Annotated in this window: 53 protein-coding genes, 1 tRNA gene and 2 pseudogenes (2 of these 56 cut by a window edge); 46 read left to right on the top strand and 10 right to left on the bottom strand. The window is 70.8% G+C overall.

Annotated elements, in window-relative coordinates:
• The 3 genes in view from IEX42_RS18130 to IEX42_RS08305 are tightly spaced (at most 11 nt apart) and all read right to left on the bottom strand, a layout consistent with a single transcriptional unit that may run on beyond the window.
• Nucleotides 1–599, bottom strand: the 5' portion of a protein-coding gene (locus tag IEX42_RS18130) for a hypothetical protein (protein WP_229660711.1). It extends 88 nt beyond the left edge of the window; only the first 599 of its 687 coding nucleotides appear in the window; it begins with the start codon at nt 597–599; its stop codon lies off the left edge, out of view.
• Nucleotides 596–1,642: an adenosine deaminase gene (locus tag IEX42_RS08310; protein WP_268236435.1), complete on the bottom strand. Its 1,047-nt coding sequence runs from the start codon at nt 1,640–1,642 to the stop codon at nt 596–598. Before IEX42_RS08310 ends, IEX42_RS18130 begins: the two co-directional genes overlap by 4 nt.
• An 11-nt stretch (nt 1,643–1,653) precedes the next feature.
• Complete coding sequence (locus IEX42_RS08305; protein ID WP_188779359.1) at nt 1,654–2,961, bottom strand: aspartate aminotransferase type Ic; 1,308 nt, start codon at nt 2,959–2,961, stop codon at nt 1,654–1,656.
• A 131-nt stretch (nt 2,962–3,092) separates the two neighbouring features.
• On the opposite strand from IEX42_RS08305, the gene IEX42_RS08300 reads away from it, so the two are divergent.
• From IEX42_RS08300 to IEX42_RS18250, 26 genes and pseudogenes are all read left to right on the top strand, one after another.
• A tRNA-Trp gene (locus tag IEX42_RS08300) sits at nt 3,093–3,165 on the top strand.
• A gap of 74 nt (nt 3,166–3,239) precedes the next feature.
• Nucleotides 3,240–3,473: a preprotein translocase subunit SecE gene (secE, locus tag IEX42_RS08295; RefSeq protein WP_188779358.1), complete on the top strand. Its 234-nt coding sequence runs from the start codon at nt 3,240–3,242 to the stop codon at nt 3,471–3,473.
• An 89-nt stretch (nt 3,474–3,562) separates the two neighbouring features.
• Nucleotides 3,563–4,426, top strand: a complete 864-nt coding sequence (nusG, locus tag IEX42_RS08290) for a transcription termination/antitermination protein NusG (RefSeq protein WP_188779357.1) — start codon at nt 3,563–3,565, stop codon at nt 4,424–4,426.
• A 262-nt stretch (nt 4,427–4,688) separates the two neighbouring features.
• Nucleotides 4,689–5,117, top strand: coding sequence for a 50S ribosomal protein L11 (gene rplK / locus IEX42_RS08285; protein WP_188779356.1), 429 nt, complete (start codon nt 4,689–4,691; stop codon nt 5,115–5,117).
• A gap of 197 nt (nt 5,118–5,314) precedes the next feature.
• A complete protein-coding gene (gene rplA / locus IEX42_RS08280) occupies nt 5,315–6,028 on the top strand; it encodes a 50S ribosomal protein L1 (protein ID WP_188779355.1) in 714 nt (237 codons plus the stop codon).
• 113 nt (nt 6,029–6,141) lie between these two features.
• Complete coding sequence (locus tag IEX42_RS08275) at nt 6,142–6,978, top strand: SCO4651 family lipoprotein (RefSeq protein WP_188779354.1); 837 nt, start codon at nt 6,142–6,144, stop codon at nt 6,976–6,978.
• 306 nt (nt 6,979–7,284) lie between these two features.
• The gene (gene rplJ / locus IEX42_RS08270) at nt 7,285–7,935 is read left to right on the top strand and encodes a 50S ribosomal protein L10 (protein WP_188779353.1); all 651 of its coding nucleotides are present in this window, start codon (nt 7,285–7,287) and stop codon (nt 7,933–7,935) included.
• Nucleotides 7,936–8,017: 82 nt separating this feature from the next.
• On the top strand, nt 8,018–8,410 hold the full coding sequence (gene rplL, locus IEX42_RS08265) for a 50S ribosomal protein L7/L12 (protein ID WP_188779352.1): 393 nt from the start codon (nt 8,018–8,020) through the stop codon (nt 8,408–8,410).
• Between the two features lie 252 nt (nt 8,411–8,662).
• Nucleotides 8,663–9,616, top strand: a complete 954-nt coding sequence (locus IEX42_RS08260; RefSeq protein ID WP_188779351.1) for an ABC transporter ATP-binding protein — start codon at nt 8,663–8,665, stop codon at nt 9,614–9,616.
• A gap of 43 nt (nt 9,617–9,659) precedes the next feature.
• Nucleotides 9,660–10,445, top strand: a complete 786-nt coding sequence (locus tag IEX42_RS08255; RefSeq protein WP_188779350.1) for an MlaE family ABC transporter permease — start codon at nt 9,660–9,662, stop codon at nt 10,443–10,445.
• Nucleotides 10,446–10,450: 5 nt separating this feature from the next.
• The gene (locus IEX42_RS08250) at nt 10,451–11,290 is read left to right on the top strand and encodes an MlaE family ABC transporter permease (RefSeq protein ID WP_188779349.1); all 840 of its coding nucleotides are present in this window, start codon (nt 10,451–10,453) and stop codon (nt 11,288–11,290) included.
• Entirely contained in the window at nt 11,287–12,585 is a 1,299-nt protein-coding gene (locus tag IEX42_RS08245) for an MCE family protein (protein ID WP_188779348.1), read from the top strand. Before IEX42_RS08250 ends, IEX42_RS08245 begins: the two co-directional genes overlap by 4 nt.
• A complete protein-coding gene (locus IEX42_RS08240) occupies nt 12,582–13,655 on the top strand; it encodes an MCE family protein (RefSeq protein ID WP_188779347.1) in 1,074 nt (357 codons plus the stop codon). The genes IEX42_RS08245 and IEX42_RS08240 overlap by 4 nt, the downstream gene beginning before the upstream one ends.
• Nucleotides 13,655–14,647: an MCE family protein gene (locus IEX42_RS08235; RefSeq protein ID WP_188779346.1), complete on the top strand. Its 993-nt coding sequence runs from the start codon at nt 13,655–13,657 to the stop codon at nt 14,645–14,647. The genes IEX42_RS08240 and IEX42_RS08235 overlap by 1 nt, the downstream gene beginning before the upstream one ends.
• Nucleotides 14,644–15,834: an MCE family protein gene (locus tag IEX42_RS08230; protein ID WP_229660710.1), complete on the top strand. Its 1,191-nt coding sequence runs from the start codon at nt 14,644–14,646 to the stop codon at nt 15,832–15,834. Before IEX42_RS08235 ends, IEX42_RS08230 begins: the two co-directional genes overlap by 4 nt.
• Before the next feature lie 35 nt (nt 15,835–15,869).
• On the top strand, nt 15,870–17,507 hold the full coding sequence (locus IEX42_RS08225; RefSeq protein WP_188779345.1) for an MCE family protein: 1,638 nt from the start codon (nt 15,870–15,872) through the stop codon (nt 17,505–17,507).
• Nucleotides 17,504–18,835, top strand: a complete 1,332-nt coding sequence (locus tag IEX42_RS08220; protein WP_188779344.1) for an MCE family protein — start codon at nt 17,504–17,506, stop codon at nt 18,833–18,835. The genes IEX42_RS08225 and IEX42_RS08220 overlap by 4 nt, the downstream gene beginning before the upstream one ends.
• Before the next feature lie 3 nt (nt 18,836–18,838).
• Nucleotides 18,839–19,405 (top strand): Rv1363c family protein, encoded by a 567-nt coding sequence (locus IEX42_RS08215; protein WP_188779343.1) that lies wholly within the window; start codon nt 18,839–18,841, stop codon nt 19,403–19,405.
• Entirely contained in the window at nt 19,402–20,283 is an 882-nt protein-coding gene (locus IEX42_RS08210) for a J domain-containing protein (protein WP_188779342.1), read from the top strand. Before IEX42_RS08215 ends, IEX42_RS08210 begins: the two co-directional genes overlap by 4 nt.
• A 48-nt stretch (nt 20,284–20,331) precedes the next feature.
• On the top strand, nt 20,332–21,306 hold the full coding sequence (locus IEX42_RS08205) for an ABC transporter ATP-binding protein (RefSeq protein ID WP_188779341.1): 975 nt from the start codon (nt 20,332–20,334) through the stop codon (nt 21,304–21,306).
• Nucleotides 21,303–22,103 carry an ABC transporter permease gene (locus IEX42_RS08200; protein ID WP_188779340.1) on the top strand — a complete coding sequence of 267 codons (801 nt, stop codon included), beginning with the start codon at nt 21,303–21,305 and terminating at the stop codon, nt 22,101–22,103. Before IEX42_RS08205 ends, IEX42_RS08200 begins: the two co-directional genes overlap by 4 nt.
• A 271-nt stretch (nt 22,104–22,374) precedes the next feature.
• Nucleotides 22,375–25,908 (top strand): DNA-directed RNA polymerase subunit beta, encoded by a 3,534-nt coding sequence (rpoB, locus tag IEX42_RS08195; protein ID WP_188779339.1) that lies wholly within the window; start codon nt 22,375–22,377, stop codon nt 25,906–25,908.
• 91 nt (nt 25,909–25,999) lie between these two features.
• Nucleotides 26,000–29,875, top strand: a complete 3,876-nt coding sequence (locus IEX42_RS08190; RefSeq protein ID WP_188779338.1) for a DNA-directed RNA polymerase subunit beta' — start codon at nt 26,000–26,002, stop codon at nt 29,873–29,875.
• 410 nt (nt 29,876–30,285) lie between these two features.
• Nucleotides 30,286–30,561 carry a hypothetical protein gene (locus tag IEX42_RS08185; RefSeq protein ID WP_188779337.1) on the top strand — a complete coding sequence of 92 codons (276 nt, stop codon included), beginning with the start codon at nt 30,286–30,288 and terminating at the stop codon, nt 30,559–30,561.
• Between the two features lie 65 nt (nt 30,562–30,626).
• Nucleotides 30,627–31,901, top strand: coding sequence for a geranylgeranyl reductase family protein (locus tag IEX42_RS08180; RefSeq protein ID WP_229660709.1), 1,275 nt, complete (start codon nt 30,627–30,629; stop codon nt 31,899–31,901).
• Nucleotides 31,844–32,347, top strand: a pseudogene (locus IEX42_RS18250) (lysophospholipid acyltransferase family protein); the annotation flags it as partial. The gene IEX42_RS08180 and the pseudogene IEX42_RS18250, both read left to right, overlap by 58 nt.
• Before the next feature lie 298 nt (nt 32,348–32,645).
• Here IEX42_RS18250 and IEX42_RS08175 read toward each other — a convergent pair.
• Nucleotides 32,646–33,785, bottom strand: a complete 1,140-nt coding sequence (locus IEX42_RS08175) for an acyltransferase family protein (protein WP_188779336.1) — start codon at nt 33,783–33,785, stop codon at nt 32,646–32,648.
• Nucleotides 33,786–33,882: 97 nt separating this feature from the next.
• On the opposite strand from IEX42_RS08175, the gene IEX42_RS08170 reads away from it, so the two are divergent.
• The 11 genes from IEX42_RS08170 (at nt 33,883) to IEX42_RS08120 (ending at nt 46,295) form a co-directional block, all read left to right on the top strand.
• On the top strand, nt 33,883–35,154 hold the full coding sequence (locus tag IEX42_RS08170; protein ID WP_188779335.1) for a hydroxyacid-oxoacid transhydrogenase: 1,272 nt from the start codon (nt 33,883–33,885) through the stop codon (nt 35,152–35,154).
• The gene (locus IEX42_RS08165; RefSeq protein ID WP_188779334.1) at nt 35,151–35,570 is read left to right on the top strand and encodes a RidA family protein; all 420 of its coding nucleotides are present in this window, start codon (nt 35,151–35,153) and stop codon (nt 35,568–35,570) included. Before IEX42_RS08170 ends, IEX42_RS08165 begins: the two co-directional genes overlap by 4 nt.
• Before the next feature lie 46 nt (nt 35,571–35,616).
• Nucleotides 35,617–38,394 (top strand): FAD-binding and (Fe-S)-binding domain-containing protein, encoded by a 2,778-nt coding sequence (locus IEX42_RS08160; RefSeq protein ID WP_188779333.1) that lies wholly within the window; start codon nt 35,617–35,619, stop codon nt 38,392–38,394.
• On the top strand, nt 38,391–38,807 hold the full coding sequence (locus IEX42_RS08155; RefSeq protein ID WP_188779332.1) for a hypothetical protein: 417 nt from the start codon (nt 38,391–38,393) through the stop codon (nt 38,805–38,807). The genes IEX42_RS08160 and IEX42_RS08155 overlap by 4 nt, the downstream gene beginning before the upstream one ends.
• 253 nt (nt 38,808–39,060) lie before the next feature.
• Entirely contained in the window at nt 39,061–39,435 is a 375-nt protein-coding gene (gene rpsL, locus IEX42_RS08150) for a 30S ribosomal protein S12 (RefSeq protein ID WP_179517431.1), read from the top strand.
• 1 nt (nt 39,436) lies between these two features.
• Nucleotides 39,437–39,907 (top strand): 30S ribosomal protein S7, encoded by a 471-nt coding sequence (rpsG, locus tag IEX42_RS08145; RefSeq protein ID WP_188779331.1) that lies wholly within the window; start codon nt 39,437–39,439, stop codon nt 39,905–39,907.
• A 136-nt stretch (nt 39,908–40,043) separates the two neighbouring features.
• Nucleotides 40,044–42,155, top strand: coding sequence for an elongation factor G (fusA, locus tag IEX42_RS08140; protein WP_188779330.1), 2,112 nt, complete (start codon nt 40,044–40,046; stop codon nt 42,153–42,155).
• 78 nt (nt 42,156–42,233) lie between these two features.
• Nucleotides 42,234–43,430, top strand: a complete 1,197-nt coding sequence (tuf, locus tag IEX42_RS08135) for an elongation factor Tu (RefSeq protein ID WP_188779329.1) — start codon at nt 42,234–42,236, stop codon at nt 43,428–43,430.
• A 104-nt stretch (nt 43,431–43,534) separates the two neighbouring features.
• Complete coding sequence (trmB, locus tag IEX42_RS08130; protein ID WP_188779328.1) at nt 43,535–44,281, top strand: tRNA (guanosine(46)-N7)-methyltransferase TrmB; 747 nt, start codon at nt 43,535–43,537, stop codon at nt 44,279–44,281.
• A 77-nt stretch (nt 44,282–44,358) separates the two neighbouring features.
• Entirely contained in the window at nt 44,359–45,669 is a 1,311-nt protein-coding gene (locus IEX42_RS08125) for a hypothetical protein (protein WP_188779327.1), read from the top strand.
• A 5-nt stretch (nt 45,670–45,674) separates the two neighbouring features.
• On the top strand, nt 45,675–46,295 hold the full coding sequence (locus IEX42_RS08120) for a class F sortase (protein ID WP_188779326.1): 621 nt from the start codon (nt 45,675–45,677) through the stop codon (nt 46,293–46,295).
• Nucleotides 46,296–46,317: 22 nt separating this feature from the next.
• Here IEX42_RS08120 and IEX42_RS08115 read toward each other — a convergent pair whose 3' ends face one another.
• Nucleotides 46,318–47,115, bottom strand: coding sequence for an RDD family protein (locus tag IEX42_RS08115; protein WP_188779325.1), 798 nt, complete (start codon nt 47,113–47,115; stop codon nt 46,318–46,320).
• A 32-nt stretch (nt 47,116–47,147) separates the two neighbouring features.
• Between IEX42_RS08115 and IEX42_RS08110 the strand changes: the two genes are divergently transcribed.
• Nucleotides 47,148–48,149, top strand: a complete 1,002-nt coding sequence (locus tag IEX42_RS08110) for a stage II sporulation protein M (protein ID WP_188779324.1) — start codon at nt 47,148–47,150, stop codon at nt 48,147–48,149.
• Nucleotides 48,150–48,160: 11 nt separating this feature from the next.
• Here the strand turns inward: IEX42_RS08110 and IEX42_RS08105 are convergent, their stop codons facing one another.
• From IEX42_RS08105 to IEX42_RS08085, 5 genes are read right to left on the bottom strand one after another with little or no spacing between them, the layout of a single operon-like run.
• A complete protein-coding gene (locus tag IEX42_RS08105) occupies nt 48,161–49,459 on the bottom strand; it encodes a DUF58 domain-containing protein (protein ID WP_188779323.1) in 1,299 nt (432 codons plus the stop codon).
• A 9-nt stretch (nt 49,460–49,468) separates the two neighbouring features.
• Entirely contained in the window at nt 49,469–50,449 is a 981-nt protein-coding gene (locus tag IEX42_RS08100) for an AAA family ATPase (protein WP_188779322.1), read from the bottom strand.
• Nucleotides 50,446–51,573 carry a DUF4350 domain-containing protein gene (locus IEX42_RS08095; protein ID WP_188779321.1) on the bottom strand — a complete coding sequence of 376 codons (1,128 nt, stop codon included), beginning with the start codon at nt 51,571–51,573 and terminating at the stop codon, nt 50,446–50,448. Before IEX42_RS08095 ends, IEX42_RS08100 begins: the two co-directional genes overlap by 4 nt.
• On the bottom strand, nt 51,570–52,232 hold the full coding sequence (locus IEX42_RS08090; RefSeq protein WP_188779320.1) for a DUF4129 domain-containing protein: 663 nt from the start codon (nt 52,230–52,232) through the stop codon (nt 51,570–51,572). The genes IEX42_RS08095 and IEX42_RS08090 overlap by 4 nt, the downstream gene beginning before the upstream one ends.
• On the bottom strand, nt 52,229–53,347 hold the full coding sequence (locus tag IEX42_RS08085) for a DUF7847 domain-containing protein (RefSeq protein WP_188779319.1): 1,119 nt from the start codon (nt 53,345–53,347) through the stop codon (nt 52,229–52,231). The genes IEX42_RS08090 and IEX42_RS08085 overlap by 4 nt, the downstream gene beginning before the upstream one ends.
• A 404-nt stretch (nt 53,348–53,751) precedes the next feature.
• Between IEX42_RS08085 and rpsJ the strand changes: the two genes are divergently transcribed.
• The 8 genes and pseudogenes from rpsJ to rpsC form a co-directional block, all read left to right on the top strand.
• Nucleotides 53,752–54,060, top strand: a complete 309-nt coding sequence (gene rpsJ, locus IEX42_RS08080) for a 30S ribosomal protein S10 (RefSeq protein WP_188779318.1) — start codon at nt 53,752–53,754, stop codon at nt 54,058–54,060.
• Between the two features lie 20 nt (nt 54,061–54,080).
• Nucleotides 54,081–54,755: a 50S ribosomal protein L3 gene (rplC, locus tag IEX42_RS08075; protein ID WP_188779317.1), complete on the top strand. Its 675-nt coding sequence runs from the start codon at nt 54,081–54,083 to the stop codon at nt 54,753–54,755.
• Nucleotides 54,755–55,399, top strand: a pseudogene (gene rplD / locus IEX42_RS08070) (50S ribosomal protein L4); the annotation flags it as partial. The gene rplC and the pseudogene rplD, both read left to right, overlap by 1 nt.
• A 38-nt stretch (nt 55,400–55,437) precedes the next feature.
• Nucleotides 55,438–55,743: a 50S ribosomal protein L23 gene (gene rplW / locus IEX42_RS08065; RefSeq protein WP_188779315.1), complete on the top strand. Its 306-nt coding sequence runs from the start codon at nt 55,438–55,440 to the stop codon at nt 55,741–55,743.
• 28 nt (nt 55,744–55,771) lie between these two features.
• Nucleotides 55,772–56,605 carry a 50S ribosomal protein L2 gene (gene rplB / locus IEX42_RS08060; protein ID WP_188779314.1) on the top strand — a complete coding sequence of 278 codons (834 nt, stop codon included), beginning with the start codon at nt 55,772–55,774 and terminating at the stop codon, nt 56,603–56,605.
• A gap of 11 nt (nt 56,606–56,616) precedes the next feature.
• Nucleotides 56,617–56,898: a 30S ribosomal protein S19 gene (rpsS, locus tag IEX42_RS08055; RefSeq protein WP_188779313.1), complete on the top strand. Its 282-nt coding sequence runs from the start codon at nt 56,617–56,619 to the stop codon at nt 56,896–56,898.
• A 47-nt stretch (nt 56,899–56,945) separates the two neighbouring features.
• Nucleotides 56,946–57,392 (top strand): 50S ribosomal protein L22, encoded by a 447-nt coding sequence (gene rplV, locus IEX42_RS08050; protein ID WP_188779312.1) that lies wholly within the window; start codon nt 56,946–56,948, stop codon nt 57,390–57,392.
• Nucleotides 57,392–57,671 carry the start of a 30S ribosomal protein S3 gene (gene rpsC, locus IEX42_RS08045; protein WP_188779311.1) on the top strand. 575 nt of this gene lie beyond the right edge of the window, so only the first 280 of its 855 coding nucleotides appear in the window; the start codon lies at nt 57,392–57,394; its stop codon lies off the right edge, out of view. The genes rplV and rpsC overlap by 1 nt, the downstream gene beginning before the upstream one ends.

Below are 57,671 nucleotides of genomic sequence, written 5' to 3'. Positions count from 1 at the left end.
ACCGTGCCGACGATCCCGAGGACGAACCCGGCCTGGGCGTTGCTGCGCCCGCCGAGCTGACCGTTCGAGGCGTCGATCTCCTTGACGGTCTTGCGGCCGACGAAGAGCGCGAACGGAGCGACGAGGAAGCCGATGCCGCACATGAAGCCGCCGACCAGCCCGACGAGCCCGAGGACCAGCGAGGTCGTCGCGGAGGGGTGGTTGGCCGGCATCTGGTAGCCGTACCCACCGGCGAACCCGGCCGGTGCCGGCGGCTGGCCGTACGGCGCGTACGCGGGCGGCGGCTGCTGTCCCCAGGCGGGCTGCTGCGCGCCCCACGCCGGCGGCGGTGTGCCGGGCTGAGGCGCCTGGGCGCGCTCGCCCTGCTCGCGCGCCTGGCGGGCCCAGTACCCCTCCTCGTCGGGGGTCGAGCCCGGGGAGGCGCCCGGGTACGCCCCGGGGTAGGCGGCCGGCTGGCCCGGCTGGAGCGGCGCCGTCGGGTCCTGGCGTGCTCCGAAGTCGACGCCCTCGCCGGACTCGTTGGGCGGCCGGTCGAACGGGTCGTCGGAGCGGGAGCCCTCGGCGCCTGACTCCGAGCGCGGGTCCTCAGGAGTGCTCATGCGGGGGATTGTGCCAACCAGGTGTCGATGTCGGCGAGCGCGGCACTCCGCAGGTCGGTGGGCGCCTGCGACGCGCGCAGCGACATCCGGGCCAGCTCGGCCAGCTCGGCGTCGGTGAGGTCGTGCGCGGCGCGCATGGTGGCGTACTGCGCGGCCAGCCGGGAGCCGAAGAGCAGCGGGTCGTCCGCGCCCAGCGCGACCGTCGCCCCGGCGTCGAGGAGGACCCGCAGCGGGACCGAGGACAGGTCGGAGTAGACGCCGAGCGCGACGTTCGACGTGGGGCAGACCTCCAGCGCGACGCCGTCGGCGACCACCCGGTCGAGGAGGGCGGGGTCCTCGGCACTGCGAACGCCGTGCCCGAGCCGCTGCGCGTGCAGGTCGTCGAGGCAGGTCCGTACGTGCGCCGGCCCGAGGAGCTCGCCGCCGTGCGGCACCAGCAGCAGCCCGGCCCGCTCCGCGATGGCGAAGGCGCGGGCGAAGTCGGTCGTGGTGCCGCGGCGCTCGTCGTTGGAGAGCCCGAAGCCGACGACGCCGCGGCCGGCGTACTGCGCGGCCAGGCGCGCCAGCGTCCGTGCGTCGAGGGGGTGCCTGGTCCGGTTGGCCGCGATCACGACGGCGATGCCCAGCCCGGTGGTCGCCGCGGCGTCGGCGGCCGCGTCGAGCACCAGGTCGGTGAAGGCCGTGACGCCGCCGAAGCGTGCGGCGTAGCCGCTCGGGTCGACCTGGATCTCCATCCACCGACCGCCGTCGGCGACGTCGTCCTCGGCGGCCTCGCGCAGGAGCCGGCGCACGTCGTCGGGGGTGCGCAGGACGGTGCGGGCGACGTCGTAGAGGCGCTGGAAGCGGAACCAGCCCTTCTCGTCCGCCGCCGACAGCGGCGGCGGCCAGTGCTCGACGAGCGCGTCGGGGAGCACGATCCCGTCGCGCGCGGCCAGCTCGAGGAGCGTGGTGTGCCGCATCGAGCCGGTGAAGTGCAGGTGCAGGTGCGCCTTCGGCAGCGCGCGCAGGTCGCGCCTGCCGGGGGGAGGGGACGGGATCGGCACCTGGCCCACGCTCAGGCCCCGGTGAGCTTCTCGGTGGCCGCGAGCAGGACGCAGGTGGTCACCGCCTCCATCGCCGGGGTGACGTCGGCCAGCGGCGGGAAGGTCGGCGCGAGCCGGATGTTCTGGTCGTCGGGGTCGTGGCTGTCCGGGAAGGCCGAGCCGGCCGGGGTCAGCGCCACGCCGGCCCGGGCCGCCAGCTCGATGACGCGCGAGGCGGTGCCCGGGAGCACGTCGAGGCTGACGAAGTAGCCGCCCTCGGGGCGCGTCCACGAGGCGACGCCCGTACCGCCCAGGCGCTCGGTCAGCACCCGGTCGACCTCGGCGAACTTCGGCGCGATGATCCGGCGGTGCTCGGCCATGTGGGCGCGCACGCCGTCGGCGGAGCCGAAGAACTCCGCGTGCCTGAGCTGGTTGAGCTTGTCCGGACCGATCGATCCCTTGCCGAGGTGGCCGAGGTACCACGCGACCGTCTCCGGCGACCCGGCCAGGAACGCCACCCCTGCGCCGGCGTACGTGATCTTCGAGGTCGAGGCGAACACGACCGGTCGGTGCGGGTTGCCGGCCACCGCCGCCAGCGACAGCACGTCGGCGCTCTTGGTCTCGGCGCTGGTCAGGTGGTGCAGCGCGTACGCGTTGTCCCACAGGATCTTGAAGTCCGGCGCCGCGGTCGGCATCGAGACCAGTCGCTCGGCGACCTCCTGGGTCACCACCGACCCGGTCGGGTTGGCGTACGTCGGGACCAGCCACATCCCCTTGATGCTCGGGTCGTCCGCGACCAGCCGGGCCACCGCGTCGACGTCCGGGCCGTCCTCGAGCATCGGCACGGTCACGGTGTCGATGCCCAGCCAGGACAGCAGCGTGAAGTGCCGGTCGTAGCCCGGGACCGGGCACACGAAGGTGACCTTCTCCTCGGCCGCCCACGGGCGCTCGCCGTCGACCGCTCCCTTGAGCATCAGGTCGACCAGCACGTCGCGCATCATCGTCAGGCTCGAGCTCCCGCCCGCCACGATCCGGTCCGCGTCGATCCCCAGCAGGTCGGCGAAGATCTCGCGCAGCTCGGCGATGCCCTGAAGGCCACCGTAGTTGCGGACGTCCGCCCCGGAGCGGTCCCGTGTCGTGCTCGGCAGGGACAGCAGGCCGTCGGAGAGGTCGAGCTGCTCCGTGGACGGCTTCCCGCGGGTCAGGTCGAGCCCCAGGCCCTGGGCGCGCAGGGCGTCGTACGCCGCCGTCTGCCGCGCATGCACCTGCGCGACCTCGGCCGCGCTCAGGTCGGTGAGAGGCTGCTGGGGGGACGGGTCGGACGGGCTGTGGTCGCTCACCACCGCATTGTCACAAACCCCGCGCGGGGCGGCGACGGTGCCGGCCTCCGGTTCGACTTCGGCTGGGACCCCGACCTAGACTCACGGGAGGCGCGCAGCAGCCATGGTCCCGCCATGCCCGCGAGCGCCGTAGGGCACTAGCTCAACTGGCAGAGCATCGGTCTCCAAAACCGAAGGTTGGGGGTTCAAGTCCCTCGTGCCCTGCGAGTCCCACGAGTCGTGGGCGGAGTCAGAGAAGAAGACCAGGCAGACCAAGCCATACGTGGAAGGACACCAACGTGGCGGACGGCAAGTCGGCGGGGCGCTCCAACGCCCCCGCGAGCGAGCGCACCTCGCCGCTGACGTTCTACCGCCAGGTGGTCGCCGAGCTGCGCAAGGTGGTCTACCCGACCCAGCAGCAGCTGGTGACGTACTTCATCGTCGTGGTCGTCTTCGTCCTGTTCTTCATGGCGCTGGTCTCCGGCCTCGACCTGGGCTTCGGCAAGCTGGTCTTCGCCCTGTTCGCCGACTAGCCAGACGCCGACCGGCCCGGGCGTCCCACGACGCCGGCCGGCAGCAACGGGCCACACCGGCCCACGATCCGAGAAGGTGACGCACCACCGTGTCCGAGCAGTACGACGACGTTTCCGAGGCACCCGAGAGCTCCGAGGAGGAGTCTGTCGACCCCGCCACCGCCGAGGCGGTGGAGCTGACGGGTGCCACCCCGGTGCTGCCCGACTCCGGCGACGGCCTGGGCATCGACGACGACGGAGCGGGTGCCGGTGACGCCACCGAGCAGGCCGACCCGATCGACGACGCGCCGGCCGACGAGGTCGACGCGGCGGCCGACCCGCTCGAGGAGTTCCGCGCGGCCCTGCGGGAGAAGTTCGGGGACTGGTACGTCATCCACACGTACTCCGGCATGGAGAACCGGGTGAAGGCCAACCTCGAGAACCGCACGACCTCGCTGAACATGGAGGACTACATCCACGAGATCGTGGTCCCCACCGAGGAGGTCGCCGAGATCAAGAACGGCCAGCGCAAGATGGTCAAGCGCACCGTGCTCCCCGGCTACGTCCTGGTCCGGATGGACCTCACCGACGAGTCCTGGTCGGCCGTACGCCACACGCCGTCGGTGACCGGCTTCGTCGGGCACAGCCACCAACCGGTCCCCCTGAGCCTGGACGAGGTCGAGAACATGCTCGCCCCCGCCGTCCTCGCCCAGGCCGAGCTGGACGCGGCGGCCGCCGCGGCGAACGCCGAGCCGGGCACCGCGCCGCCGACGGGTGCCGCGCCCCGGCCGACCGTCGAGGTGGCCGACTTCGAGGTCTCCGACTCCGTCATGGTCGTCGACGGCCCGTTCGCCACGCTGCACGCGACCATCACCGAGATCAACGCCGAGAGCCAGCGCGTCAAGGCCCTCGTCGAGATCTTCGGACGCGAGACCCCGGTCGAGCTGTCCTTCGACCAGGTCGAGCGCGTGTGACGCCCGAGCGGAGCTCGGGCGTCACACCAGCGCTCATGATCGAGCGGTGTCGACTGACCTGCGCAGCGAAGCAAGCAGGCCAGTGCCACCTGTCGAGATCCGCCAAGCGGTGACACACCGCCGTTGACCGCACGACAGGCACCACCAGCACCACCCACGTACCACCCCGGGTCTCGACCTCCGGGGAGCACGACCAGCACCACACCGCACCACGTGGCAGGGGCGCAGTCCCCGTCATGACCACACGAGAGAAGGAAGATCAATGCCTCCCAAGAAGAAGATCGCCGCACTGGTCAAGGTCCAGCTGCAGGCCGGTGCCGCGACGCCGGCACCGCCGGTCGGTACCGCCCTCGGTCCGCACGGCGTGAACATCATGGAGTTCTGCAAGGCGTACAACGCCGAGACCGAGGCGATGCGCGGCAACGTCATCCCCGTCGAGATCACCATCTTCGAGGACCGGACGTTCAGCTTCGTCACGAAGACGCCGCCGGCCGCCGAGCTGATCAAGAAGGCCGCCGGCCTGTCGAAGGGCTCCGGCCTGCCGCACAGCCAGAAGGTCGGCAAGCTCACCAAGGACCAGGTCCGCGAGATCGCGACCACCAAGCTGCCCGACCTCAACGCGAACAGCGTCGAGCAGGCGATGCGCATCGTCGAGGGCACCGCCCGCTCGATGGGCGTCACCACGGACTGAGCGCGCTCGGTCCGAGCTCGCGAGGGCCGAGAAGAAGCGCGAAGGTTGAGCAGCGGCGCACGAGACCGAGCGAAGCGAGGAATCGGGCGAAGCGCGTCGAAACCGATCGCGTACGCAAGATAGATCCACCCCGTGGCAGGACCGCGCTGGTCCGTCGACCACACCCGTACAGCCATCACTAGCTGAAGGAACTCACCATGCAGCGCAGCAAGACCTACCGAGCAGCGGCCGAGGCGTTCGACGCCGATGAGCTGTACGCCCCCCTCGCCGCGATCAAGATCGCCAAGGGCGGCGCGACCAAGAAGTTCGACGAGTCCGTCGACGTGGCCATGAGGCTGGGCGTCGACCCGCGCAAGGCCGACCAGATGGTGCGCGGCACCGTCAACCTGCCCCACGGCACCGGCAAGACCGCGCGGGTGCTCGTCTTCGCGGTCGGTGACAAGGCCACCGCGGCTCTCGAGGCCGGCGCCGACGAGGTCGGTGGCGACGAGCTGATCGAGAAGGTCAGCGGCGGCTACCTCGACTTCGACGCCGTGGTCGCGACCCCGGACCTGATGGGCAAGGTCGGCCGTCTGGGCCGGGTGCTCGGCCCCCGGGGCCTGATGCCGAACCCGAAGACCGGCACGGTCACCCCGGACCCGGCCAAGGCCGTCACCGACATCAAGGGCGGCAAGATCGAGTTCCGCGTCGACCGGCACGCCAACCTGCACTTCATGATCGGCAAGTCGTCGTTCACCGAGGTGCAGCTCGCGGAGAACTACGCTGCCGCGCTGGAGGAGGTGCTGCGGCTCAAGCCGTCCAGCTCCAAGGGCCGCTACATCAAGAAGGTCACGCTCTCCACGACGATGGGTCCCGGCGTCCAGGTCGACCCGAACCGCACCCGCAACCTCGCGGAGACCGACGAGGCCTGAGCCTCCTCGCGACGGACGACGGCCCGGTCACCCCGCACAGGGGTGGCCGGGCCGTCGTCCCTTCCCCGGACTTTGCTAGACAGTCCCTCAACCGATTCCTCAGGGGGGACCCCATGCGCCACGACCAGACCCATGCCCGCCGTCGCCTCGCCCGCGCGCTCGGCGGTGCGACGCTCGCCGTCGCGCTGACCGCCACCGCCGCGTGCGGAGGGTCCGGCGGCGACTCCACCTCCTCGGCGTCGAGCAGCTCCAGCAGCTCCGGCAGCTCGAGCAGCTCCGAGCCGCTCACGAAGTCCGACCTCGGCGACCGGCTGTCCTCGGCGATCGACAAGGCCGGGTCGTTCACCTTCACGCTCCAGGGCACGGCCGCAGGGCAGGCCACGAAGGGTGAGGGCAAGGTCGACCTCTCCGGGTCGACCCCGCTCGTGGACTCGACCTCGACGGTCGCCGGTCAGGAGGTCCAGACCCGGATCGTCGACGGTGTCTACTACCTGAAGTCCGCAGCGCTCGTCCCGGGTGGCAAGTGGCTGAAGATCGACCCGAAGGCGAAGTCCGGCATCGGAGCCCTCCTGGGTCAGCTCGGCGGGAACAGCGACCCCTCCCAGCAGCTGAAGGCGCTGAGCAAGGCGACGTCGGTGACGCCGAAGGGGACCGAGGAGATCGACGGCACCGCGACCAGGGCGTACGAGGTCGAGGTCCCCGGTGCGGCGTACGGCGCCGCGATCGGCTTCCCCGAGACCCTGGCCAAGGAGCTGCCGGACACGCTGACGTACACCGTCAACGTCGACGACGACGACCTGCTGCGCCGACTGGAGTCGAGCATCGCGGTGCGCAACGTCAAGACCGAGACATCGGTGACCTTCAGTGACTTCGGCGACGACGTCTCCGTCTCCGCCCCGCCGGCCGGGCAGACGACGACGAAGTCCTCGGTGCCCGGGCTGTCCGGCTGAGTCCAGGTGCTGCCGCCGACCGCGCCGAGCCCGATTTGGCAGGCGCGGCCGGCGGCTGGCACACTCTCGTCTGTTACCGAAGACCGCCGGTCCCACCTCCGGGTGGACGAAGGTCCCGCAACCGCGGGCGGCCTGCGCAGGGAGCAGTACTGACGCCGACCCGGTCGGCACGACGTCCTGAGGCCCTGTGCCCAGGACGTTCTTTCGTTCTGCGGCGCTGATCCGAGGTGACCCGCCCGGCACCCTGCCGGGGGTGGGTGTGCGCAGCTGCGCTGTGCGTGCCCGTACGTGAACGGAAGGAGACCCATGGCGCGGCCAGACAAGACGGCTGACGTCTCGGAGATCGTCGAGCAGTTCAACGACTCCGCCGGCGCTGTCCTGACCGACTACCGCGGACTCTCCGTCAAGCAGCTGCAGGAGCTGCGGCGCTCGCTCAGCGGCAACGCCGAGTACGCCGTGGTCAAGAACACGCTCACCCGCATCGCGGCCAAGGAGGCGGGCGTCGACGGCTTCGACGACCTGCTGGCCGGACCGACCGCCATCGCCTTCATCTCCGGTGACGTCGTGGAGGCGGCCAAGGGTCTGCGTGACTTCGCCAAGGCCAACCCCGCCCTGATCATCAAGGGCGGGTACGTCGACGGGGCCCCGATGGACCCGGCGGCGATCGCCAAGCTGGCCGACCTGGAGTCCCGCGAGGTGCTCCTGGGGAAGCTGGCCGGCGCGATGCTGGCCTCGCTCAGCCAGGCCGTCTACCTCCTCAACGCCCCGCTCTCGCAGTTCGCCCGCACCGCCGGCGCGCTGCAGGCGAAGGCCGAGGAGGACCCGTCGGTGCTGGGAGGTGGCGCCGGCGAGCCGGCAGCCGCCGAGCCGGCGGAGGCCGCCCAGGCCCCCGAGGCCACCGAGGAGTCCACGGACTCCACCGAGGCAGCAGCTGCCGAGGAGACCCCCGAGGCCTGAGGGCCTCTGCTCGTCCGCGAGCACGACACCACCTGCCGCTCGGACCACCCCGGCGGCGCACCAACCGAAAGGGATGCCACTCATGGCGAAGCTCAGCACCGACGAGCTCCTGGACGCCTTCAAGGAGATGACTCTCCTTGAGCTCAGCGAGTTCGTGAAGCAGTTCGAGGACACCTTCGGCGTCACCGCGGCCGCCCCGGTCGCGGCCGCTGCCGCGCCGGCCGCCGCCGGTGGCGGCGAGGCCGGCGGCGACGCCGCCGAGCAGGACGAGTTCGACGTCGTCCTCGAGTCCGCCGGCGACAAGAAGATCAACGTCATCAAGGAGGTCCGCGGCCTGACCAGCCTCGGGCTGAAGGAGGCCAAGGAGCTGGTCGAGTCCGCTCCCAAGGCCATCCTGGAGAAGGCCAACAAGGAGACCGCGGAGAAGGCCAAGGAGGCCCTCGAGGGCGCCGGGGCCACCGTCACCCTCAAGTGACGCTCTCCTGAGTCGTACGCCGGCCGCCCCACCCGTCCCGGGTGGGGCGGCCGTCGTGCGTCCGGAGGGCGGAACCGGAGTGCCACGGAGTGCGCCATCCATGTGACCGGTGACACCGCGTGACGTACAGTTCACCCGGCGTACTGGCACGTAACCCAACGCACCGCTGGTCGTTGAGTGACTGCCGACACATGACGCACCGCACAGCGGCCGGCACGGTCGGCCCGAACCCCACCCGAAGGAGATCCGCACATGGGCGTGGAGATCGTGGTCGACGGCCTCAGCAAGTCCTTCGGCAAGCAGCTGATCTGGGGCGACGTCACGCTGACCATCCCCGCCGGTGAGATCTGCGTGATGCTGGGCCCCTCGGGCACCGGCAAGTCGGTGTTCCTCAAGACGCTGATCGGTCTGCTCAAGCCCGACAAGGGCTCCATCGTCATCGAGGGCACCGACATCGCCTCCTGCTCCGAGCGCGACCTGTACGAGATCCGCAAGCTGTTCGGCGTGCTGTTCCAGGACGGCGCGATGTTCGGCTCGATGAACCTGTACGACAACGTCGCCTTCCCGCTGCGCGAGCACACCAAGAAGTCCGAGTCCGAGATCCGCAACATCGTCATGGAGAAGATGGACCTGGTGGGGCTCCTCGGCACCGAGGACAAGCTGCCCGGCGAGATCTCCGGCGGGATGCGCAAGCGTGCGGGCATCGCGCGCGGTCTGGTGCTCGACCCGGAGATCGTCCTCTTCGACGAGCCCGACTCGGGCCTGGACCCGGTGCGCACCTCGTTCCTCAACCAGCTGATCGTCGACCTCAACGCCCAGATCGACGCGACGTTCCTCATCGTCACCCACGACATCAACACCGCGCGCACGGTCCCGGACAACATCGGGCTGCTGTACCACAAGCACCTGGCCATGTTCGGGCCCCGCGAGATGCTGCTCTCCTCGGAGGAGCCGGTGGTGCGTCAGTTCCTCAACGCGCAGAAGGTCGGCCCGATCGGCATGTCGGAGGAGAAGGACGCCGACGAGCTCGAGGCGGAGAAGGACCAGGACCTGCCGCCGCTGCCGCCGATCCCGATGCAGCTCGAGCCGTCCAACGGCATCCCCCGGCGCAGCCAGCGCGACCCCGGCTCCTGGTGCAAGGAGCACGACGTCACGCCGCCTCCGGGCTCGTTCGAGGAGAACATGTCCATGACCACCGGAGCGTGAGAAGTGCGCCGCCCCGCCCCACGGCCGATCGGAGGGTGAGCACGTGTCCACCCTGACCTCGGCGCGGATCTTCGCCCCCGTCGGCACCGCCGGCAAGCTGTTCGCCTTCGGCATCGACGTCTTCCGAGGGCTGTTCCGCCGACCCTTCCAGCTGCGGGAGTTCCTCCAGCAGGCCTGGTTCATCGCGTCGGTCACGATCATCCCGACCGCGCTGGTCGCGATCCCGTTCGGTGCGGTCATCGCCCTGCAGGTCGGCGGCCTGATCAAGCAGTTCGGCGCGCAGTCGTTCACCGGTTCCGCGTCCGTCCTCGCGATCGTCCGCGAGGCGGGGCCGATCGCCACGTCGCTGCTGATCGCGGGAGCCGGGGGGTCGGCCATCGCCGCCGACCTCGGTGCGCGCAAGATCCGCGAGGAGCTCGACGCCATGATGGTGCTGGGCATCGACCCGATCCAACGGCTCGTGGTGCCCCGCGTGCTGGCCGCGATGCTGGTGGCGGTCTTCCTCAACGGCCTGGTCAGCGTCGTCGGCGTGATGGGCGGCTACTTCTTCAACGTGGTCCTGCAGAACGGCACGCCCGGGGCGTACATCGCCAGCTTCACCGCCCTCGCCCAGCTGCCCGACCTCTACCAGGGGATGGTCAAGGCGCTGGTCTTCGGCCTCATCGCCGGCATCGTGGCCTCGTACAAGGGCATGAACGCCGGCGGCGGGCCCAAGGGCGTCGGGGACGCCGTCAACGAGTCCGTCGTCATCACCTTCCTGCTGCTCTTCGTCGCGAACTTCGTCATGAGCGCGGTCTACATGCAGCTCGTCCCGCCGAAGACGGGTTGATCGCGATGGCCAACCTCACCTCCACCCTGCGGTCCACGTACCAGCGCCCGCTGAAGACCCTCGACGTCCTGGGCGAGCAGCTCTCCTTCTACCTGCGCGCGCTGGCCTGGTCGCCGCGCACGGTCACCCGGTACAAGAAGGAGGTCCTGCGCCTGCTGGCCGAGACCACCCTCGGGTCGGGTGCGCTCGCGGTCATCGGCGGCACGGTCGGCGTCATCACGGCGCTGGCGTTCTTCACCGGCACCGAGGTGGGCCTGCAGGGGTACGCCGCGCTGAACCAGATCGGCACCGCCGCGTTCTCGGGCTTCCTCTCGGCGTACTTCAACACCCGCGAGATCTCGCCGCTGATCGCCGGCATCGCGCTCGCGGCGACCGTCGGCTGCGGCTTCACCGCGCAGCTCGGCGCGATGCGGATCTCCGAGGAGGTCGACGCGCTCGAGGTCATGGCGATCCCGTCGCTGCCGTACCTCGTCACCACGCGGATCATCGCCGGGCTCATCGCGATCATGCCGCTGTACGTCGTCGGCCTGCTCTCGTCGTACTTCGCGACCCGTCTGACGGTGACGACCTTCTTCGGCCAGAGCAGCGGGACCTACGACCACTACTTCAACCAGTTCCTGCCACCGGGCGACGTCTTGTGGTCCTTCGGCAAGGTGCTCGTCTTCGCGGTGGTCGTCATCCTCATCCACTGCTACCACGGGTACACCGCCTCCGGCGGCCCTGCCGGCGTGGGCGTCGCGGTGGGTCGCGCAGTGCGGACCTCGATCGTCGCGGTCAGCGTCATCGACCTCTTCCTGTCCATGGCGATCTGGGGCGCGAGCACGACGGTGAGGCTGGCCGGATGAGGCAGATGGTGCGTCAGCGGACGCTGGGCGTGGTCTTCGTGGTGCTGCTCCTGGTGGCGGTGTGGTTCGTCTACGCCATCTTCAACCAGAAGTTCACCTCCTTCGACAAGGTGTCGGTCAAGACCGACAACGTCGGGCTGAACCTCCCCGAGAAGGCCGACATCAAGATCCGGGGCAAGATCATCGGCCAGGTCCTGGACATGAAGAGCGACGGGGACGACGGTGCGGAGCTCACGCTCGGCATCCAGCCCGACCAGATCGGCGACGTCCCTGCGAACGTGACGGCGGCGCTGCTGCCGAAGACCCTGTTCGGTGAGAAGTACGTCAGCCTGGAGGTCCCGGACGACCCGGAGTCGACGGCGCTGGCCACCGGCGACACCATCACCCAGACGGTCCTGCCGACCGAGGTCGAGGAGCTGCTCAACGACCTCTACCCGCTGCTGCGCACGGTCCAGCCGGCCGAGCTGAACTACACGCTGAACGCGATCGCGACCGCGCTCGAGGGCCGGGGCAACGCGATCGGGGAGAACCTCGTGACGCTCGGGCGCTACCTCAAGCGGATCAACCCCGAGGTGCCGCAGCTGACCGAAGACCTCGGCAAGCTCTCGACCGTCTCCGACACGTACGCCGACGTGCTCCCGTCGCTGGCCCAGACCCTGCGCAACACGGTGAAGACCGGGAACACCCTCGAGGGGCGAGAGACCCGCCTGCGCCAGTTCCTGCGCAGCACCACCGGCCTGTCGAACACCGCCGAGCGCGTCCTGAGCGACAACGAGGACAACCTGGTCCGCGTCGGTCAGGTCAGCCGGCCCACCGTCGACCTGCTGAAGACGTACTCGCCCGAGTTCCCGTGCCTGCTGAAGGGGCTGGCCAACATCGCGCCGAAGCTCGGCACGACGTTCCGCGGCTACACGTTCCACATCAACGTCAACCTGATCCCGAGCCAGCCCCGGACCTACAACGCCGGCGACGTCCCCGTGTACGGCGCGAAGAACCCGCCCTACTGCGGCACACTGCCGACTCCTCCGTACAGCTCGACCAACCCGTTGCAGAAGATCCCCAACTTCAACGACGGCACCACCGACAACGACGACCTCCGCAGCAACCCGTCGCGGAACCGCGCCTCGACGGGCTACGGCGACGCCAAGGTCGTCGTGGGCGGCAACGCGCAGGAGAAGGCGGTCGTCAGGTCGTTGGTGGCACCGGCGATGGACCGTCCCGCCGACGAGGTCGGCGACGTCGCGACGCTGCTCTTCGGTCCGCTCGCCCGGGGGTCGGAGGTGAGCTACCGATGAAGCTGCTGGACAAGAAGACCGCCGGCGACACGACCCGCCTGGTCGTCTTCATGGTCGTCACCGCGCTGGCCACCGGGTTGCTGGTCGTGGTGATCGGCAACTTCACCTTCGGGTCCAAGACCACCTACAAGGCGATCTTCTCCGACTCCACCGGACTGGTGAAGGGCGACGACGTCCGGATCGCCGGTGTGCGCGTCGGGAAGGTCAAGGGCATCGAGGTGCACGACCGGAACCAGTCCGAGGTGACCTTCGACGTGCTCAAGACCTCGACGGTGACCAGGTCGTCCGAGGCTGTCATCAAGTACCGCAACCTGGTCGGCCAGCGCTACATCTCGCTCAGCGAGGGGGTCGGGGACACCGGACGTCAGCCGACCGACCAGACCATCCCGATGTCGCGGACGAAGCCGGCGCTGGACCTCACGGTGCTCTTCAACGGCTTCAAGCCGCTGTTCGCCGCGTTGACCCCGGCCGACATCAACAAGCTGTCGTACGAGGTCATCCAGGTCTTCCAGGGGGAGGGGGACACGGTCTCCCAGCTCCTGGCCAGCACCGCCTCGGTGACCCAGACCCTGGCCAGCCGGGACAAGGTCATCGGCGAGCTGATCACCAACCTCAACGACGTGCTGACCACGGTGGCCAACCGCGACGGCGAGCTGACCAGCCTGATCCTCCGGCTCAAGGAGTTCATCGGCGGCCTCAAGGACGACCGCCAGGCGATCCTCGGGTCGCTGGACGGCATCTCGTCGCTGGCGGTCCAGACCTCGGACCTGGTCACGGACGTGCGTCCCGGACTGGTGCAGGACATCAAGCAGCTGCGGCGGGTCACCGGCAACATCAACGCGCAGGGAGCCTCGGTCGACAAGCAGCTGCAGATCCTGCCGATCAAGCTCCGCAAGATCGGCCGGACGGCGATCTACGGGTCGTTCTTCAACTTCTACCTGTGCCAGCTCTCGGGCTCGGTCAAGCTCGTCGACGGGCTTCCGGACCTGAAGATCCCGTTCCCGGGCGGTGGCCAGCGCTGCAACGCCTCCGTGCTCACCGGCGGCAACGCGGAGAGGACGGCGAACTGATGGCGACCCCGTTCCGCGAGCGCGACCCGGTCAAGATCGGGTTCGTCTCCATCCTGGTCCTGGCCCTGCTGATGCTGGCGGCGTTCAACGCCAGCAAGCTGCCGCTGATCGGCGGCGGGGACGTCTACTACGCCAACTTCTCCGAGGCGGGCGGTCTCACCACGGACAACGAGGTCCGCATCGCCGGCGTGCGCGTCGGCAAGGTCGACTCCATCGACCTTCGCGGCGGTCACGTCCGGGTCGGGTTCCGGATCGAGGACGGCTCGAAGTTCGGACCCGACTCCAGCGCGTCGATCAAGATCAAGACGCTGCTCGGCCAGGAGTTCCTCGCCGTGCAGCCGCAGGGCAAGGGGCAGATGAAGGAGGGCAGCACCATCCCGATGAGCCGGACGACCTCGCCCTTCGACGTGGTCGACGCCTTCTCCGGTCTGTCGGACACGGTGCAGGACATCGACACCGACCAGCTGGCGCAGTCGCTCGACACCCTGGCCTCGGTCACCAAGAACACCCCCGAGTCGCTCCGCGGCACGCTCAAGGGCCTCTCGGCGCTCTCGGACACGGTGGCTTCGCGCGACGCCGAGATCAACACGCTGCTGAAGAACACCCGACGGGTCGCCAAGGTCCTCGACGCGCGGGACGGCGACATCGTCACGCTGCTCGACGACGCGAACACCCTCCTCCGGGCGCTCGTGGCGCGGCGCGAGGCGATCCACAACATCCTGGTCTCAGCGACCCGGCTCTCCAAGGAGCTGACCACGCTGGTCCGCCAGACGCGGGCCGACCTCAAGCCGACCCTGAAGTCGCTGGACGGCACGGTGCAGATCCTCAACCGCAACCAGACCAACATCGACCAGGCGCTGCGCTCGCTGGCACCGTTCATCCGCGTGTTCGGCAACACGCTCGGCAACGGCCCGTTCTTCGACGTGATCATCCAGAACCTGCCGATCGACACCTCCCAGCTGTCGACGCTGACGGGAGGGACGACCCCGTGAAGCTCATCGCCAGCAAGCTCGGCATCGTCGCCGTGATTGCCGTCCTCGCCCTCGTCGTCGGGCTCGTCCTGGTCTTCTGGCCGAGCGGCGGCAAGGACACGATCACCGCGGACTTCCCGCGCACGGTCTCGCTCTACGAGGGCTCGGACGTGAAGATCCTCGGGGTGCCCGTCGGCAAGGTCGACAAGGTGCAGCCGCGGGGCACCGACGTGCGCGTGACGATCAGCTGGGACGACAAGTACTCCGTGCCCGCGGACGCCAAGGCGGTGCTCATCTCGCCGTCGATCGTCGGCGACCGCTACGTCCAGCTCACGCCGGCGTACAAGGGCGGGGCGAAGCTCCGCAACGGCGCGCACCTCGACGAGGACCGGACCGCGACCCCGGTCGAGCTGGACACGATCTACTCCAGCCTCACCCAGCTCTCGACCGCGCTCGGCCCGAAGGGCGCCAACAAGCCGGACGCCTCCGGGGAGGGGGCGCTGACCCGGCTCCTGCAGTCGACCGCCGCCAACTTCGGTGGGCAGGGGGAGCAGGTCAACCAGACCATCGGCGACATCGCCAGGCTCAGCCAGACCCTGGACGACAACAAGGACGACCTCTTCGGCTCGGTGCGGGAGATCGAGGGGTTCGTCAACACCCTGGCCCGCAACGACACCACCGTGCGGCAGTTCAACGACGCGCTCTCCCAGGCCTCGGACCTGCTGGCCGGCGAGCGCAACGACCTGGCCGCCACGCTGCGCAGCCTCTCCACGGCCCTGGTCGACGTGCGCGGCTTCGTGCGCGACAACCGCTCGCTCCTCACCAAGAACATCGCCGGCCTGCGGAGGGTGACCGACACCTTCGTGAAGCGGCGCTCGGAGCTCGACGAGGTGCTCAAGGAGGCGCCGTCGGCGCTGAACAACCTCGGCCTGGCCTACAACCCGGCTCTCGGCACCCTCGACACCCGGACCAACCTCCTCGACGCGCTCAACAAGCCCGGCGGTCTCGCCGGTTCGCTGTGCCAGGGGCTGGGGGTCGCGGGGGAGGAGTGCCAGCGACTGCTCGACGCCATCGGCGGCGGTGCGCTGCCGATCGGCAACGTCGCCAACGGCAGGGCGCCCGCACTCAAGCGCAGCTCGACGCCCACCCAGGCACTGGACTCGTACGTCGACCGCAGCCTCGGCGGACTCGTGGAGGAAAAGCGATGAGGGCGACTCGGCCGCCGCGACGGTTCCGGCGAGGGATGGCAGCGGTGTCCGCCTGCCTCGGGCTCAGTCTGGTGACCGGCTGCTCGGGCTCCGTCTACGACCTGCCGCTCCCCGGTGGGCCCAGCGTCGGGGACTCCCCGATGACCGTGCACGTGCGCTTCCGCGACGTGCTGGACCTGGTGCCCAACTCCCTGGTCAAGGTCAACGACGTCAGCGTCGGCAAGGTGACCGCCATCGACCTCAAGGGCTACACCGCGGACGTCACGCTGGAGCTGCCGAAGGGCACCGACCTGCCGGACAACGCGCAGGCGCAGATCCGGCAGACCAGCCTGCTCGGCGAGAAGTTCGTCTCCCTGGCCCCTCCCGCCAGCGGTGCCGAGGGGCGCCTGCAGGGCGGCGACACCATCCCGTTGTCCCGCAGCGGTCGCAACCCCGAGGTGGAGGAGGTGTTCAGCGCCCTCTCGCTGCTGCTCAACGGCGGCGGCGTCGCCCAGCTGCGCACCATCGCCCAGGAGCTGAACAACGCGGTCGGGGGCCGCGAGGACGAGGTGCGCGACACCCTCGAGCAGCTCAGGCAGTTTACAGGACAGCTCGACGCCCGCAAGCAGCAGGTGGTCGACGCCATCGACTCGCTCAACCGGCTCGCGGTGGCGGCGAAGAAGCAGGACTCCACGATCAAGCTGACCCTCGACGAGCTGCCGAGCTCGATCGCGTCCATCAACTCCCAGCGCGCGGATCTCGTCAAGACGCTGCGGGCCCTCGACAACCTCTCCGACGTCGGCGTGCGCGTGATCCGCAAGACCAAGGCCGACACCGTCGCCACGGTGAACGACCTCGGACCGGTGCTCGACAAGCTCGCCGATGCCGGGTCGGCGCTGCCGAACTCCATCCAGGTGGCGCTGAGCTACCCCTTCGTCGACGAGGCGGTGGGCGGCAGCCCGCAGGTGGCACGCAACATCCACCTCGGCGACTACGTGAACCTCAGCGCCACGCTGGACATCGACGCGGGTCTGCTGGGTGACGGGTGCAAGTTCGTCGTCGGCGTCATCAGCCAGGCACTCAGCAGCGCGGGGCTCAGCGGCAACGCGCTCGGACAGGCTGTGAACGCGGTCCTGGGCCAGCTCGTGGCGAAGAACGGTGCCTGTGACCAGTTCCAGGCCGGCTCCCAGGCGCTGCTCAACGCACTGAAGCCGATCCTGACCGCGCTCGCGCCGGCGCTGAAGATCGGCGAGGCCGGCCTGCAGCAGGTGCTGGACGCTCTCGGCGGTCTGCTGGGCAACGGCGGGGCGGGCCAGGTCATCACCAACCCGCAGACGTCGCAGCAGTCCGCGCCGCTCTCCGGCCTGACCCAGCGTCGCTCCAACGGCGGAGGGGTGCTCGGCGGTCTGGTGGGCGGTGGCTCGTCGAGCGGCACCGCCAAGAAGAACCCCGGTTCCGCATCCCCGCAGACCGGATCGGGGTCGGGGGCGACCTCGTCTTCCTCTGGTGGCGGGTGGCTGAGCGGACTGTTCGGCCTGGGCCGCGCCCCGACGGGCTACGACGTCGCCGACGCCGTACGAGACGGCAACGGCCGCAAGGGTGACCCGCTGAACGGGCCCGCCGGCACCGCCGCAGAGCTCGGCTACAACTCGACGCTGGGGGCGCTGCTCCTGCAGGGGGTGTCCACGAAGTGATCACCGCACGGACCAAGACCCAGCTGATCGTCTTCGCCCTCATCACGATGATCGGGGTGGCCTTCGTCGGAGCCCGCTACGCCCGCCTCGACCGGCTTTTCCTGACGACCGACTACAAGGTCACCGCCCAGTTCCCCGACTCCGGTGGGATCTTCACCGGGGCCGAGGTGACCTACCGGGGGGACCGGATCGGCCAGGTCACCGCGCTCGAGCTGACCAAGAAGGGCGTCGACGTCGTGCTGTCGATCGACAAGGGCGACGACACCATCCCGGCCGACACGGTCGCGCAGGTCGGCAACAAGTCGGCCGTCGGCGAGCAGTACGTCGACCTCCAGCCGCGCACGGACTCCAAGCCGTACCTGAAGGACAAGTCGGTGATCCCGTCGAAGGACACCGAGATCCCCACCTCGACGGTCGCACTCCTCGACTCGGTCGACGGTCTGGTCAAGTCGGTGCCCAAGGACGACCTGAAGACCACCGTCGACGAGCTCGGCACCGCCTTCGCAGGCACCGGCCGGTCGCTGGGCCAGATCATCGACACCTCGAACGCGTTCATCGGCGAGGCCAACGCGAACTTCGACGTCACCACCGCGCTGATCCGCGACGCCGACACGGTCCTCGGCACGCAGATCGACAAGACCTCGGCGCTGCAGAACTTCTCCCGCAACCTGGAGCTGTTCAGCAACACCCTCGCCGACTCCGACCCCGACCTGCGCAAGGTCATCGACAACGGCGGCGCCACCGCCGACCAGCTACGCACCTTCCTCGAGCAGAACGAGGTCGAGCTGAACCGGCTGCTCAGCAACGTCGCCACCACGGGCCAGGTGTTCGTCAAGCACCTCAAGGGCCTGCGCCAGCTCCTGGTGATCTACCCCTACGTCGTCGAGGGCAGCTACTCCGTGCTCGCCAAGACCGACCTGGACAGCGAGGGCACCAGCGGGCAGCAGTACAACGCCCAGTTCGGTCTCGTCCTCACCCAGGGCCCGGTCTGCTACAACGGCTACCAGACCGAGCGGCGCAAGCCCGATGGCGGCTACAACGATCCCGACGGACGCGCCGACATCCCGATGAACGACAAGGTCAGGTGCGCCGACAAGCCGAGCGTGTCCAACGCGCGTGGCTCGCAGAACGCCCCCGAGGGGCGGGCCGCGACGTCGTACCGCGCGCCTGTGGTGGCCACGTACGATCAGGGAACGGGCAAGGTCGACTGGACCGACCGGGCACCCGGCAGCGACGTCACCTACTCGGGCGGCGCGGCCAAGACGCTCGGTACCAAGGACTCGTGGAAGTGGCTGCTGCTCTCGCCCGTGGCGGCCGATCAGGAGTAGCCAGTGACGAAGGACAGCACCGACGTCGACGACGCGGTGCCCGACGAGGGCGCCGCGCAGGAGTCGCGACCGCGACGACCGTGGTGGTTCTACGCCGTCCCCGCCCTGCTGGCGGTGCTGCTCGTCGCCGGTGTCGCGGTCGGCGCGGTGATGTTCACCCGCGAGCGGTCCGACCAGAGTGCGGTCGAGGACCGTCAGGACGCGATGGACGTCGCCCAGCAGTTCACGCTGCGGCTGGACGCGCTGAACTACAAGGACCTGGACGAGTACCAGGAGCGGGTCGGCGAGCTGCTCACCACCAAGATGAAGTCGGACTTCACCAAGAACTACGACCAGTTCGGCAAGGTGCTCCAGGCGATCCAGATCACCAGCAAGGGCGAGATCCGTGCGTCCGGCGTCCAGGACATCGACGACGACTCGGCCACGGTCCTCGTCATCCACGACGTCGCCGTCACCTCGAAGGGGTGCGTGCAGCCGCCGTACAAGCGGATGCAGGTCAGCCTGCAGAAGGTGAAGGGCAAGTGGCTGGTCAGCGACTTCACCGAGGACGTCCCGGGGTGCCAGGCATGAGCGCCCGGCGGACACCGAGCGTCTCCTACTACGACGTCCTCGGCGTCGACCGGGACGCCAGCCCGGAGACGATCAAGAAGGCGTGGCGCGAGGCCACCGACAAGTTCGAGCCGGGCAGCGGCAGCGGGCAGTTCCGGCTGTTCAGCGACGCCGCCGACACCCTGCTGGACCCGACCCGGCGCGAGGCGTACGACGCCGAGCTCGACGGGGAGGGCGGCGACGGAGACGTCGTACCGACGACGGTCGCTGCTGCTCCGGCCGCGTCGACGGAGGCCGCGTCGCCGTGGACCACGGTCGACGACCCGGACGCGTCGGAGGAGTCGACTGAACCCGCGGTGGCAGCTGAGCAGAAGCAGAAGGCCCCGCGCTCACGACCATCGCGGTCCTGGGTCCTGCTGACGACCGGGCTCGCGGTGCTGGTCGTCGCCGTGGCCGTCCTGGCCGGGATCGCCTGGTCGAAGCAGCACAAGGCCGCCGAGTCGCAGGATGCCGGTGAGGAGGCCTCGGCCGCGGCCGAGCGCTCCCTCGGCCCGGTGCTCTCCTACGACTACCGGCAGCTGAAGGCCGACCGGGCCCGGGCGCTGCCGTTCCTCTCGGACAAGTACCGCAAGGAGTACACCTCCACCTTCGACCAGCTGATCGAGCAGTCGGGGACCGGTGACCCGGGGCCGGCCGCGAAGACGCAGGCGGTGGTCAAGGCGTCGGTGCAGAACGTCGGGGTCGCGGCCGCGGACCCCGACCGCGTGCGCCTGGTCGTCTTCCTCAACCAGACCACGACGAAGGCCGGCGGGGACCCGTCGTACTCGCTGAACCGGCTCGTGGTGACGATGACCCACGCGGGCAACTCCTGGCTGGTCGACAACATCGTCAGCTACTGAGCGGCTACGACTCGTCGGTCGGGGGCCGGTGGACGTAGCCTCGTCGCCATGTCCAGCTCGGTCGTCGTCGAGGACCTGGTCAAGCGCTACCCGAAGCGATCGAGCAACGCCGTGGACGGCCTCTCGTTCACGGTGCGGGCCGGCGAGGTCTTCGGTCTCCTCGGCCCGAACGGTGCCGGGAAGACCACGACGATCGGTGTGCTCACCACCCGGGTCCGGCCGACCGGCGGTCGGGCCAGCGTCGGGGGTGTCGACGTGGCTGCGGACCCGGTGCGCGCGCGCACAGTGCTCTCGGTCGTCCCTCAGCGGGCGAACCTCGACCGCTCGCTCAACGCCCGGCAGAACCTGCTCTTCCACGCGGCGTACCACGGCATGGGCCGCGCCGACCGTGCACGTCGGGCCGACGAGCTGCTCGACCGGATGGGGCTCGGAGACCGGGGCAAGGGCAAGGTCGACCAGTACTCCGGCGGGATGGCCCAGCGGCTGCTGATCGCGCGCGCGCTCATGCACCGGCCGCAGGTGCTGTTCCTCGACGAGCCGAGCACGGGGCTGGACCCGCAGGCCCGGCTCTTCGTCTGGGACCAGGTGCGTGAGCTGCGCGAGGCCGGCACGACCGTCGTCGTCACCACCCACGACATGGACGAGGCGGCGCAGCTCTGCGACCGGGTCGGCATCGTCGACCACGGGTCGCTGCTCGCGCTCGATACGCCGGCGGCGCTCACCCGGTCGCTGCCGGGGCAGGCGACGCTCGACCTCACCGTGAGTGCCCCGGCGGGCGGCGCGCAGACGCTGGGGGAGACGCTGGACGCGCTGCCCGGCGTACGACGCCGTGAGGACCTCGCCGCCCCCGACGCGGAAGGGCAGCGCCGGGTCCGCCTCTACCTCGACGGGGAGGGCGCCGCGGTGATCGGGCCGGCCGCCGAGACGATCACCCGGGCCGGCGCGACGCTGAGCGACGTCAGCGTCGGTGAGCCGACCCTCGAGGACGTTTTCATCTCGCTGACGGGCAGGGACCTGCGATGACCACGGCCGGTGATCCTCTCCCGCGAGCGTCGGTCGGCCGCGCGTTCCTCGGGCTGCTGCTGCGCGACGTCTTCGTGACCGGCCGCGAGCTCGGGGCGTTCCTCGCGCAGGTGCTGCTCCAGCCGATCTTCCTGCTCTTCGTCTTCGGCAAGGTGCTCGGCGACCTGGGCTACGTCCAGGGCGGCTTCTCCCAGGTGCTCCTCCCGGGTGTCATCGCCTTCACGGGCTTCCTCACGGCACTGCAGAACACCGCGCTGCCGCTGGTCATCGACTTCTCCTACACCAAGGAGATCGAGGACCGTCTGCTGGCGCCGCTACCGACCTCGCTGGTCGCCGTCGAGAAGATCCTGTTCGCGACGCTGCGCGGCTTGGTCGCCGCGGTGGTGATGTTCCCCCTCGGCGTGCTGATCCTCGGCTCGGTCTCGTTGACCTGGTCGGCGGTCCCGATGGTCGCGGTCGGCCTGGTGCTGGGCTGCCTCGTCGGTGCCGCGCTCGGGCTGGTGCTGGGCACCCTGGTCACCGCCCAGAAGATCAACGTGGTCTTCGCGGTCGTGCTCACACCCCTGCTCTTCACCGGCTCGACGCAGTTCCCCTGGACCCAGCTCGACTCGCTGCGCTGGTTCCAGGTGGTCTGCGCCTGCAACCCGTTGACGTACGTCGCCGAGCTCCTGCGCGGTGAGATGGTGCCGGCGGTCGGCTCGATCGCGGCCTGGGTGTGCGTCCTCGCCCTGCTCGGCTTCCTCGTCGTGCTCACCGCGGTCGGCCTGCGCGGTTTCGACCGCCGGGCGATCGACTGAAGAGGAACGGCCCACAGGCGCGCGGCGTGGTGCTTGACCGGCCGGGGGCGGCGTCGCATAGTGGTCGCAGCTCAGCACCGGCGCCCTCGGGCGCGGAAGGCAAGGCTCCGCCCCCGGTCAAGGGTTCGTGGAGCCGGCCTTGTGCTGGCCTGTGGACGTGGGCTACTATCAGCGTTTGCGCCCGCCTTCAGATGCTTCCTGCCTGCCCGGTGGCCGGTTGTGGTCGGTCGGCGCCTCTTCTCCCTCGACGTGAGCCTCGGAAGGATCCCCTTTGGCCGCCTCGCGCAACACCAGCACGTCCAGCTCCACCTCTGCCGACTCCGGCATCACCCCGCCGCCCCGGCTCTCCTTCGCGAAGATCTCCGAGCCGCTCCAGGTTCCCCAGCTCCTCGCGCTCCAGACCGACAGCTTCGACTGGCTGATCGGCAACGAGCGCTGGCAGGAGCGGGTCGCCGAGCGGCAGGCTGCGGGGGAGGACGTCTCGACGAAGAACGGTCTGCAGGAGATCTTCGAGGAGATCTCGCCGATCGAGGACTTCTCCGAGACGATGTCGCTGTCGTTCGACAACCCGGTGTTCTACGACCCGAAGTACACCGAGGAGGAGTGCAAGGAGAAGGACTTCACCTACTCCGCGCCCCTCTACGTCTCCGCCGAGTTCACCAACGGCGAGACCGGTGAGATCAAGGGCCAGACGGTCTTCATGGGCGACTTCCCCCTGATGACCCGCAAGGGCACCTTCATCATCAACGGCACCGAGCGCGTCGTCGTCTCCCAGCTCGTGCGCTCGCCGGGCGTCTACTTCGAGCGCAACGCGGACAAGACCTCGGACAAGGACATCTACACCGCTCGGGTGATCCCGTCGCGCGGTGCCTGGCTGGAGTTCGAGGTCGACAAGCGCGACCTCGTCGGCGTCCGCCTGGACCGCAAGCGCAAGCAGAACGTCACCGTGCTGCTTAAGGCGCTGGGCTGGACCAACGAGCAGATCCGCGAGGAGTTCGGCCAGTACGAGTCGATGATGCTCACGCTGGAGAAGGACAACACCGAGACCCAGCGCGACGCCCTGCTCGACATCTACCGCAAGCTGCGCCCCGGCGAGCCGCCCACGGAGGAGGCCGCGCAGACCCTGCTGGAGAACTACTATTTCAACCCGAAGCGCTACGACCTCGCCAAGGTCGGCCGCTACAAGGTGAACAAGAAGCTCGGGCAGGCCGAGGCGTTCGACCAGCAGCGGCTGACCATCGACGACATCGTCGCCACCATCCGCTACGTCGTCGAGCTGCACGCGAACGAGTCGGAGTTCACCGACGCGTCGGGCACGGTCGTCACCAACCCGGCCGGCGAGCCGATCGAGCTCAGCCCCGACGACATCGACCACTTCGGCAACCGCCGGATCCGTACGGTCGGCGAGCTGATCCAGAACCAGCTCCGCACCGGCCTGGCCCGCATGGAGCGGGTGGTCCGCGAGCGGATGACGACCCAGGACGTCGAGGCGATCACGCCGCAGTCCCTGATCAACATCCGTCCCGTCGTGGCCGCGCTGAAGGAGTTCTTCGGGACCTCCCAGCTCAGCCAGTTCATGGACCAGACCAACCCGATCGCTGGTCTGACCCACAAGCGGCGCCTGAACGCGCTCGGCCCGGGTGGTATCTCCCGTGACCGCGCGCAGATGGACGTCCGCGACGTGCACACCTCGCACTACGGCCGGATGTGCCCGATCGAGACTCCCGAGGGCCCGAACATCGGCCTGATCGGCTCGCTCGCCTCGTACGGCCGGATCAACCCGTTCGGGTTCGTCGAGACGCCGTACCGCGTGGTCAAGAACGGTGTGGTCACCAACGAGATCCACCACCTGACCGCCGACGAGGAGGAGTCGAAGATCATCGCCCAGGCCAACGCGCGCCTGGACGAGGACGGCAACTTCATCGACGAGCGGGTGCTGGTCCGTACCCGCGGTGGCGAGGCCGTCGACCTGCCCCGCGACGAGGTCGACTTCATGGACGTCTCCCCGCGCCAGATGGTGTCGGTGGCGACCGCCCTGATCCCGTTCCTCGAGCACGACGACGCGAACCGCGCCCTGATGGGTGCGAACATGCAGCGCCAGGCGGTGCCGCTGATCCGCAGCGACTCCCCGACGGTCGGCACCGGCATGGAGTTCCGTGCCGCGGTCGACGCCGGCGACGTGGTCACCGCGCAGGCGCCCGGCGTGGTCACCTCGGTGACCGCCGACGCCGTCGAGGTGATGAACGACGACGGGACGCACCGCACGTACCGGCTGCAGAAGTTCACCCGCTCCAACCAGGGCACCTGCATCAACCAGCGTCCGCTGGTCGAGGCCGGCGCGCGCGTGGTGGACGGCAGCCCGATCGCCGACGGTCCGTGCACCGACGACGGAGAGATGGCGCTGGGCACCAACCTGCTCGTCGCCTTCATGCCGTGGCAGGGGCACAACTACGAGGACGCGATCATCCTCTCCCAGCGACTGGTGCAGGAGGACGTCCTCACCTCGATCCACATCGAGGAGCACGAGGTCGACGCCCGCGACACCAAGCTGGGCCCGGAGGAGATCACCCGCGACATCCCGAACGTCGGCGACGAGACGCTGGCCGACCTCGACGAGCGCGGCATCATCCGGATCGGCGCGGAGGTCACCACCGGTGACATCCTCGTCGGGAAGGTGACCCCGAAGGGCGAGACCGAGCTGACCCCCGAGGAGCGCCTGCTGCGCGCGATCTTCGGTGAGAAGGCGCGCGAGGTGCGCGACACCTCGATGAAGGTCCCGCACGGCGAGTCCGGCACCGTCATCGGCGTCCGCGTCTTCGACCGCGACACCGACGACCCCGACGAGCTGCCCCCGGGCGTCAACCAGCTGGTCCGGGTCTACGTCGCCCAGAAGCGCAAGATCTCGGTCGGTGACAAGCTCGCCGGGCGCCACGGCAACAAGGGCGTCATCGCCAAGATCCTGCCGATCGAGGACATGCCGTTCATGGAGGACGGCACCCCGGTCGACGTGATCCTGAACCCGCTCGGTGTCCCGCGACGGATGAACATCGGCCAGATCCTCGAGATCCACCTGGGCTGGCTGGCCAAGCAGGGCTGGGACCTCAACCTGTCCGACGACAAGGACGACTCGGCCTGGAAGCAGCGGCTGATCGACATCCACGCCGAGAAGGCCGAGGCCGACAGCAAGGTCGCCACGCCGGTCTTCGACGGTGCGCGCGAGGACGAGATCGTGGGCCTGCTCGGCTCCACGCTCCCCAACCGCGACGGCGAGCGGATGGTCAAGGAGAACGGCAAGGCCAGCCTGTTCGACGGTCGGTCCGGCGAGCCGTTCCCGGACCCGGTCTCGGTGGGCTACATGTACATCCTCAAGCTCCACCACCTGGTCGACGACAAGATCCACGCGCGCTCGACCGGGCCGTACTCGATGATCACGCAGCAGCCGCTGGGCGGTAAGGCCCAGTTCGGCGGCCAGCGGTTCGGTGAGATGGAGGTCTGGGCGATGGAGGCGTACGGCGCCGCCTACGCCCTGCAGGAGCTGCTGACGATCAAGTCCGACGACGTGCCCGGTCGGGTCAAGGTCTACGAGGCGATCGTCAAGGGCGAGAACATCCCCGACTCCGGCATCCCCGAGTCGTTCAAGGTGCTCGTCAAGGAGATGCAGTCGCTGTGCCTGAACGTCGAGGTGCTGAGCCAGGACGGCTCGGCCATCGAGATGAAGGACGCCGAGGACGACGTGTTCCGCGCCGCCGAGGAGCTCGGCATCGACCTGTCCCGCCGCGAGCCCAGCTCGGTCGAAGAGGTGTGAGGTCCGCCTCGCCGCCCGGCACCAGCCGGGCGATGAGGCGCCTCCGCCCCCTAATCGTTGAATCTTTGAACTACTGAAGGGTTGGAGCCACGTGCTCGACGTCAATTTCTTCGACCAGCTTCGTATCGGCCTGGCCACCGCGGACTCGATCCGCGCGTGGAGCCACGGTGAGGTGAAGAAGCCGGAGACGATCAACTACCGCACGCTCAAGCCGGAGCGCGACGGTCTGTTCTGCGAGAAGATCTTCGGTCCCACCCGGGACTGGGAGTGCTACTGCGGCAAGTACAAGCGGGTCCGCTTCAAGGGCATCATCTGCGAGCGCTGCGGCGTCGAGGTGACCCGGTCCAAGGTCCGCCGCGAGCGGATGGGCCACATCGAGCTGGCCGCCCCGGTGACGCACATCTGGTACTTCAAGGGTGTGCCCAGCCGGCTGGGCTACCTGCTCGACCTCGCCCCGAAGGACCTGGAGAAGGTCATCTACTTCGCGGCGTACATGATCACCCACGTCGACGAGGACGCCCGTCACCGCGACCTGTCCGACCTCGAGGGCAAGATCTCCCTGCAGCGCCAGAGCCTGGAGTCGCGCCGCGACACCCAGCTGGAGGAGCGGACCAAGAAGCTCGAGGCCGACCTGGCCGAGCTCGAGGCCGAGGGGGCCAAGGCCGACGCGCGCCGCAAGGTCCGCGACGGTGCCGAGCGTGAGATGAAGCAGGTCCGCGACCGCGCCCAGCGTGAGCTGGACCGGCTCGAGGAGGTCTGGGAGACCTTCAAGTCGCTGAAGGTCCAGGACCTGATGGGCGACGAGCAGCTCTACCGCGAGATGAAGTCGTGGTTCGGCAAGTACTTCGAGGGCCACATGGGCGCCACGGCGATCCAGAAGCGCCTCGAGACCTTCGACATCGACGCCGAGGTCGACAACCTCCGCGACATCATCGACAACGGCAAGGGCCAGAAGAAGGTCCGCGCGCTGAAGCGGCTCAAGGTCGTCGACGCGTTCTACCGCACCGGCAACTCGCCGATGGGCATGGTCCTCGACGCCGTCCCGGTGATCCCGCCGGACCTGCGGCCGATGGTGCAGCTCGACGGTGGCCGGTTCGCCACCTCCGACCTGAACGACCTCTACCGCCGGGTGATCAACCGGAACAACCGCCTCAAGCGGCTGCTCGACCTCGGTGCGCCCGAGATCATCGTCAACAACGAGAAGCGGATGCTCCAGGAGGCCGTCGACTCGCTGTTCGACAACGGTCGTCGTGGTCGTCCGGTCACCGGCCCGGGCAACCGGCCGCTGAAGTCGCTGTCCGACATGCTCAAGGGCAAGCAGGGTCGCTTCCGTCAGAACCTGCTCGGCAAGCGCGTCGACTACTCCGGTCGTTCGGTGATCGTGTCCGGCCCGCAGCTGAAGCTGCACCAGTGCGGTCTGCCGAAGTACATGGCGATCGAGCTGTTCAAGCCGTTCGTGATGAAGCGGCTGGTCGACCTGTCCCACGCGCAGAACATCAAGTCCGCCAAGCGGATGGTGGAGCGCGCCGTGCGCCCCGAGGTCTGGGACGTGCTCGAGGAGGTCATCGCCGAGCACCCGGTGCTGCTCAACCGCGCGCCGACGCTGCACCGCCTGGGCATCCAGGCCTTCGAGCCGCAGCTGATCGAGGGCAAGGCCATCCAGATCCACCCGCTCGTCTGCTCGGCGTTCAACGCCGACTTCGACGGTGACCAGATGGCGGTGCACCTGCCGCTGTCCGCCGAGGCCCAGGCCGAGGCACGGATCCTGATGCTGTCGACGAACAACATCCTCAAGCCCTCGGACGGGCGTCCGGTCACCATGCCGACCCAGGACATGATCATCGGTCTGTTCTTCTTGACGACCGACCGCTCCGGTCAGGGCGAGGGACGCGAGTTCGCGTCCACCGCCGAGGCGATCATGGCCTTCGACCGCGACGAGATCAGCCTGCAGAGCAAGGTGACCATCCACCTCGAGGACGTCGTGCCCCCGGTGGGTCACGTCCTCCCCGAGGGCTGGGAGCAGGGTCAGCCCCTGCGCCTGGAGACCACCCTCGGCCGGGCGCTGTTCAACGAGACCCTGCCCGCGGACTACCCCTTCGTGAACTTCGAGGTGGGCAAGAAGCAGCTGGGCGTCATCGTCAACGACCTCGCCGAGCGCTACTCCAAGGTCGAGGTGGCCAACTCGCTCGACGCGCTGAAGGAGGCAGGCTTCCGCTGGGCGACCCAGTCCGGGGTCACCGTCTCCATCGAGGACGTCGTCACGCCCGACTCGAAGCCGGAGATCCTCGGCCGCTACGAGGACCAGGCCGCCAAGGTCCAGGTCCAGTACGACAACGGCCTGATCACCGACGACGAGCGTCGCCAGGAGCTCATCGAGATCTGGAACCAGGCCTCGGACGAGGTGGCCCGCGCGATGGAGGCCAACTTCGACCGTGCCAACCCGATCTTCATGATGGTCGACTCGGGTGCGTCCGGGAACATGATGCAGATGCGTCAGGTCGCCGCGATGCGTGGTCTGGTGGCCAACCCGAAGGGCGAGATCATCCCGCGGCCGATCAAGGCGAACTTCCGCGAGGGTCTGTCCGTGCTGGAGTACTTCATCTCCACCCACGGTGCCCGGAAGGGTCTGGCGGACACCGCGCTGCGGACCGCCGACTCGGGGTACCTGACCCGGCGACTCGTCGACGTCTCCCAGGACGTGATCATCCGCGAGGACGACTGCGGCACCGAGCGCGGCCTGCCCAAGCGGATCGGTGTCAAGGACGTCGACGGCGCGGTCATCAAGGACGAGAACGCCGAGACCGCGGCGTACGCCCGCTCGGCGGCGGTCGAGGTGCTGCACCCGGAGACCGGCGACGTGCTCGCCGTGGCCGGCGAGGACCTCGGCGACGTCAAGATCGACGAGCTCGTCGCGGCCGGGATCGAGGAGGTCAAGGTGCGCTCCGTGCTCACCTGCGACGCTCGTACCGGCACCTGCGCGAAGTGCTACGGCCGTTCGCTGGCCACCGGCAAGCTGGTCGACATCGGTGAGGCCGTCGGCATCATCGCGGCCCAGTCCATCGGCGAGCCCGGCACGCAGCTGACGATGCGTACCTTCCACACCGGTGGTGTGGCCTCCGCGGACGACATCACGCAGGGTCTGCCCCGCGTGGTCGAGCTCTTCGAGGCCCGCCAGCCCAAGGGCAAGGCGCCGATCACCGAGGACGCCGGCCGGGTCGAGATCGAGGACACCGACCGGACCCGGAAGGTGCTGATCACGCCCGACGACGGCTCGGAGGTCAAGGAGTACCCCGTCTCCAAGCGGTCTCGTCTGCTGGTCGCCGACGGCGACCACGTCGAGGTCGGCGACCGGCTCACCCAGGGTGCGCCGGACCCGCAGGACGTGCTGCGCATCCTCGGCGTGCGCAAGGCCCAGGAGTTCCTCGTCGACGAGGTGCAGGCGGTCTACCGCAACCAGGGCGTGTCGATCCACGACAAGCACATCGAGATCATCGTGCGGCAGATGCTGCGCCGGATCACGGTGATCGAGTCCGGTGAGACCCGTCTGCTGCCCTCCGACCTGGTGGACCGCGTCCGCTACGAGGAGGAGAACCGTCGGGTGGTCGCCGAGGGCGGCAAGCCTGCCTCCGGTCGTCCGGTGCTGATGGGCATCACCAAGGCGTCGCTGGCCACCGAGTCGTGGCTCTCGGCCGCCTCCTTCCAGGAGACGACCCGAGTGCTCACCGATGCGGCGATCAACGCCAAGTCGGACTCGCTGCGCGGGCTGAAGGAGAATGTCATCATCGGCAAGCTGATCCCCGCGGGGACCGGCCTGGACCGCTACAGCAACGTGCGTGTGGAGCCGACCGAGGAGGCCCGTGCGGCCGCCTACCAGGTCGCCGACTACGCGGCGTACGGCGACGACTACTTCGGCAACGGCCAGACCGTGGCCCTCGAGGACTTCGACTTCGGGTCGTACCAGAACTGAGCCTGCGAAGTTCTGTAGTACGACCCGGATCGAGCGCACCAGCTTCCGGGCGAGCTTGCGAGCCCGGTCGCTGGTGCAGTCGAGATCCACGAGACGGTGCCAGTTCAGCCTGAAACGTGCTGAGCGCCGAGCTCGCGAGCCCGGTCGCTGGTGCAGTCGAGATCCACGAGACGGTGCCAGGCCGGCCCGGAGTGGGCTGACCTGCGAGCGCCGAGCTTGCGAGGCGGGTCGCTGGTGCAGTCCAGATCCACCTGACGGTGCCAGGCCGAGCCCTGGGGGCTGAGCCCGACCGCTGAGTCGCCATGACGAGACGCACCCGCCCACCGGGCGGGTGCGTCTCGTCGTACCACGGCACCCCGGCCGGCCGTGACCGTTGACACAGCGCCCACCCCCCGCGTTGGCTGCCTCCCATGAGCGAGCCGAGCGACGAGAACCCCGAGACCGAGGACGCGAGCGAGGACCAGGACAGCGGCGGGAGCACGGGGGTCGGCGCCGTACCGGACGCCGAGGACGTCGACGCCGAGGCCATCGAGGAGGAGCGCGAGCGACGGCTGGACCCGGAGAACCGACCGGAGAACGTCGAGATCGACAACACGCAGCGCGACTTCGACTCCGAGAAGGGGATGTTCGAGGACTCCGAGGGCTACGACGAGGCCGAGGCCAAGTTCGACGACGACGCGATGTGAGCACGTCGGCCCGGCGCTGTCCGGGCCGGTCGCCGACCGCTGGCGCGCACTGCGAGGATGGGGCGGTGACGGCGTCCGAGGGTGCGAGCGACCTGCGCACCGACGTCCTCGTGGTCGGCGCCGGCCCCGCGGGCTCCGCTGCGGCGATCTGGGCCGCGCGTGCCGGGCTCGACGTGGTCCTGGCCGACGCGGCGGTGTTCCCGCGGGACAAGACCTGCGGCGACGGACTCACGCCGCGGGCGGTCGCGGAGCTGAGCCGGCTGGGTCTCGAGGACTGGCTGCGCGCTCGGACGACCAGTGTGGGTCTGCGGGCCCACGGGTTCGGCCAGACGCTGCACCTGCGCTGGCCCGGTGGCTCGCTGCCCGACTGGGGCTCGGCGGTCCCACGTACGGAGCTGGACGCGCACCTGCGGGCTGCGGCGATCGCGGCAGGTGCGCGGCCGGTCGACGGTGCGCGCGCGGTCGACGTGCGTCGTGAGGGCGACCGGGTCGCCGCCGTCGTCTTCCGCGGCCCGGACCGCGAGACGTACGAGATCGCCTGCGACCGTCTCGTGGTCGCCGACGGGGTGCGCTCGGGGCTGGGCAAGGTGCTCGGCCGCACGTGGCACCGGGACACGGTGTACGGCGTCGCCGGCCGCTCGTACCTGCGCTCGGAGCGTGCCGCCGACCCGTGGATCAGCTCGCACCTGGAGCTGCGCGGCGAGGACGGCGAGATCCTCTCCGGCTACGGCTGGATCTTCCCGCTCGGCGACGGCGAGGGAGAGCGCAGCGGGATGGTCAACCTCGGGGTCGGCACGCTGGCCACCGCCAAGCGGCCGGCCGAGGTGGCGCTGCGCCCGTTGATGGCGTACTACGCCGAGCAGCGGCGCGAGGAGTTCGCTCTCGAGGGGGACCTGCAGGCGCCGACCTCGGCACTGCTGCCGATGGGCGGCGCGGTCAGCGGTGTGGCCGGGCCGAACTGGGTGCTCGTCGGTGACGCGGCGGGGTGCGTGAACCCCCTCAACGGCGAGGGCATCGACTACGGCCTGGAGACCGGCCGCTGGGCCGCGGAGCTGCTCGCCGGCGACTCCGGCTCGTACGACGCCGCCTGGCCGGCGCTGCTGCGTGAGCACTACGCCGAGTCGTTCTCCATCGCCAGGCGCCTTGCCGGGCTGGTGACGGTGCCCCGGCTGCTGCCGGCGCTGGGGCCTGCGGGCATGCGCTCGACCTGGCTGATGACCCTGGCGCTGCGCTGGATGGGCAACCTCGTCACCGACGAGGACCGCGACGCGGCCGCGCGCGTGTGGCGGTGGGCCGGGCGTCGTTCGGTGGCCGTCGACCACCGACCGCCGTTCGCGTGAGCGTGGCCACGACCGAGCCCGTCTACCGGCTCGCCAACGGCCTGGGCCGTGCGGCCCTCCGGCTGCTCGACCTCGACCTCCGGATCCACGGCACCGAGCAGCTGCCGACCTCGGGTCCGGTGGTCCTGGCGGCCACCCACGTCTCCTTCCTGGACTTCGTCGTCCTGGAGAAGGCGGCGATCGACCGAGGGCGCCGGGTCCGCTTCCTCACCCAGGTGCAGGCCTGGCGCCACCCGGTGGTCGGGTGGGCGATGGACCGGATGCGGCACGTGCCCGTCGATCGCGCGGCACCGGCCGCCGCGTACCTCACCGCGCGGCGCCTGCTGCGCGAGGGCGAGGCGGTCGGAGTCTTCCCCGAGGCGGGCATCTCTCACGCGTTCACGGTCCGTGCGCTCATGCCCGGGGCGGTGGCGCTGGCTCGCGAGACCGGCGCGCCGCTGGTGCCGGCGGCGGTGTGGGGGCCGCAGCAGGTCACCAGCGTCGGCGACCCGACACGCCGTCCGGACCTCTCCCGGGGGCGGGCGGCCGACGTCTGGATCGGTCCTGCGCTGGACCCGGCTCGCCTGACCGACGTCGAGGAGGGCACCGACCTGCTGGGCCACACGCTCACGCGGATGCTCGAGACGCTGCAACGACTACCGCGGCACCGGCCCCGGCCCGGCGAGCAGGACGACCGCTACCCGCGCCACCTCGGCGGGTACGCCCCCGACGTACGACGCGGGCGGGAGCTGGACGACCTGCCGTTCAGCGCCCGATGCCCGTCCTGGGGACCACCGAGTGACGGCGCAGCCGCTCCAGCTCGCTCGAGGGAGTCGCGTGGTCCAGGCGGTCCAGCGAGCCGACCGGGTCCACGACGTGGTTCAGGCGGGCGGCCACCTTCGGCTGGCTGAGCAGCACCGCGACGCCGAAGGACGTCAGGCTGGTCAGCAGGAGTGCCGCCGGCACGTGGTCGCCGGCCCAGCCCGGGAAGCCGGTCAGGGCGACGCTCTTCACCGCGAAGCCGTGGAAGAGGTAGACCACCAGCGAGGCGGCACCGAGCACCGAGAACCAGGTGCGCCGGGTCGGTACCAGCGCGAGGAAGGACGCCGCGCCGAGCAGGCCGACGACGAGCAGGAGCGCTCGGACACCGACGCCGACGGCGGGGGAGACGCCGAGCTCGGCGTACGGCGTGCGGTAGTAGAGCCACTCGGTCGGCACCGCGCTCGTCAGCGGGACCGCGAGGAGCAGCACCACGAGGAAGATCCCCCCGGCGGCGCGCGCGACCCGGTGCCGGAGGAGGGCGAGGTGCTCGCGGCGCAAGGTCAGGCCGAGCACGAAGAACGGCAGCAGGCCGAGCGTGCGGGAGATGTCGAGGGTGTCCGAGGGCGCGATGATGCCGCCGACCAGGCTGATCACCAGCGCGGTGCCCAGGGCGGCGGCCGCGGGCATCCGGGTGAACACCGGGGTGGCCAGGCGCCAGAAGAACAGTGCGGCGAGGTACCACATCGGCCAGTGCGGGTTGATCCAGAGCTTCTCCAGGTCCTCCCCGCCGACCTGGGTCCGGAACAGCGCGAGCAGTCCCTCGAAGAGGACGTACGGCACGACGACGGTGGTGAACAGCGAGCGCAGACGCTTCGGGCTCCAGGTCATCGACCGGGAGAGGTAGCCGGTGACCAGGACGAACGCCGGGACGTGCCAGGCGTACAGGAACCGGTAGACCCACGAGACCGTGCTGTCGCTCGGCACCAGCGTCCAGCTGTGACCGACGACGACCAGCGCGACCAGCAGGAACTTCGCGTTGTCGAAGAACGGGTCGCGAGACGGCTTCGCCGGCGCCTCGGCGGCCGACTGCGCGGGGGTACGAGTCGTCGTCGCGGACGGCGCCGGGAGGGTCGTCGTAGGCATTTCGGCGACGCTAGCAACGCTCGCTGAGAACTTCCTGGCCCTGCGGTGTGAGGTCCCTCTCGGCGCTCGCGCTCCCCGGCGGCCTACGTTGGCGGCCATGGACGAGACGATCTTCACCTACGGCGCACCCCATCTGAAGTTCGGCGCGGGAGCCAGCGACGAGGTCGGCTACGACCTCTCGACCTTCGCCTCGGACGTACGCCGGGTGCTGGTGGTCACCGACCCCGGCGTGGCCGCCACCGGACACCCGCAGCGCATCGCCGAGCAGATGGCGGCGTACGACATCGAGGCGGTGGTCTTCGACCGCGCGCACGTCGAGCCGACGGACGAGTCGCTGGTCGAGGCGGTGGAGTGGGCGCGCGAGCACGGGCCGTGGGACGGCTTCGTCGCGGTCGGCGGCGGGTCGGCGATCGACACCGCGAAGGCGGTCAACCTGCTGAGCACGAACGAGGGCGACCTGCTCGACTACGTCAACGCGCCCGTCGGGAGGGCACGCACCCCTGAGAGGCCGCTGCTGCCGTTCGTCGCGGTGCCGACCACCACCGGCACCGGCAGCGAGTCGACGACCGTCTGCGTGCTCGACGTCCTCTCGCAGCACGTGAAGACAGGGATCTCGCACCCGCGGCTGCGCCCGCAGCTCGCCGTGGTCGACCCGGCGCTGACCCTCACGCAGCCGGCCGGCGTGACGGCGGCGTCGGGCATGGACATCCTGTGCCACGCGCTGGAGAGCTACACCGCGCGGCCCTACACCGACTACGAGCGCAAGCGGCCCGAGCAGCGGGTGCCGTACTGCGGCGCCAACCCGATCTCCGACGCGTGGGCGGAGCGGGCGATGGGCCTGCTGGCCTCGTCGTTCCGGACCGCGGTCCTCCACGGCGACGACGTCGAGGCCCGTGGGCACATGGCCCTGGCGGCGACGGTGGCGGGCATGGGATTCGGCAACGCCGGCGTGCACATCCCGCACGCGAACGCGTACCCGATCGCCGGCCGGGTGCGCGACTTCCACCCGGACGGCTACCCCGCCGACGAGGCGATGGTGCCGCACGGGATGGCGGTGTCGCTGACCGCGCCCGAGGCCTTCCGGTTCACCTTCGAGGCCTCGCCCGAGCGGCACCTGCGCGCCGCCTCGCTCCTCGCGCCGGCCGGCTCGTACGAGGACGGGCCGGACACCCTGCCCCGGGTGCTCATCGACCTGATGGCCGACATCGGCATCCCGAGCGGGCTCGGCGCCGTCGGCTACGCCGAGGCCGACGTCGACGACCTGGTCGCCGGCACGATGCAGCAGCAGCGCCTGCTGGCCACGGCTCCGCGCGAGGTCACCGAGGACGACGTCGCCGGCATCCTCACGCGGTCGATGGAGCTGTGGTGACCCGGGCGCCGCGGCACCGCGCGGCGTCGGGGTCGCCGTACGAGGACCGCATCGGGTTCAGCCGAGCCGTGCGAGTGGGCGACCGCATCCACGTCAGCGGTACGGCGCCGGTGTGGCCGGACGGCTCCGTCGACCCGGACCCGGCGGTGCAGGCGCGCCGCTGCTTCGAGATCGCACTCGCCGCCTTGACCGACCTGGGCGGGACGGCGGCCGACGTCGTGCGCACCCGGCAGTACGTCGTCGACGCCGCCGAGGCCGACGCCGTCGGAGGGGTCCACGGCGAGGTCTTCGCCGACGTACGCCCCGCCTCGACGATGGTCGTCGTCGCCGCGCTGCTGGACCCCCGGTGGCGCTACGAGGTCGAGCTGGAGGCTGAGCTGGATCCTGTGCTCGATCCCGGGCTCGGTCCCGAGTAGCCGCAGGGGTGCGCGGTCGCGCGCTCGCGGCTGGGAGGATGGGGGAGTGACCGTCGCTCCCGCCACCCCACGCGATGTCGTCGAGACACTGCGCGCTCACGGCGTCGGCGACGTCGACCACTCGACGCTGGCGAAGGCGCTGTACTCCACCGACGCCTCGCTCTACCGGGTCCCGCCGCAGGTCGTGGTGCGCCCGCGCGAGGAGGCCGAGCTCCTGGCGGCGCTCGCGGCGGCCCGGGAGACCGCCACACCCGTGACGATGCGCGGGTCGGGCACCTCGATCGCCGGCAACGCGATCGGTCCCGGCGTCGTGGTCGACACCCGCAAGCACCTCGCCGGGATCACCGTGCACCCCGACCGGGAGAGCGCGACCGTGCAGCCCGGCGTCGTGCACGCCGACCTGCAGCGCGCGGCGGCGCCGCACGGGCTGCGCTTCGGTCCGGACCCCTCGACGCACACCCGCTGCACCATCGGCGGGATGATCGGCAACAACGCCTGCGGCTCGCGCGCGCTGGGGTACGGGCGTACCTCCGACAACGTGCTCGGCATGCGGGTGGCCCTCGCCGACGGCACCGTGCTCGACACCCGTGACGGCCATGCCGGCCTGCAGGACCTCGTCGACGCCCACCTCGGGCTGGTGCGCACGGAGTTCGGCCGCTTCGGCCGGCAGGTGTCCGGCTACTCCTTCGAGCACCTGCTGCCCGAGAAGGGGCGCGACCTCGGCCGCTTCCTGACCGGCACCGAGGGGACGCTCGCGGTCGTGCTCGACGCCGAGGTGCGCCTGGTCCGCGACGCCCCGGGCCGCGCGCTGGCGGTGCTCGGCTACCCCGACATGTTCGAGGCCGCCGACGCCGTGCCCGCCCTGCTCGCCGGCCACCGCCTGGTCGCGTGCGAGGGGCTGGACCGGCGGATCACCGACGTCGTGGCCCGCTTCGGCGGCGCCGTGCCGCCGCTGCCCGAGGGATCGGGGTGGCTGTTCGCCGAGGTGACCGCGGACAGCGCGGGCGAGGCCGAGGCGCTGGCCCGCGCGGTCGCCGCGGACGCCGGGGTGCCGCACCGCATCGTGACCGACGCGGCCGAGCAGGCCACGCTGTGGCGGATCCGCGAGGACGGTGCCGGGCTGGCCGCGCGCACCCTCCCCAGCCAGGCCAAGTCCGGCTGGGAGGACGCGGCGGTGCCGCCCGAGCGGCTCGGTGCGTACCTCCGCGACTTCCAGGCGCTGCTCGACGCCCACGGCCTGGACGCGGCGCCGTACGGCCACTTCGGCGACGGCTGCGTCCACGCCCGGATCGACTTCCGCCTCGACGACGCCTCCGGCCAGCAGCGCTTCCGCGAGGTGATCGAGGCGTCCGCTGACCTCGTCGCGTCGTACGGCGGCTCGATGTCCGGCGAGCACGGTGACGGTCGCGCGCGGTCGGAGCTGCTGGGCCGGATGTACTCCGCCGAGGCGATCGCGCTGATGGGGCAGGCCAAGCGCGTGCTCGACCCGACCGACCTGCTCAACCCGGGCGTGCTGGTCCGACCGTCGCCGTTCGACGCCGATCTGCGCGACCGCGGCCGGCACGGCGCCCCGATCCGTACGACCCTGCGTCTGCTGGAGGACGGCGGGTCGTTCTCCGACGCCGTCCACCGCTGCACCGGCGTGGGCAAGTGCACCGCGAACAACACGGGCTCGGGGCAGGTGATGTGCCCCTCCTACCTCGCCTCGGGCGACGAGAAGGACTCCACCCGCGGTCGCTCCCGCGTGCTGCAGGAGGTGGCCAACGGGTCGCTGGTCGACGGCTTCGCCGACGATGCCGTCGCCGAGGCGCTGGACCTGTGCCTGGCCTGCAAGGGCTGCGCGCGAGACTGTCCGACCGGCATCGACATGGCGACGTACAAGTCCGAGGCGCTGCACCAGCGCTACCGGCGTCGCCTGCGGCCGCGCTCGCACTACGCACTGGGCCAGCTGCCGCGCTGGGCGCGGATGGCGCCCCCGCGGCTGGCCAACGCGGCCATGCGCTCGGGCCTGCTCGGCCGCGTGGCCAAGGCGGCCGCCGGCGTCGACCAGCGCCGGTCGCTGCCCACCTTCTCCGAGCGGCCCTGGAGCCGCGACGCCGCGGCGGCGGCCAGAACGCCGGACGTCTGGCTGTGGGCCGACTCCTTCACCGACCGCTTCGCCGCCGACGCCGGCCGGGCGGCCGTCGGTCTCCTCGAGGCCGGCGGGCTGCGGGTCGGCCTGGTCGAGGGGAAGGCCTGCTGCGGGCTGACCTGGATCACCACGGGCCAGCTCGGCGCGGCACGGCGGATCATCGGCCAGGCCGTCGAGACGCTGCACCCGTACGTCGCCTCCGGCGTCCCGGTCGTCGGGCTCGAGCCGAGCTGCCTGGCCACCCTGCGCTCGGACGCCGTCGAGCTGGTCGAGGACCCGCGTGCGATCGAGGTGGCCGAGGGCATGCGGTCGCTGGCGGAGTTCCTGAGCGGTGCGGAGGGCTGGAGCGGACCCGACCTGACCGGTGTCGAGATCGTGGCCCAGCCGCACTGCCACCACCACGCGGTGATCGGGTGGGACACCGACCAGCGGCTGCTGGAGTCGCTGGGCGCCAGCGTCACCCGGGTCGGTGGCTGCTGCGGTCTCGCCGGCAACTTCGGGGTCGAGGTCGGGCACTACGAGACGTCGGTGGCTGTCGCCGAGACCGCGCTGATGCCGGCGGTCCGGGCTGCGGGGACGGACACGGTGCTGCTGGCGGACGGCTTCTCGTGCCGTACGCAGCTGGCCGATCTTGCGCCCGGTCGGCGTGTGGTCACGCTGGCGGAGCTGCTGCGCGAGAGGCTCGTCCGATGAGTGGTGCGGTCGAGGAGGAGCAGCAGAGCGCGGCGGTCGGCGACCGACGTCGGCTCCGCGCCCCCCTGGTCCTCGCGATCGGGCTCTGCCTGGTCACGGCGGTGCTCGGCGGGCTGCTGCTCGCCTCGGTCGTGACGATCGCCGACCGGGTCCTCACCGGCTCCTTCACCATGCTGCCGGACTCGGGGATGCCGGCCCGCTCGCGACAGCCCGTACCGCTGGCTCCGCTGTGGCTGCGGATCTCCGGGGTCATCCTCGCCGTCGACGTCGTCGCCAGCCTGGTGCCCTTGTTCCTGCTGCGGCTCGACCGCCGCTTCGCCGCCCTGTCCGGGCTCACCCAGGGACTCGCCGCGTGGCTGATCGGCTCGGCACTCGGTGTGCTGCTGCTGATCGTGGTGGGCCTGCTCTCCTGAACGACGGGCCCGCCGCACGTGCGCCGGAAGCGATTTTGCCGCGCCTGCGGGCCACGGGTAGTCTCGTACCACGTTCCGGTTGATCCGGACGCTCGTGCGCGCCCGCACCACGACCGACTCGTGGAGCCACGTCGCGAGTTGCGTTGGGCACCTCGACGTCGCCGCCCCAAGCAGCGACAGCGAGTTCCCACGACCACACCGCCTCGGCAGCGTGCCCCGGCGTGAGAGCGAAACAGAGAAAGGGAACCACCAGGTGCCCACCATCAACCAGCTGGTCCGCAAGGGCCGCCAGGACAAGGTGTCGAAGAACAAGACGCCTGCCCTGAAGGGATCCCCGCAGCGCCGCGGCGTCTGCACCAGGGTCTACACGACGACCCCGAAGAAGCCGAACTCCGCCCTGCGCAAGGTCGCCCGTGTGCGCCTGTCCAGCGGCGTCGAGGTCACGGCGTACATCCCGGGCGTCGGTCACAACCTCCAGGAGCACTCGATCGTGCTCGTGCGCGGCGGCCGGGTGAAGGACCTCCCGGGTGTCCGCTACAAGATCATCCGCGGCTCGCTGGACACGCAGGGCGTGAAGAACCGCAAGCAGGCCCGCAGCCGCTACGGCGCCAAGAAGGAGAAGAGCTGACATGCCGCGCAAGGGACCCGCTCCTCGGCGGCCTATCGACGTCGACCCGGTCTACGGCTCGCAGCTGGTCTCCCAGCTGGTGAGCAAGGTGCTGATCGACGGCAAGAAGCAGGTCGCCCAGCGCATCGTGTACTCCGCGCTCGAGGGCTGCCGCGAGAAGACCGCCACCGACCCGGTCGTGACGCTCAAGCGCGCGCTGGACAACGTGAAGCCCGCGCTGGAGGTCAAGAGCCGCCGCGTCGGCGGTGCGACCTACCAGGTGCCGATCGAGGTCAAGGGCACGCGAGGCACGACGCTCGCGCTGCGCTGGCTCGTCGGCTACGCCCAGGACCGCCGCGAGAAGACCATGTCCGAGCGGCTGATGAACGAGATCCTCGACGCCTCCAACGGCCTCGGTGCCGCGGTGAAGCGTCGCGAGGACACCCACAAGATGGCCGAGTCGAACAAGGCCTTCGCGCACTACCGCTGGTAACGCTGGTTCAGGTCGCCTGCGGTCACCGCTCGTGGTTCTCCGCCGCGGTGGCCCAGGCGCCTCGCCGTGGTCACCAGCACGTGACTCAACCTGAACCGCACCACCGCAACCCACAAGACCAAGGAAGCTGGACACAGTGGCTGTCGACATCACCACCGACCTGAAGGTCGTCCGCAACATCGGCATCATGGCGCACATCGACGCCGGCAAGACCACCACGACCGAGCGGATCCTGTTCTACACCGGTATCTCCTACAAGATCGGTGAGGTCCACGACGGCGCGGCCGTCATGGACTGGATGGAGCAGGAGCAGGAGCGCGGCATCACCATCACCTCCGCCGCGACCACCTGCTGGTGGAAGGACCACCAGATCAACATCATCGACACCCCCGGGCACGTCGACTTCACCGCCGAGGTCGAGCGCTCGCTGCGCGTCCTCGACGGCTCCGTCGCCGTCTTCGACGGGGTCGCCGGCGTGGAGCCGCAGACGATGACGGTCTGGCGCCAGGCCAACAAGTACTCCGTCCCCCGGATGTGCTTCGTCAACAAGCTCGACCGCACGGGCGCGGACTTCTTCCGCTGCGTCGACATGATGGTCGAGCGACTGAACTCCACGCCGCTGGTGCTGCAGCTGCCGATCGGTGCCGAGGGCGACTTCCTCGGGGTCGTGGACCTGGTGGGCATGCGCGCGCTGACCTGGCGCGGGGAGACCACCATGGGCGAGGACTACTCGGTCGAGGAGATCCCGGCCGAGCTCGCCGACCAGGCCGCCGAGTACCGCGAGAAGCTGCTCGAGACGCTCGCCGACGCCGACGACGCGGTGATGGAGAAGTACCTCGAGGGCGAGGAGCTCTCGGTCGAGGAGATCGAGGCCGCGATCCGGCGGGCGACCCTGGCCGACAAGCTCAACCCGGTGCTGTGCGGCACCGCGTTCAAGAACAAGGGCGTCCAGCCCCTGCTCGACGCGGTCGTGAAGTACCTCCCCTCGCCGATCGACGTGGAGGGCATCGTCGGCCACGCGGTCAACGACGAGGACGAGGAGATCATCCGCAAGCCCTCCGACGACGAGCCGTTCTCCGGCCTCGCGTACAAGATCGCCTCGGACCCGCACCTGGGCCAGCTGGTCTACGTCCGGGTGTACTCCGGGATCCTGGAGTCCGGCGGCAACGTGCTGAACTCCGTGACCGGTCGCAAGGAGCGGATCGGCAAGGTCTACCAGATGCACTCCAACAAGCGTGAGGAGATCGCGTCGGTCGGCGCGGGCCAGATCGTGGCGGTGCAGGGCCTGAAGGACACCAAGACCGGGCACACGCTGTGCGCGCAGAACGCACCGGTGATCCTGGAGTCGATGACCTTCCCGGCGCCGGTGATCGAGGTCGCCATCGAGCCCAAGTCGAAGGCGGACCAGCAGAAGCTCGGCGACGCGATCCAGCGGCTGACCGGCGAGGACCCGACCTTCACGGTCAAGACCGACGAGGAGACCGGCCAGACGATCATCGCCGGCATGGGCGAGCTCCACCTCGAGGTCTTCGTCGACCGGATGAAGCGTGAGTTCAAGGTCGAGGCGACCGTCGGCAAGCCGCAGGTGGCCTACCGCGAGACGATCCGCCGCGCGGTGGAGAACCACTCGTACACCCACAAGAAGCAGACCGGTGGGTCCGGCCAGTTCGCGAAGGTGGTCATCTCGATCGCGCCGAGCGTCGACGAGGAGACCGGCGGCGGCGCCGGGTACGAGTTCGTCAACAACGTGACCGGTGGTCGCGTGCCGCGCGAGTACATCCCCTCGGTCGACCAGGGCGCCCAGGAGGCCATGGAGTTCGGTGTTCTCGCCGGCTACCCGATGGTCGACGTGAAGGTGGCGCTCGAGGACGGCGCGTACCACGACGTCGACTCCTCGGAGCTCGCGTTCAAGATCGCCGGCAACCAGGCCTTCAAGGAGGCCGTCCGCCAGGCCAAGCCGGTCCTGCTGGAGCCGATGTTCGCCGTCGAGGTGACCACCCCGGAGAGCTTCCTGGGCACGGTCATCGGTGACATCAACTCCCGCCGTGGCCAGATCCGGTCGCAGGAGGACCGTCACGGTGACATGGTCATCGACGCCCTCGTGCCGCTGTCGGAGATGTTCGGGTACGTTGGCGACCTGAGGTCGAAGACCTCCGGCCAGGCGTCGTACTCGATGGAGTTCGACTCGTACGCCGAGGTTCCGCAGAGCGTCGCCGACGAGATCATCAAGAAGGCGCGCGGCGAGTAGCCTCCCGCGAGTCACCAGCGCAACCGCGCACACCCAGGCACACCCGAGTCAGAGAACAGATAACAGGAGGAGCCCCCAGTGGCTAAGGCGAAGTTCGAGCGGAGCAAGCCGCACATCAACATCGGGACGATCGGTCACATCGACCACGGCAAGACCACCCTGACGGCAGCGATCTCCAAGGTCCTGCACGACCAGGACCCGGTCGGCAACCCGAACACCGAGGCGTTCGACATGATCGACAAGGCCCCGGAGGAGCGCCAGCGCGGCATCACGATCTCGATCGCCCACATCGAGTACCAGACCGAGAACCGGCACTACGCCCACGTGGACTGCCCCGGTCACGCGGACTACATCAAGAACATGATCACCGGTGCGGCGCAGATGGACGGCGCCATCCTGGTGGTCGCCGCGACCGACGGTCCGATGCCGCAGACCCGTGAGCACGTGCTGCTCGCCCGTCAGGTCGGCGTGCCGGCGCTGGTCGTCGCGCTGAACAAGTGCGACATGGTCGACGACGAGGAGCTCATCGAGCTCGTCGAGATGGAGGTGCGCGAGCTCCTCTCCGAGTACGACTTCCCCGGCGACGACGTGCCGGTCGTCCAGGTGGCGGCCTTCCCGGCGCTCAACGGCGACGAGAAGTGGGGCAACTCGGTCCTCGAGCTGATGGCTGCGGTCGACGAGTCGATCCCGACGCCGGAGCGCGACACCGACAAGCCGTTCCTCATGCCCGTCGAGGACGTCTTCACGATCACCGGTCGCGGCACCGTCATCACCGGCCGCATCGAGCGCGGTGTCGTCAAGGTCAACGAGACCGTCGACATCATCGGCATCCGCGACACCAAGCAGACCTCGACGGTCACCGGTATCGAGATGTTCCGCAAGCTCCTCGACGAGGGCCAGGCCGGCGAGAACGTCGGGCTCCTGCTCCGCGGCACCAAGCGCGAGGACGTCGAGCGCGGCATGGTCGTGATCAAGCCGGGCACCACCACCCCGCACACGAACTTCGACGCGTCGGTCTACATCCTCTCCAAGGAGGAGGGCGGCCGTCACACGCCGTTCTTCAACAACTACCGGCCGCAGTTCTACTTCCGGACCACCGACGTGACCGGCGTCGTGACCCTTCCCGAGGGCACCGAGATGGTCATGCCGGGCGACAACACCGAGATGGCCGTCGAGCTGATCCAGCCCGTCGCCATGGAGGACGGTCTGAAGTTCGCGATCCGTGAGGGTGGCCGCACCGTCGGCGCCGGCCGGGTCACCAACATCACCAAGTGAGCGCACTGGCGAGTGCAGCCCGGGTCTGACCCGGTCCGCTCGCAGCGAAGGCCCCGCCCATCCGGGCGGGGCCTTCGTCGCGTTCCGACGGCCGAGGAGGCCCCGTGAGTGAGCAGGCCCGACCGGCGAGGCCGCACGTCCGGCTGACCGAGGACGGTCGACGGGTGCGGGAGGTGCTGTCGTACTCCCGGCGCGGCGCGCGCCTGACCGAGCGCGAGCAGGACGCCTGGGACCGGCTGTCGCGGTCCTGGGTCGTACCGGACGATGCGGTCGACCAGCCGGGGTTCGACCTGTGGTCGTGGTACGACCGGGACGCGCCCCTCGTGGTCGAGATCGGTTCCGGTGTCGGTGAGGCTCTGGTCGGTCTGGCCGGGGCCCGACCGGAGGTGAACGTCCTCGCGTTCGAGGTGTGGCGCCCGGGGGTCGCCGGCGCGCTGTGGCGCCTCGAGGAGGCCGGCGTCGGCAACGTCCGGCTGATCGGGGTGGACGCGGTCTGGTCGTTGGCCCACCTCTTCGCGCCCGGCTCGGTCGAGGAGGTCTGGACGTTCTTCCCGGACCCGTGGCCGAAGACGCGCCACCACAAGCGGCGCCTGGTGCAGCCGGCGTTCGCCCGCTCCGTGGCGACGGCGCTGCGCCCGGGAGGCTCGTGGCGCCTGGCGACGGACTGGGCGTCGTACGCCGAGCAGATGCGCGAGGTCCTGGACGCCGAGCCGCTGCTCGAGGGCGGTGTCGTACCTCGCTGGGAGGCCCGGCCGCTGACCCGCTTCGAGCGCCGTGGGGTCGAGGCGGGGCGAGGGATCGTCGACCTGAGCTACCGCCGGACGACGGCCGGGGGTTCCGGAAAATTGTGACGTAACCTACTGTGACGCCGGACGTTAATCACCAGTAACAACGGTCGACTCGGGCGTCGAACAGGGGAGAGCACGACATGACAGCACTGCGTGGAGGGATGTGCGCCACGGCCGCCGCCCTCACCATCGGACTCGGCGTTCTCGCCGCCTCCCCGGCGCTGGCCGCCGACGAGGTCGGTCACGGACAGGCCTCGGCGCTCAACGTCGGTATCGCCGGCATGAGCAACTCGGTCAGCGGGCAGTACGCCGCCAGCAACGACGGCGCCAAGCAGACCGAGTCGGGCAGCAAGAATCCTGCGCTCCGGGTTCTGGGCAGCCAATCGCTGATCAGCCAGGGCACGCTCGCCCAGGACGCCACCACCTCCGTCGCCGGCAGGGTGGTCTCCTCGGCCGCGTGCGCCGGTCTGTCCGGCGAGGGTGCGACCCTCGCTGCGGTCGGCTCGTCCGACTCCTGCTTCGCCTCCACCGACACGGTGTCGCTGAACTCGGGGGCGCTGGACACCTTCAAGAACTTCGACCCCTTCACCGGGATCATCGCCAACGGCCAGCTGACCGACACCTTTGTCAACGCGTTCCCGGCCGCGCTGCGCGACGCGATCCGCGGCGCCAGCGCGCAGATCTCGAACACCCTGGTGGCCGCGCTCCAGCAGGTGCTCGACGCGATCGGCAACCCGTCGCTGATCGTCGGCGCCGACGCCATCGAGGGCCAGTGCACCGCGACGCGGGGCGCGACGACGGCCGACGCGAACCTGGTCGACGCCGGGCTGACCCTGGACTTCGGCGCCAACTCCCCGGTCGACCCGATCACGGTCGCCCTGCCGGTCGACCCGAAGCCGAACCAGAAGGTCGTCACCGACCTCAGCGCGCTCACCACCGCGATCACCGACGGTCTGACGACCTCGCTGACCAACCAGAGCGGTCCCCTCGCGCAGCTGCTCGGGCCGCTCGGTGTGGCCCTGGGGAACCTGGCCGACACGCTGAACCCGATCATCGGGCAGATCAGCGACCAGCTCGGCCCGATCGAGGACAACATCCTCGACATCACGCTGAACAAGCAGACCAAGACCGGAGACAGCCAGATCCACGAGACGGCACTCGACGCGCAGGTGCTCCCCGCGGCGGCGGCCGCGACCGGCTCCTCGCTCGCCTCGATCCAGGTCGGCGACGTCGACTGCCTCGGTGGCACCTTCACCCCGGCCGTCAACCCGCCCGGCGACGGCGGGAACGGCGGCAACGGCGGCAGCAACGTGCCGACCTCGGTCGACGCCGGCCTGGCCGGTGACCCGACCATCCCGACCGGCGTGATGGTCGCGCTCGGCGCGCTGTTCCTCGTCGCCGCCGGCGGCGTGGGCGTGCGTCAGGTGAAGCTGCACCACGGCAAGGACTGAGAGTCGTGGCCCGGAAGGCGGGCCTGCTCGGGCCCGCCCGACAGGCCACCCTGCTCGAGACGATCGTGGTCATCGTGGCCCTCAGCATCGCGGGGGTCGGGCTGATCTACCCCAGCCCGCAGCCGCCCACGCCGGTCAAGCTGATCGGTGCGCCGACCGGCGACGTGCTGCAGGTGCCGTCGCTGAAGGTCCAGGCGCCGCTGGTCTCGGTGAAGATGAGCAAGGACGCCCAGCTCGACCCGCCACGCAACCCGCGTCAGGTCGGCTACTGGAGCGGCAGCTCGGCGCCGGGCGCCCTGACCGGCCAGACGCTGGTCACCGGGCACACGGTGCACACCGGCGGCGGGGCGCTGGACAAGCTCGGCACGGTCAAGGTCGGCCAGCCGGTCGTGATCTTCCGGAAGTACTCCGGCCAGGTGCAGCGCACGAAGTACCGCATCACGTCGGTGAAGACGTACTCCAAGAAGCAGATCGCCACCCAGGCGCCGACGCTGTTCGGGCAGGACCGTGGCAAGGGTCGGCTGCTGCTCATCACCTGCACCGGGTGGGACGGGCAGGAGTACCACGGCAACACGCTGGTCACCGCCAAGCGGCTCGGCACCGAGGTGGCGGCGCTGCGTGCCTGAGGGCGCCTGATCCGACGACGCGTCAGCGGCCGGTCAGGCGACGGCGTACCGCCGCCTCGCGGTGCAGGCGCTCCTCGTCGCGCCGGCGTCGCTCGGCCTGGACGGCGGCCAGCAGCGCGAACGGCGCCGTGCCCGATGGTGGCGCGGGGCTGACGAGCGGGTGCACCTCCTGGGCCAGACGGGTGAGGAGTCCCTCGCGGGCCGCAGGGGAGAGCCCCGACCCGCGCGAGAGGAGCTGACGTACCGAGACCGCCAGCCGGTCCGGCAGCGGGGCGATGTCGGCCGTACGCGCCCAGGCGGCGAGCTCCGGTGGCATCGGGACCGGCGGGGTGAGGACGAGCGCGAGCCGGTCGCGGACGACGTACGTCCCGGCGACGTGGTCGCCCAGCCGCTGGCCGCGCGGGCTGACGAGAGCGCTGATCACGGCCGGCACCCCGCTCAGCACCCAGATCTCGACCACACCCAGCAGCGACCGGACGACCGCGTGCTGGAAGGAGATCGGACCGCCGTCCGAGCGGGAGGTGCGCAGGCCGACCGCGAGCTTGCCGACCGACCGGCCGCGGGTCACGGTCTCCACGGCGGTCGGCAGCACCACGAGCACGACCACGAGGGTGAGGACCGAGCCGACGCCGAGGAGCGCCTCGTCCGAGGCCAGGGCGCCGGTCAGCAGGAAGCCCGCGAGGAGGAGGACGACGGACAGCACGACGTCGATCAGGCCGGAGAGCAGCCGCAGGGGGACCGACGCGGCGGGCAGCTCGAGGGTGACGGCCTCGCCGGTGACCAGCTGGTCGGCGTCCAGGCCGGCGTAGATGTCTGCCACCCCAGTCACGGTATCGGTGGGAGGGTGGGGCCGTGGACCTCGACGCGTACGTCGCCGCGCACCACCCGGCCTGGCGCCGGCTGGAGCAGCTCAGCGCCCACGCCGCACGCTCCGGCGCGGAGGCCGACGAGCTGGTCGACCTCTACCAGGAGGTCGCCACCCACCTGTCCGTCATCCGTACGTCCGCCCCGGACGCCGCCGTCGTCGCCTACCTCAGCGCGCTGCTGGCCCGCGCTCGTACCCGGATGGTCGGCACGCGCACGACCGGGTGGAGGGCGGTGACCGGGTTCTTCGGCACGCGCTTCCCGGCGGCGCTCTACCGCACCCGGCGCTGGTGGCTGACCACGATGCTGGTGAGCTACGCGGTCACCGCGGTGATGGTGCTGTGGCTGCTGGCCAACCCGCAGGTCGAGCAGAGCCTGGTCGACCCCGACGACCTCCAGCGGCTCGTCGACCGGGACTTCGCGGCGTACTACTCCGAGTCGGCGGCGTCGCACTTCGCCGCCCAGGTGTGGACGAACAACGCGTGGGTGGCCGCCCTCTGCATCGCGCTCGGCGTGCTGGGGGTGCCGGTGCTGCTGGTGCTGTTCGGCAACGTCGCGAACCTCGCGGTCGTCGGGTCGATCATGATCGGGCACGACCGCGCCGACGTCTTCTTCGGGCTGATCCTCCCGCACGGGCTGCTGGAGCTGACCGCGGTCTTCGTGGCTGCCGGCACGGGACTGCGGCTGTTCTGGGCGTGGCTGCGGCCGGGCGAGCGGACCCGCGGCGAGTCGCTGGCCGCCGAGGGTCGCTCGGCCGGAGGTGTGGCACTCGGCCTGGTCGTGGTCCTGCTCGTCTCCGGTGTCATCGAGGCCTTCGTGACTCCCTCCCCGCTGCCGACCTGGGCGCGCATCGGGATCGGGGTGCTGGCCGAGGTCGCCTTCCTGGCGTACGTGTACGTCCTCGGCCGTCGCGCCGTCCTCCGCGGCGTGACCGGAGACCTCGACGCCGCGGCCGGCGTGCTCGAGGACCGGGCCGCCACCGCCGCCTGACGAGCACCGGGTCACAGCCGCCCGCGGGCCTTGAGCGCCAGGTAGTGGTCGGCGAGCGCCTGGGGGAGGTGGTCGGCGTCCGCGTCGAGCACGTCGACCCCGAGCGTGCGGAGGAGCCCGGCGGTGCGCTCGCGGGCGTGGAGGTCCTGTTCTGCCGCGGCGGCGAGGTAGCCGGCCGAGGCCGAGCCGCGATCGAGGGCGAGCCGGTCCAGGGCCGGGTCGCGGACCGAGGCGAGGACGACCCGGTGCCGCGCCGTCAGGCCGGGGAGCAGCGGCAGCAGGCCCTGCTCGACGGAGGTGGGCTCCAGCGTGGTCAGCAGCACGACCAGCGAGCGGTGCCGGCCCAGCCCCTGGACGGCGCCAACGAGTCGGCGCCACGCCGTCTCGGCCAGCGCGGGCTCGAGGTCGGCCAGCACGTCCTGCAGCCGCTCGGTCGTACGGGCGCCCGGCCGGCCGCGGAAGCGTGCGCGTACGAGCTGGTCGCCGGCCACGAGGTCGACCCGGTCGCCGGCCCGCTCGGCCAGCGCGCCGACCAGCAGTGCGGCGTCCATCGCCCCGTCCAGCCTCGGTACGCCGGCACCGGAGGCGACCCGGCCGGCCGACGTCCGTCCCGTGTCGAGGACGAGGACGACCCGCCGGTCGCGCTCCGGCTGCCAGGTCCGTACGACGGTGCCGGTGCTGCGCGCCGTGGCCCGCCAGTCGATGCTGCGCACGTCGTCACCGCGGACGTACTCCCGCAGGGAGTCGAACTCCGTCCCCTGGCCGCGCACCTGCACCGCGGTCCGCCCCTCGAGCTCACGCAACCGCGCCACTCGGGAGGGGAGGTGCCGGCGGGAGGCGAAGCGGGGCAGCACCCTGATCCGGCCGGGCACCTGTGTGGTCGCTTGACGTGCGGCGAGGCCGAAGGGGCCGAGCAGGCGCACGGTCACGCGGTCGGTGGCGCGGTCGCCCCGTCGGGTCGGGGTGAGCGTCGTGCGCAGCTCGGTCGAGCCGCCGGGCGCCAGGTCCAGGGTGTGCCGGTTCCCGCCCGCTCCCGCCGACGGCTGCCACGCGTCGCGCAGCACCCCGCGTACCCGTCGGTCCGTCGAGGAGACGCGGAGCGTGGTGCTCCCGGTCCCGCCCTCGCGGACCGGGTCGCTGGCCGTGCGGTCGATCGTGAGCGTGGTCGGGGCGGGCGCGAGCCGGCGGTCCAGCAGGGTGAGGACGGCGACGGCGAGCACCCAGGCCCAGACGGTGAGGGCCGCGGGGAGCAGCACCACGGCCACCACGCCGAGCGCCAGCAGCGCTCCGACCCGCCAGGTGATCGCCACCGGGCCGCCTCAGCGGGGAACCGGGACGGAGGCGATCGCGGTGGCCAGCACCTGGTCGACGTCGACCCCCTCGAGCTCGGCCTCGGGGCGGCGTGCGAGCCGGTGGGCGAGCGTCGCCTGCGCCAGCGCCTTGACGTCGTCGGGGGTGACGAAGTCGCGACCGCTCAGCCAGGCCCAGGCCCGTGAGGTGCGCAGCAGCGCCGTCGCCCCTCGGGGGCTGACGCCCAGTGCGAGGGAGACTGAGTCGCGCGTGGCGCGCGCGATGTCGACGACGTACGCCGCCACCTCGTCGGAGACCCGGACGCCCGCCACGGCGGCGGCGCCGGCGGCGAGGTGCTCGGGCCCGGCCACGCGTCGTACGCCCGCCTCGGCGATGCGCCGCGGGTCGAAGCCGTCCGCGTGCCGCCGCAGGATCGCGATCTCGTCCTCGCGCGGAGGCAGTGGCAGCCGCACCTTCAGCAGGAACCGGTCGAGCTGCGCCTCCGGCAGCGGGTAGGTGCCGTCGTACTCGACCGGGTTCTGGGTGGCCGCGACCAGGAACGGCGACGGGAGCGCTCGGCTGATCCCGTCGGCCGAGACCTGTCCCTCCTCCATCGCCTCCAGGAGGGCCGACTGGGTCTTCGGCGGGGTGCGGTTGATCTCGTCGGCGAGCAGCAGCTGGGTGAAGACCGGCCCCTCGCGGAAGCGGAGGTCGTTGCCGCCCGCTCCCGCCTCCAGGACCAGCGAGCCGGTGAGGTCGCCGGGCATCAGGTCGGGGGTGAACTGCACCCGCTTGGTGTCCAGGTCGAGGCTCGCCGCGAGCGTGCGGACGAGCAGGGTCTTGGCCACGCCCGGCACCCCCTCGAGGAGCACGTGGCCGCCGGTGAGCAGGGCGACCACCAGGGCGGAGACGGCCGCGTCCTGGCCGACGACGGCCTTGGCCACCTCGGTACGGACGGCGCCGAGCGCCTCGCGCGCCTCGTCGGGGCCGGGCTGTGTGCGGTCGGTCATCGGTCGTGCACCTCTTCCTCGAGTCGGAGCAGGTCGCGGCCCAGGGTGGCCAGGTCCGTGTCGGTCCGCACCGGTTGATCCTCGACCAGTGCGGCGACGGTGTCGCGCGGTCGGCCCAGCGTGTCGGCCACCGTCGCGGAGACCGCGTCCGGCCCCGCGCCGGCCGGGAGGGCGAGGCGGTGGGCCAGGCGCCGTCGGGTGGCGGCCCGCAGCACCCGCGCGGCGTGGTCGCGGTCTCGGGCGCGCCGGTAGAGCCGGCCCCGGCTCTCGGTCGTCTCCGCGGCGCGTACGACCACCGGGAGCGGCTCGCGCGCGAGCGGCCCCAGGCGACGGCCCTGCCACAGCAGCAGCGCGACCCCCGCGGCCCCGAGGAGGCAGAGCCCGGGCAGCAGCCAGTCGGGGAGCAGCGGCGCCAGCGCCCCGGCGTCGTCGGCCCGCTCGTCGGCCGGGTCGGCGACGTACCAGACCAGGCGCGGCTGCTGGCCCAGCAGCCGCAGCCCCAGCGCGGCGTTGTCGCCGTCGAGGACTCGGTCGTTGCGCAGCGGGCCCCCGGCCGGGAGCCAGTGCGTCCGGGCGCCAGGGGAGAGCAGCAGGCCCGCGAAGCACCGGCCCGGGCCACCGGCGAAGCCGACGTCGTGGTCGGCCTGGACGCGGAGGTCGGCGACCAGCCGGTCCGTGCAGTCGGCGTCCAGCGCGCCCGACCGCTCGACCGTGCGCCCGGCCGGGAAGCGCGTCGACACGGCCGTACCGTCGCCGACCACCACCACCGTGCCGGCGGTACGGGTGTGTCGCTCGAGGGTGCGCAAGGTGCTGGTCCCGAGGTCGCCCGCGTCGGTCACCACCACCGTGGTCCGGGCGTCCACCTCCGTGTCCAGCAACGCGTCCTGCCCGCGGACGACGTCGACGGCGACGCCGCGGTCGGCGAGGACCCGCGCGGTCGCCTCCGCCCCCGCGGGCCCCGGGTTGCGCGGGTCCAGCGGCCCGTCGTGCCCGCTGCCACCACCGAGCCAGACGGCCAGCGCGGAACCGACGACCACGACCAGCACGATCAGCACCGTCGACCGGCGGCCGCGGGCGGGCCGACCCTGAGCCCGCGTCAGGACCGGGGCGACCGGACCGGTCACCGCGGCACCGCCAGGACCGGGCCGGACGACCCGGGGTCCTCCGTGGCCGGGCGGGTGCGGTGGATCCCGTCGTCGACGGCCAGCACGAGCTCGGCGCGGCTGCGGTCGGCGTGGCGCTCGCCGTACCGCGTCTCGTCGAAGACGCGCGCAGCCTCCGCCAGCTCCGCGCCGCGCTCGGGGAAGCGCGGCGCCGCGACCGCGGCGACCTCGCGGGCGGTCGCGGCGGGGGTGTCGGTCACGATCCGCCGCTCGGCCAGCTCCGCCGCCGTCGCGCGGAGACCCTCGACCACCGCCGTGTCGAAGTCCTCGCGGTCCAGTGCGGCGCGGGCGAGCTGCCGGTGCTCCGCGGCGGGTCGTCGTACGTCGTCGAAGAGCGGTGTGTCCTCCGTCGGCGCGACGGGGTCGCGTCGCAGCCGGCCGACCAGGAGCGCGCCCCCGACGGCGAGCACCAGGACCAGCACGACGAGCACCGGGACCCCGAGCGCGCCGATCAGGTCCCCGCCGTCACGCCCGGACAGCAGGTCGCTCAGCCAGTCGCGCAGGCGCTCGAGCAGGCCGGGACGGTACTTCGGGTCGCGGAGCTCCTCGCCCAGCAGACGCCGGGCCTGCCCCGGGTCCGGGCGCACGACGGAGGGCGCCGCCGCGAGGGCGGTGCTCACCGCCGGCCCGACCCGTCCCGGTCCGACCCCTCGGCCCAGGCGACGAGCTCGATGTCGAAGCCTTCCTTGCGGAACCGCTGGTCGAGGTACTGCAGCACCGCCACGGTGCCGGTGAACGGGCCGACGACGGCGCCCGCCAGCACGCTGCCCAGCTGTCCGGAGACCAGCAGCACGGTGGTGCCGAGCGAGCCCGGGGCGGCGACCGCGCCGATCGCGCCGACGACGCTCAGCGGGACCGTGAGCAGGTTGCCGACGAAGCCGGCGACGATGCCCGTCAGCAGCCAGATGCCGAGCAGCCGCCAGAAGCTGCCGCGCGAGAGCCGGCCCGCCCGGGCCATCGCGGCGAGCACGCCGCGCCGCTCGGCGACCAGCGCGGGGGCGGCCAGCTGGAACCACCGCACGTGGACCGTCAGGAGCCCGAGCAGCGCCACCAGCCCGAGCAGCAGACCGAGGACCACGCCGAGCACCGGCTCGTCCAGACCGACGATCACGCCGACCGCGACCAGCGCCACGACCGTGACCGCCACGACCGCGATCAGGGCCTCGAGCAGCGTGAGGCCCAGCAGGGCGAGCAGCCGTCCGCGCGCGAGCCGCCACGACTCGCCGATCGTGAGCCGGCGCCCGAGCGCGGCGCGGGTCACCACCGGCACGATCAGGCCCGCCACCACGATCCCCGCGAGCCCGGACAGCAGGCTGCTGACCACGCTGCTGAGCGCGCTGGCGACGTCGCCGAACGGGTCGCTCGCGTACGGGTCGGCGAGCGAGGAGGTGCCGAACGCGCCGGTCGCGCCCAGCACCAGCGTCACGACGAACGGCAGCGCCAGGAAGGCGGTGCCGACCAGCGCCCCCATCCCGATGGTCGCCTTCGGGTTGCGCCGCACCGTGCGGAACGCGGCGTCGAAAATGTCCGAGAGCGTCAGCGGCCGCAACGGCACCGTGCCCGGCTGGTGCAGCGGTCGGGCGCCGGGACCGTACATCCCTGCAGGGCCTGCGGAGGAGGCGACCGCCCACGCCGGGGGAGTGGGGTCCTGGCCCTGGCCCCAGGCGGGACCGGGTGCCGGGACCGGCCCGGCGCCCGGGACGGAGTCGCCGGGCGGCGGTGGCTCCTGGCTCATCACGGTCCTCCGGACGGCGTCGTCGAGTGCTCGTACCATCCTCGCACCCGGGTGATCCCGGGCTCGGGGAGTTGCCCGCCCGGCTCGATTTGGCGCACCGCGGGGATCTCTGTCAGACTGTTGCGGTTGCTTCGACCGGGATGGCCGGGGCGCGCACGTTGACTCCTGAACAGGTTCTCCCTTCGTTCGTCTGAGTCGCGCCGTGCGCGCCGCACCTGGAGATCCCGTTCAGCCGCACCCCCGCTCCGACCCCCGGGTCGTACGCAGGACGTGTCGGGTCACGCACGTGCGGACCTCACGACACGCCCGAGCGCGGGGGTCGGACGAAGAAGACCGAGACCGACGCGGTACGCACACGCTCGAGACAGACCGCACCACCGAGAAGACAAGGACGAACGGGACCTATGGCGGGACAGAAGATCCGCATCAGGCTCAAGGCCTACGACCACGAGGTGATCGACTCCTCGGCGCGGAAGATCGTGGACACCGTGACCCGGACCGGGGCGAACGTCGCCGGGCCGGTGCCGCTGCCGACGGAGAAGAACGTGTACTGCGTCATCCGCTCGCCGCACAAGTACAAGGACAGCCGCGAGCACTTCGAGATGCGCACGCACAAGCGGCTGATCGACATCATCGACCCCACGCCGAAGACCGTCGACTCGCTGATGCGTCTCGACCTGCCGGCCGGTGTCGACATCGAGATCAAGCTCTGAAGACGCAGGGAGCAGAGACGATGAGCATCCTGGAACGCAACCTGAAGGGCCTGCTGGGCACCAAGCTCGGCATGACCCAGGTCTGGGACGAGAACGCCCAGATCGTCCCCGTGACCGTGGTCGCGGCCGGCACCAACGTGGTGACCCAGGTCCGCACCCCCGAGACCGACGGCTACAACGCCGTGCAGGTCGGCTTCGGCGAGATCGACGGCACGAAGATCAACAAGCCCGAGTCCGGTCACTTCGCGAAGGCCGGGGTCACCCCGCGCCGCCACGTCGTGGAGATCCGCACCGCCGACGCGTCGTCGTACACCGTCGGTCAGGAGCTGGCCGCCGACCTGTTCGAGGTCGGTGAGGAGATCGACGTCACCGGCACCAGCAAGGGCAAGGGCTTCGCCGGAACGATGAAGCGTCACGGCTTCTCCGGCGTCGGCGCCTCCCACGGTGCCCACCGCAACCACCGCAAGCCCGGCTCGATCGGCGCCTGCGCCACCCCGGGCCGCGTCTTCAAGGGCATGCGGATGGCCGGCCGGATGGGTGCCGACACCGTCACCACCCAGAACGTCGCGGTGCACGCCGTCGACGTCGAGAAGGGCCTGATCCTGCTCAAGGGCGCCGTTCCCGGCCCCAAGGGCGGTCTCGTGGTCCTCCGCTCCGCCGCGAAGAGCCAGAAGACCCTGGAGGTGTCCGCCTGATGGCCGCCAAGACCGTGAAGGTCGACCTGCCCGCCGACATCTTCGGCACCGAGGCCAGCGTCGCCCTCCTGCACCAGGTCGTGGTGGCCCAGCAGGCCGCCGCGCGCCAGGGCACGCACGCCACCAAGACCCGCGGCGACGTCCGCGGCGGTGGTCGCAAGCCGTACAAGCAGAAGGGCACCGGCCGCGCCCGTCAGGGCTCGACCCGCGCTCCGCAGTTCGCCGGCGGGGGCACCGTCCACGGCCCGCAGCCGCGCGGGTACGACCAGCGGACGCCCAAGAAGATGAAGGCCGCCGCGCTGCGTGGTGCCCTCTCCGACCGGGCCCGCGCCGACCGGATCCACGTGGTCGAGGGTCTGGTCGAGGGCACGAAGCCCTCGACGAAGGCCGCCCTGGCCGGCCTGGCCGGTCTCTCCGATCGCCGGCGCAAGCTCGTCGTGCTCGAGCGCGAGGACGCCGTCACCTGGCTGTCGCTGCGCAACGCGCCCGACGTGCACATCCTGGCCGTCGACCAGCTCAACACCTACGACGTGCTGCTCGCCGACGACGTGGTCTTCACCAAGGGCGCCTACGACGCCTTCGTCTCGGGCGCCACGCCGTCCGCGGTGAAGACCGCCGAGATCGTCGAGCCGCCGGCCGCCGACGCGGTGACCGAGGCCGAGACCGAGGAGGGCTCCGAGGCATGAGCACCCTGCACAAGGACCACCGCGACGTGCTGATCGCACCCGTCGTGTCCGAGAAGAGCTACGGCCTGATGGACCAGAACAAGTACACGTTCCTGGTCCACCCGAGCGCCAACAAGACCGAGATCAAGATCGCGGTCGAGAAGGTGTTCGACGTGAAGGTCACCTCGGTGAACACCGTCAACCGCCCGGGCAAGGCGCGTCGCACCCGTTATGGCATCGGCCGTCGTCCCGCCACCAAGCGGGCGATCGTCAGCCTCGCCGTCGGGGACCGCATCGACGTCTTCGGGGGCCCGGTCGGCTGACCGGGGGACGAGGACTTAAGGACTAGCTATGGCAATCCGGAACTACAAGCCGACCACGCCGGGCCGACGCGGCTCGTCGGTGGCCGACTTCGTCGAGATCACCCGCACCACGCCGGAGAAGTCCCTGGTCAAGCCGCTGCCCAAGAAGGGCGGTCGCAACAACCAGGGTCGGATCACCACCCGGCACCAGGGCGGCGGGCACAAGCGGGCGTACCGCGTCGTCGACTTCCGTCGCTACGACAAGGACGGCGTGCCGGCGACGGTCGCGCACATCGAGTACGACCCCAACCGGACCGCGCGGATCGCGCTGCTGCACTTCGCGGACGGCGAGAAGCGCTACATCCTCGCCCCCCGCGGCATCGTGCAGGGCCAGGCCATCGAGGCCGGGCCGAACGCCGACATCAAGACCGGCAACAACTTGCCGCTGCGCAACATCCCGGTCGGTACGACGCTGCACTGCATCGAGCTCCGTCCCGGTGGCGGCGCCAAGATGGCGCGCTCGGCGGGCAACTCCGCACAGCTCGTCGCGAAGGAGGGCTCGCGCGCGCAGCTGCGGCTGCCCTCCGGCGAGATGCGGTACGTCGACGTGCGCTGCCGCGCGACGGTGGGCGAGGTCGGCAACGCCGAGCAGTCCAACATCAGCTGGGGCAAGGCCGGCCGGATGCGGTGGAAGGGCAAGCGCCCGACCGTCCGCGGTGTCGTCATGAACCCCGTCGACCACCCGCACGGCGGTGGTGAGGGCAAGACCTCCGGTGGTCGCCACCCGGTCTCGCCCTGGGGCAAGCCCGAGGGCCGCACGCGCAAGCGCAAGTCCTCCGACGCCCTCATCGTCCGTCGCCGTCGTACCGGCAAGAAGCGTTAGGAAGCCACGAGATGCCGCGCAGCCTGAAGAAGGGCCCGTTCGTCGACGACCACCTGATGAAGAAGGTGGACACGCAGAACGACTCCGGGACCCACAACGTGATCAAGACGTGGTCGCGTCGCTCGATGATCGTGCCGGCCATGATCGGCCACACGCTCGCCGTGCACGACGGTCGCAAGCACGTCCCGGTCTTCGTCACCGACTCGATGGTCGGTCACAAGCTGGGGGAGTTCGCCCCGACCCGCACCTACCGCGGGCACGTCAAGGACGACCGGAAGAGCCGCCGCCGCTGAGCGCGGCCGGACTCCACCACACGTAGGTTCAGAGGAGAGCACACGAGATGAGCGTTACCGAGCGTCAGCGCACCAGCGCGCGCCGCGAGTCGCTGCTCGGCGACGAGCCGGGGGCCTTCGCGTCCGCACGGTTCGCCCGGATCACGCCGATGAAGGCCCGCCGGGTCGTCGACCTGGTCCGCGGCCTGGCCGTCGACGACGCGCTGGCCATGCTGCGGTTCGCGCCGCAGGCCGCCAGCGACACCGTCTACAAGGTCCTCGAGTCCGCGGTGGCGAACGCCGAGACGACCGAGGACCTCGACCGCGCCGACCTGGTGGTCAGCGCCGCCCGGGTCGACGAGGGGCCCACCCTGAAGCGGTGGCGTCCTCGTGCCCAGGGCCGGGCCACCCGGATCAACAAGCGCACGAGCCACATCACGATCGTCGTCCAGCCGGCCGACCTGGTGAAGGCCCGCGCGGCGTCCACGAAGTCCACGAAGGGGAGCAACGCCTGATGGGCCAGAAGATCAACCCGAACGGCTTCCGCCTGGGTGTCTCCATCGACCACCGCAGCCGGTGGTACGCCGACAAGCTCTACAAGTCGTACGTCGGCGAGGACGTCGCGATCCGTCGGCTGCTGACCAAGAAGGTCGGCGACACCGAGCTCACCCGCGCCGGGATCGCGAAGGTGGAGATCGAGCGCACCCGTGACCGGGTGCGGGTCGACATCCACACCGCCCGGCCCGGCATCGTCATCGGTCGCCGCGGCGCGACCGCGGACCTCGTCCGCGCGG

Source organism: Marmoricola endophyticus (genome assembly GCF_014644415.1).
In the GTDB taxonomy this organism is placed as follows: Bacteria; Actinomycetota; Actinomycetes; order Propionibacteriales; family Nocardioidaceae; genus Marmoricola; species Marmoricola endophyticus.
Note: the sequence above shows the minus strand (reverse complement) of the source record. Positions and strands in the feature narration are given on the sequence as shown.

Coding starts and splice junctions, on each gene's coding strand:
- rplA (WP_188779355.1), top strand. CDS start 5,315: ATGCAGCGCAGCAAGACCTACCGAGCAGCGGCCGAGGCGTTCGACGCC.
- IEX42_RS08235 (WP_188779346.1), top strand. CDS start 13,655: ATGGCGACCCCGTTCCGCGAGCGCGACCCGGTCAAGATCGGGTTCGTC.
- rplV (WP_188779312.1), top strand. CDS start 56,946: ATGAGCGTTACCGAGCGTCAGCGCACCAGCGCGCGCCGCGAGTCGCTG.
- IEX42_RS08185 (WP_188779337.1), top strand. CDS start 30,286: ATGAGCGAGCCGAGCGACGAGAACCCCGAGACCGAGGACGCGAGCGAG.
- IEX42_RS08200 (WP_188779340.1), top strand. CDS start 21,303: ATGACCACGGCCGGTGATCCTCTCCCGCGAGCGTCGGTCGGCCGCGCG.
- IEX42_RS08125 (WP_188779327.1), top strand. CDS start 44,359: ATGACAGCACTGCGTGGAGGGATGTGCGCCACGGCCGCCGCCCTCACC.
- rplK (WP_188779356.1), top strand. CDS start 4,689: ATGCCTCCCAAGAAGAAGATCGCCGCACTGGTCAAGGTCCAGCTGCAG.
- rplW (WP_188779315.1), top strand. CDS start 55,438: ATGAGCACCCTGCACAAGGACCACCGCGACGTGCTGATCGCACCCGTC.
- IEX42_RS08155 (WP_188779332.1), top strand. CDS start 38,391: ATGAGTGGTGCGGTCGAGGAGGAGCAGCAGAGCGCGGCGGTCGGCGAC.
- IEX42_RS08260 (WP_188779351.1), top strand. CDS start 8,663: ATGGGCGTGGAGATCGTGGTCGACGGCCTCAGCAAGTCCTTCGGCAAG.
- IEX42_RS08175 (WP_188779336.1), bottom strand. CDS start 33,785: ATGCCTACGACGACCCTCCCGGCGCCGTCCGCGACGACGACTCGTACC.
- IEX42_RS08170 (WP_188779335.1), top strand. CDS start 33,883: ATGGACGAGACGATCTTCACCTACGGCGCACCCCATCTGAAGTTCGGC.
- IEX42_RS08210 (WP_188779342.1), top strand. CDS start 19,402: ATGAGCGCCCGGCGGACACCGAGCGTCTCCTACTACGACGTCCTCGGC.
- rplL (WP_188779352.1), top strand. CDS start 8,018: ATGGCGAAGCTCAGCACCGACGAGCTCCTGGACGCCTTCAAGGAGATG.
- IEX42_RS08225 (WP_188779345.1), top strand. CDS start 15,870: ATGGCAGCGGTGTCCGCCTGCCTCGGGCTCAGTCTGGTGACCGGCTGC.
- IEX42_RS08205 (WP_188779341.1), top strand. CDS start 20,332: ATGTCCAGCTCGGTCGTCGTCGAGGACCTGGTCAAGCGCTACCCGAAG.
- rpsJ (WP_188779318.1), top strand. CDS start 53,752: ATGGCGGGACAGAAGATCCGCATCAGGCTCAAGGCCTACGACCACGAG.
- IEX42_RS08085 (WP_188779319.1), bottom strand. CDS start 53,347: ATGAGCCAGGAGCCACCGCCGCCCGGCGACTCCGTCCCGGGCGCCGGG.
- IEX42_RS08275 (WP_188779354.1), top strand. CDS start 6,142: ATGCGCCACGACCAGACCCATGCCCGCCGTCGCCTCGCCCGCGCGCTC.
- IEX42_RS08245 (WP_188779348.1), top strand. CDS start 11,287: ATGAGGCAGATGGTGCGTCAGCGGACGCTGGGCGTGGTCTTCGTGGTG.
- IEX42_RS08250 (WP_188779349.1), top strand. CDS start 10,451: ATGGCCAACCTCACCTCCACCCTGCGGTCCACGTACCAGCGCCCGCTG.
- rplJ (WP_188779353.1), top strand. CDS start 7,285: ATGGCGCGGCCAGACAAGACGGCTGACGTCTCGGAGATCGTCGAGCAG.
- rpsS (WP_188779313.1), top strand. CDS start 56,617: ATGCCGCGCAGCCTGAAGAAGGGCCCGTTCGTCGACGACCACCTGATG.
- rplB (WP_188779314.1), top strand. CDS start 55,772: ATGGCAATCCGGAACTACAAGCCGACCACGCCGGGCCGACGCGGCTCG.
- IEX42_RS08100 (WP_188779322.1), bottom strand. CDS start 50,449: ATGACCGACCGCACACAGCCCGGCCCCGACGAGGCGCGCGAGGCGCTC.
- rpsG (WP_188779331.1), top strand. CDS start 39,437: ATGCCGCGCAAGGGACCCGCTCCTCGGCGGCCTATCGACGTCGACCCG.
- rplC (WP_188779317.1), top strand. CDS start 54,081: ATGAGCATCCTGGAACGCAACCTGAAGGGCCTGCTGGGCACCAAGCTC.
- IEX42_RS08240 (WP_188779347.1), top strand. CDS start 12,582: ATGAAGCTGCTGGACAAGAAGACCGCCGGCGACACGACCCGCCTGGTC.